The following is a 57,671-nucleotide window of genomic DNA, read 5'->3' as shown; positions in this document are numbered from 1 at the left end:
CAGGCCGGGGAAACCGTCGAGCAGATGCCCCCGGGTGGCCACGCGGTTGCGGACAATGCCCATGTCGTAGTCCGCGGGCAGGGTGATCTCGTATTGCATCGCGTACACGATCAACCTCCCATTGTTCGGGTCAGCAATTCCTGAATTCCGTCGATGGCGCGGTCGAACGGCTCGGTGTCGCCGGCCGCGCGGGCCAGCACATAGCCGCCCTGCAGGGTCGCCAGGATGGTCGCCGCGATCGCCTCGGCGGGCACTCCGTCGGGCAGCGCCGGGGCCAGGACCGCAGCCAGCCGACCACGCAACCACTCGAAAGTGTCAGCCAGCGGTTGGCGCAGTCGACGGTCGGTGGCGACATCCGGGTCCTGGGTCATCCGACCCACCGGACAGCCCCGCAAAACCTCGCGTGACCTGCGTAGATACGCCATCACCCGATCGGCAGGCGAGCCCGGTCCGTCCAGGTCCGCGGCGGCTGCGGCCCGCAGGTCGGCGGCGGTGCGCTGGATCGCCGCGAGCGCCAGATCGGTCTTCCCGGCGAAGTGGTGGTACATGCTGCCCTGCCCCACCCCGGACCGCTCCTGGATGGCCTTCGGGCTGGTCCCGACATAGCCCCGCTCCCACAGCAACTCGCGTGTGCTCTCGACGAGCCGCTCCCTCGTGTCCATGTGTACATACTAGTAGGTACAGAGCGTATGTGCGCCATCCCCAACCGACAAGCGGCCCCGCACCGGGTACGTGGACAGCAAGACCACGGTCTTCGACCAGACCGAGGACAGCCATCTGACCTGCTTCCAGGGCTTCGAGCCGGTGCTGTGGTCCGGCAACGAAGCCGGCCTCACCTCCGCGGCGATCACCCGGTGAACAACTGGAATGTGCGGTTGGTCGGGCTCGACGAGAAGAACGCCATCGCGCCGCAAATGGAGTTCAACGGTAAGCCGTCGGTGACGGTCACCCGGCGACAACTGGCCCTGTTCTCGACATTCCCGAAGGTGGTCGCCATCGTCACCTACGACGAGCCGACCGGGCAGATCAGCCAGCACGCGCCGTACAAGCTGACCGCGAACGGGGTCATCCAGCCGGGCGGCTGATCGCCGGAACCGCTGAAAAGGGCCTCGCCGATCCGCGGCGGGACCCTTTTCTCCAGCCATTTCGCTGAATCGACGGTTGAGCGGCAACCCGGGCGGAATCACGCCATGTCAGCGACGTCCGCCGGGAAAAGACCGGTGCTTGAATGTGGCCGTTCGTTTTTTCCACACACCCCGGAGGACATTGATGGCGCGCTCCCGTGCGATCCGGGCCGCAGGCGTCGCTCTCGCCATTCCCCTGCTGCCGCTCGTCGGGGTGCATGCCGACGTGGCCGCCCAACAGCCGTCCGCACCCCCGATGACGCCGGTGACGGGCCTGCCCAAGGGAACCCACCTCAAGGTGGACGGCCAGGCGCGCAAGAGCGACGAGCCCGCCAGAGCCAACGGCGCGGCCAAGGCGCAGGCCGCCGCGGCCACCCCACCGGTCGGCACCGTCCGCCAATGGGTCGGGCTGGACGTGGTCCAGGGCAACGTCTACCGCAAGGACTACACCCTGCGGGCGGTCGGCAACAAGATCGAGGTCTGGGTGGCCAACGACCGAGCCTTCCCGGCCGGCGACTGCCGCAACGCCGTGCCCGGCAGCACCGACGTCACCGACGAGCAGGTCGGCGAGCTCATCTCCGAGTTCGACAACACCATGTACCCCAAGGAGACCAGCGGGTTCTCCACCCCGCCGAACCGGGACGGCACGCACGCGACGATGGCCGCGGACGCCGACGGCAAGGGCGGCGACTACACCGGCGACGGCGACAAGACCGTCACCCTGGTCGACAACGTCCGGGACGAGAACTACTTCGACTTCCCGGACTCGCTGTCCTACGTCGCCGGGTTCTTCGCCCCGGCCATCAACCAGGCGCTCGACCGCAACGTGATGACCATCGACGTGTTCGACTGGAAGCACAAGACGACGGCCAGCCCGCCGAACGACCCGACCAACGACGTGTGCACGACCCGCACGGCCGCGCCGTTCGCGTACGAGTCGACGTTCGCCCACGAATATCAGCACCTGTTGCAGTTCTACATCGACCCGACCGAGTCCACCTGGCTGAACGAGGGCCTGTCGATGTACGCCGAGTCGCTGACCGGATACTCGACCACGACGGCGATCTGGCCCGACCCGAGCGCGAGCATCCACATCGGCTGTTTCCAGGGCTTCGCCACGCTCAACGCGGGCGGTGGGACGACCCGGCCCTGCGGCGGCGCGGAGAACTCGCTGACACTGTGGAACGAAGGCGCCCCGGACGACGTGCTGGCCGACTACGGCAACGCCTACCAGTTCATGTTGTACCTGTACGACCACTACGGCCAGGACTTCATGTCCCGCCTGCACCGCGACGGTGAGCGCCACGGCCTGGACAGCGTTGCGGCGCAACTGAAGGTGGTCGGCGAGAAGGACCTGTCCAGGGTGCTGCACGACTATCAGACCTCCGTGCTGGTCGACAAGTTCGTCGGCGAGGACAGGGGCCGGATGCTGGGTGTCGACCGCAAGCGGGTGACCTCGGCGAGCGTCCGGTCCACTGTGGACCTGCCGAAGCCGGCCGCCTACGCGACACCGGGCGCGGCGCCCAACGGCGCCGACTACGTCCAGTTGCGTGGGGCCGACGGGGTCGTGCTCAAGGGATGTGACCTCAAGTCGCTGACCTTCGAAGGCGCGTCGAGCCTGCCGCCGACGTCGTTGCAGTGGACGGCTGTTACCAACGACCCTGACCGTCCGGGCGACTCCGTGTTGTGGTCCGGCAACGCCAGCAATCTCAACGCCGTCGCGGTCATCCCGGTGACCGTGCCGTCGGACACTCCGACGCTGCGGTTCCTCGCCAAGTACGGGGCTGAGGAGGGCTTCGACTATGCCTACGTGACCGTGTCCACCGACGGCGGCGCGACCTACAAGGTCATCAAGGGCGACAAAACCGTCGACGGCCCACTCGGCCCGGCACTGAACGGCAAGACCAATGGGTTCGAACCGCGCAGCTACGACCTGTCGGCGTATGCGGGCGAGAAGGTGCTGCTGGGCCTGCAGTACGTGTCCGACGGTGGCGTCAACGAGGGCGGCCTCTTCGTCGACGACGTCACCATCGGCGGGACGACGATCAGCGACGGCACTAACGTGACGGCGTTCAAGTCACCCACCCAGATCAAGCCGCTGTCGGTTAATAACTGGAACCTGCGGCTGGCCGGCCTGGACGAGAAGAACTCGATCGCGCTGCAAATTCAGTTCAACGGCAAGCCGTCGGTGAAGCTCGGCGGAGTGCAGCTCGCGTTGCTGTCGGCGTTCCCGAAGGTGGTGGCGATGGTCGCGTACGACGAACCGACCGAGAAGATCACGCAGTACGCCCCTTACAAGCTGACGGTGAACGGCGTTCCACAACCGGGTGGCTGATCTTCGATTGCGCTGAGTGAGGGGTTCCGCCGATCTCAGGCGGACCCCTCACTTTGGGTAGATCGACTGTACATACCAGTAGGTACAGGACGGAAGTACGCCATATCTCCTATTTCCATGCGTTTAGGCAAATGATTGAATGTGCCGTTCGTTTATGTTCCACAGCTCCTCTGGAGGGGGTTTCATGGCACGCACCCGTGCGATCCGGGCGGCAGCCGCGACTCTCGTCGTTCCACTTCTGCCTTTCGTGGCGGCACCGGCCGACGCGGCGACGCCGCCGGCATCGGTGTCGAACGTGGCCAGCGACATGAGAGAGATGACCCGCACGGACTTCACGCTGGACGGCAAGAAGTTCGAGGCACCGAAGTCGTACAACCCGAGCAAGAGCAAGGCGAAGGCCAAGGTGGCCGCGGCGTCCACGCCGCCGGTCGGCACCGTTCGCCAGTGGCTGGGCTCGGACGACTTCAACGGGCGCAACTACCGCAAGGACTACACCCTGCGCGGGATCGGCAACAAGATCGAGGTCTGGGTGGCCAACGACCGGGCCTTCCCGGCCGGTGACTGCCGCGCCCAGGTCCCCGGTTCGACCGACATCACCGATGCCCAGGTGAACGAGCTCATCTCCGAGTTCGACAACAACATGTACCCGAAGGAGACGGCGACGTTCTCGACGCCGCCCGACCGGGACGGCACGCATTCCACGATTCCGCCGGACGCCAACGGTAACGGCGGTGTGTACACCGGTGACGGCGACAAGACCGTTGCCCTGCTGGACAACATCCGGGACGACAACTTCTACAACTTCCCGGCCCGGCCCACCTACATCGCGGGTTTCTTCTCCTCGGCCTACAACGAGGCGTTCGACCGCAATGTGATGACCATCGACGTGTTCGACTGGGCGCACCGCACCACGGCCAACCCGCCGAACGAGCCGACGGCCGACCTGTGCACCAGCCGCCCGGCGCGCCCGTTCTCCTACGAGGGGACCTTCGCGCACGAGTGGCAGCACCTGCTGCACTACTACACCGACCCGCTCGAGGGGATCTGGCTCAACGAGGGCCTGTCGGACTTCGCGATGGCGCTGACCGGCTACTCCAACAGCAAGGCCACGGTGTTCGACAAGGGTGTGGACGGCCACCTGTCCTGCTTCCAGGGCTTCGCGACCGTCAAGACCGACAGCAACCCGAACCCGCGTGACTGCGGCGGTCCGGAGAACTCGCTGAACCTCTGGGGTGAGACGAGCAACCCGAACGCCGTGCTGGCCGACTACGGCAACGCCTACCAGTTCGTGCTGTACCTGTACGACCACTACGGCCAGGACTTCATCTCCCGCCTGCACCGCGACGGCCAGCTCCAGGGCCTGGCGAGCGTGGCGGCCGAGCTGAAGACGGTCGGCGAGAACGACCTGTACAAGGTGCTGCACAACTACCAGACCTCCGTTCTGGTGGACAAGATCGTGGACAACAAGCACGGCATTGTCCTGGGCGCCAACAAGAAGAAGGTCACCTCGGCGAGCGTCAACTCCACGGTGAACCTGGCCAACCCGACGGCGAACGCCCAGCCGGGCGCCGGGCCCAACGGCGCGGACTTCGTCCCGCTGCAGGGCGCGAACGCCGCCGCGCTCAAGGGATGCGACCTGCGGTCGCTGACCTTCGAGGGTGCCAAGACGTTGCCGGCTCTGCCGCTGCTGTGGACGGTCGTCAACAACGACCCCGACCGCCCGGGCAACCCCGTGCTGTGGTCGGGCAACGCCAGCAACCTCAACTCCGCGGCGGTCATCCCGGTGACCGTGCCGTCGACCGACCCGACGCTGCGCTTCGTCGCGAAGTACGGCGCCGAGTCCGGCTTCGACTACGCCTACGTGGTCGTGTCCACCGACGGTGGCGCGACCTACAAGGCGATCGCGGGTGACAAGACCATCGACGGCCCGCTCGGCCCGGCACTGAACGGCACCACCACCGGGTTCGAGCCGCGCAGCTACGACCTGTCCGCGTACAAGGGGCAGAACGTGCTGCTGGGCCTGCAGTACGTGTCCGACGGCGGCGTCAACGAGGGCGGGTTCCTCGTCGACGACGTGACCGTGGGCGCGACGTCCATTTCGGACGGTTCCAGCCTGGCGGCGTTCAAGTCGCCCACCCAGATCAAGCCGACCTCGGTGAACAACTGGAACGTGCGCCTGGTCGGGTACGACGAGAAGCACTCCATCGCGCTGCAGCTGGAGTTCAACGGCAAGTCGTCGGTGAAGCTCAACCGCCTGCAGCTGGCCCTGCTTTCGGCGTTCCCGAAGGTGGTGGCCATCGTCGCCTACGACGAGCCGACCGAGCTGGTTCAGCAGTACGCCCCGTACAAGCTGACCGTGAACGGCGTGCTCCAGCCCGGCGGCGCGTGATCCGTTAGGGAACAGGAAAGGGCCCCAGCCACCCGGCTGGGGCCCTTTCTTCTGGTTCGCTCAGTGCAGCGGCACGCGGATGACCTGGCCGCCGCCCTTGCAGACACCACAGTTGGAGATGTAGGCGTCGTCGCCGCGGATGGTCAGCCCACCCGGCATGGTCAGGCCGGTGTCCAGCACGGTGGTCTTCTTGCCGTGCCGGTCGACCTTGATCAGCGCGCCCTGACCGTCGCCCGCGAGCAGCCCGTTCTTCGCGATCTCCAGGACATAAAGGGAACCGTCCCAGGTCTGCGCGATATCGATGATGTTGGTGAACCCATCCGCCACGACCTCCGGCTCACCTCGCCCCGACGGCCACACCTTGAACACCTTCGCGGCCCCAGGCACAAACGGGAACCCAGTCAACTGCCCAACGTAGAAAGCGCCGTCCCGCCCACGGATCACCGACGTGGGAACCGCCTGCGCGTTGTTCACCGCCGGGAACACCGCCACCGTACGGATCTTGCCGCCGTGGCCCACCTCAACGAGGTCGTTGCCACCCGCATCGGTCACAACTTCCGTGCCCCACGGCGTAAGCGCAACAGAAGTGGGGTTGGAGTCCGGCGGAGTCACCCCATCCGGATTGGCCGAAGCCTCATACCCAGCCAGATCACCCAGAGTCGAGAGGTGACCGTGCTTGTCGGCCTTGCGCAACACCCCGAGGTCCGGCGCCGACAACGTCTCGCGAATCGCCGGATCAGCACCAAGCCCGACGGTGAAGACCAACGACTTCCCGTCCACCACCACATCAGCGGGCCCGGTCCCATTGGCCCCATCCGGATGCGCCGTCGACGGCAACCCATCGAGCACTCGGCTCTGCTTCCCATGGCTGACCTTCGTGATCGACCCACTGCGGCCAAAACACGTCGGCCCCTCCGCCCCCGCGAAGCACGGAGCGGCACCGCCAAAGCCCCCTTCCGCCACATACAGGTCACCGTCCGGCCCGAACGCCAACCCCCGCGGACTGTTCAGCCCACTCGCGATGGTCTCGATCCCATGATGCGATCCACCACCAGCCAACGCGGTCCCCGGCACCACCACCGACGCGACCACCACCGCCCCCATCACCACGGCGGCGGCCCGGCTGCCCCGAGCAGCACTCATCGTCACATCCCCTCTCTCGTGCGCGCAAAAGTCTATTTCGGACATACAAACCCCAGCAATTCCACGATATGGTGAACAACCCTGCCACCACCCGGACGAGCAGAGAATGTCCTCAGGGGACGAACCCGATGTGCGAAAAGGCACCACCCCGGCAAGAACTCGCCGATGGGAACAACGTGAGCACAGCCACCAGCGCCGCACCAGCACAACCCGCACAGCCATCCAGGCGCTTCAGCGCTCCAGCCATCCAGCGCTCCAGCGCTCCAGCCATTCGCCGCTTCTACGCTTCTGCGCTTTGCCGCTTCTGCGCTTCTGCACGCACGCGCATACGTAGTCTTCGTGTCCTCGCCCTCCGGTATGGCCTGGCGCTTGCGCAACCGCATCTGTCAAGTGGGGGCCCAAATCGATCGCCGGTCCGCCTTCGCAAAGCAACCACGCTGATAGCCATACGGACCGGCCCCCGCTGGAAGCCCCGGCCCCCACTTGACAGATGTGGTTCCCTTGGGCAGGTCATACCGGAGGGCGAGGGCACGGTCCTCCGCCCCTCTGGGTGGCGCTGCCGCGCGGCGAGCGCTTCTTTCACCCACCCAGTTCTCGCGCAATCAGACCCCAGATCCAGCGTGTCAAAGCAACCTAGAAGTCCTCGTCAAAGGACACCGTCCCACCAACCGCAACCTGATAAGCACTAACCCGCCGCTCAAAGAAGTTCGACAGCTCCTGAACATCCTGCAACTCCATGAAAGCGAACGGGTTCTTGGCCCCATACTCCGCCTGCAACCCCAAAGCGATCAGCCGCCGATCAGCAACATGCTCCAAGTACGAACGCATGTCCACAAGAGACAACCCCGCAACCCCCTGCCCCAAAAGATCCTCCGCGAACCGAGTCTCAGCATCGACAGCCTCCCTCAGCATCTGCCGAACCTGCCCATGCAGCTCGTCATCGAACAGCTCAGGCTCCTCCCGCCGAACCGTATCCACGACATCAAAAGCAAAAGCCATGTGCATCGACTCATCCCGGAACACCCAGTTGGTCCCAGAAGCCAACCCGTTCAACAACCCCCGCGACCGCAAGAAGTACACGTACGCGAAAGCCCCATAAAAGAACAACCCCTCGATACAAGCCGCAAAGCAGATCAAGTTCAACAGGAACGCCCGACGATCCTCCTTGGACTCCAACCGGCTCAGGTGCTCGATGGAGTCAATCCACTTGAAGCAGAACTCAGCCTTCTGCCGAATCGAAGGAATGTTGTCCACCGCAGCGAAAGCCGCCGCCCGCTCCCCCTCATCCGGCAGATACGTGTCCAGCAACGTCAGGTAGAACTGAACGTGCACCGCCTCCTCAAACAACTGCCGCGACAGGTAAAGCCGCGCCTCGGGAGCGTTCACGTGCTCATACAGGTTCAGCACCAGGTTGTTCGCCACGATCGTGTCCCCGGTCGCGAAGAACGCCACCAGCCGGTTCACCAGATGCCGCTCAGCCGAAGTCAGCTTCGCGAGATCGGCCAGATCGGAGTGAAGGTCAACCTCCTCAACCGTCCAAGTGTTCTTGATCGCATCCCGAAACCGGTCGTAGAACAACGGGTACCGCATCGGCCGCAGGGTCAAGTCCATCCCCGGGTCGAGCAGGGTCTGGTTACGACTGTCCAAAGTAGTCACTGGCACGCCTCACAAGATTCAGGGTTCTCAAGGGAACAAGCAACGGCCTCAACGGTCGGCACAGTCGCCTGCTGAATGCGGGTCGCAGGCCGGGAACGCAGGTAGTACGTGGTCTTCAACCCCGCCTGCCACGCATACCGATACATCGACGACAACTTGCCGATAGTCGGACTCGCCACGAACAGGTTCAACGACTGACTCTGGTCAATGTAAGGCCCACGAGCCGCACCAAGATCAATCAGAGCCCGCTGCGGAAGCTCCCAAGCAGTACGGAAAAGCAGCTTCACCGCCTCCGGCAACGGCAGCCCCTGAGCAGAACCGTCATCCCGCTTCAACCGCGCGCGAGTGTCCCCGTTCCACAGGCCCGCCTTCTTCAGGTACGCCACCAGATACGAGTTCACCTGCAAGAACTCCCCAGACAGCGTCTCCCGCTTGAACACATTGGACACCTGAGGTTCGATGCACTCGAAACACCCGGCGATAGAGGCGATCGTGGCCGTCGGCGCAACCGCGACCAGCAACGAGTTCCGCAACCCATGCTCAGCGACCCGCGCCCGCAACGCATCCCAGCGCTCGGTCTGCGTCGGCGTCACACCCCACAAGTCCGGCTGCAACTGCCCGCGCGCGGCCCGAGTCTCGGCGTAAGCCGGGTGCGCCCCAGCCGAAGCAGCAAGATCCGCGGACGTCTCCAGCGCCGTGAGATAGATCTCCTCGGCGATCCGCGTCGACAACTCCAGCGCCGCCGGAGCGTCAAAAGGCAGCTCCAGCTTGAAGAACACGTCCTGCAGACCCATCACCCCCAGCCCCACCGGACGCCACCGCGGATTGCTCCGCCCGGCCTGCTCCGTCGGATAGAAGTTGATGTCGATCACACGGTCCAAAAAGGTCACCGCGGTACGCACGGTCTCCCGCAAGCGATCCCAGTCCATGGCGCCGTCTTTCACATGCGCGCCAAGGTTCACCGAGCCGAGGTTGCACACCGCCGTCTCAGCGTCGCTCGTGACCTCAAGGATCTCCGTGCACAGGTTCGACAAATGCACGACGTTGCCCGGCTCGGCGGTCTGGTTGCACGTACGGTTGGCGGTGTCCTTGAACGTCATCCAGCCATTGCCGGTCTGCGCCAGCGTCCGCATCATCCGCGCATACAGATCACGCGCCTTCACCCTCCGAACCGCGCGCCCCGCCTCCTCCGCGGCACGGTAGGCGCGGTCGAACTCGTCGCCCCACAAGTCCGGCAGCTCGGGTACCTCGTCCGGGTCGAACAACGACCACATGCCGTCCGCCTCGACGCGGCGCATGAACTCGTCCGGGATCCAGTTGGCAATGTTCAGGTTGTGCGTGCGGCGCGCGTCCTCGCCGGTGTTGTCCCGCAGCTCCAGGAACTCCTCGATGTCCGGGTGCCAGGTCTCCAGGTACACGCACGCCGCGCCCTTGCGCCGGCCGCCCTGGTTCACCGCCGCGACCGAGGCGTCGAGGGTGCGCAGCCACGGCACGATCCCGTTCGAGTGCCCGTTCGTGCCCCGGATCAGCGCACCCCTCGAGCGCACCCGGGACCACTGCACGCCGATCCCGCCCGCGAACTTCGACAGCCGCGCGATCTGCGCGTACCGCTCGTAGATCGACTCCAGCTCGTCGCGCGGCGAGTCCAGCAGGTAGCACGAGGACATCTGGGTGTGCCGCGTGCCGGAGTTGAACAACGTCGGCGAGCTGGGCAGGTACGCCAGCGAGGACATCAACTTGTAGAACCGGATCGCCTCGGCCGGCGTGTGCGACAGACCGCAGGCCACGCGCAGCAACCAGTACTGCGGGCGTTCGACCACCGCGCGGGTGTGCGGGTGGCGCAGCAGGTAGCGGTCGAACACCGTGCGCAGGCCGAAGTACTCGAACCGGTTGTCGCCCTCGATGTCGATCGCGTCGTCGAGCTTGCGGGCGTGCGTTGCCACGAACGTCGCGGTCGCATCACCGATCAGCCCCTCGCGGTGGCCGAGCGCCACACTCTGGCTGAACGAGTGCACACCCTGACCGCGGACCTCCTTGTCGATGAACGCGGCGAGCAGACGCGCGGCCAGCTTCGAGTACTCCGGCTCCTCGGCGACCAGCTCCGCCGCGGTCTGGATCGACAGCTTGTCCAGCTCTTCGGTGGTCGCGCCGTCGTACAGACCGTTGATGGTCTTCGTCGCGATCCTCATCGGGTCCACAGTGGACAGCCCGTCGGCGCACCGCTGCACCGCGCGCACGATCTTGCCGGCATCCACCGGTTCGAACGCGCCACTGCGCTTGCGCACCTGCATTGTCGTGACCGTCACGAACTCCCCTCGCTCGGCCCCTTCGAGCGCGCGCGAGGACAAGGCGAGGCCTGCCCCACGCCCTCCCTCGGGGCATGCGGACACCCACCCGCGACACGGGCAGGCGAGCGGGCAGGTCTTCGGACTCGTGGGCACTTCTGGCCTACTGGCCGTCGCTTCCCAAGCTCGCGCTCAGTGCCGTTGACGGCGGTCGTTCCCACTCACCGCTGCGGGGCAGTCCCGGACTCCCACCGGGTTCCCTCTTACCCCGGCCACTGTGGTTCAGTGACCGGACCAGCTCTGCGGACCACAATACATGGACCAACGATCACCACCCACACCCACATGTTGTGTCGGCGTGTCCATCCACATGTGACGCCCGTCACCGTCCGGATTTGGGCGTGTCGCGACTCGGTGAGCAAGGAACGCGGCCCGAACCCACCCCCACACCCCTCAACCACACCGCCCACCCACGAGCCACGGCACCCAACTAGACCCACCCCGCAGCCATGCACCCAACGAGACGCACCCAGACCGCCCGGCACCACGAGACGCACCCAGACCGCCCGGCACTCGACGAGACCCCACCCCGATACCCAACGAGACCCACCCCGAGCCACGAGACCTAACAGGAGCCACGAGACCCACGCCGCCTGACGTGCCACGGAACCCATGCCGCCTGACGTGCCCGCCACGAGGCCCTCGGCGCCCGGCCCAGAGCCACGACGAGAGCCACCCCGGAGAGCCACGAGATCCACGCCGCCTGGACATGCCCGACGGGACCCACGCCGCCTGCACATGGCCGCCACGGGACCCTCGGCGTCCCGCACGGAACCCTCGACGCCCGCCCCGGGACCCCAGCCCGGCCCCGGTCGGCCCCGGGACCCCAGCTCGGCCCGGGGACCCCAGCTCGGCCCGGGACCCCAACACCCCGGGTCCAGTGCGTCCATATCCCGGGACAACTCTCCCGAATTCTGGGAGACGCGACTACGGTGACCCGCATGCCGCCCTTATACACGCACGGGCATCACGAGGCCGTGCTGCGCTCCCATCGGTCCCGCACCGCCGCGAACTCGGCGGCCTACCTCGTGCCACACCTGCGCACGGGAATGTCCCTTTTGGACGTCGGCTGCGGGCCGGGCACGATCACGGCCGACCTCGCGGCACTCGTGGCGCCGGGCCAGGTCACCGCCATCGAGCCGGTCTCGGATGTCTTCGCCGCCGCCCAAGCGTTCGCCAACGACCGCGGCGCCACCAACATCCACTTCGAGATCGCCGACGTCCACACACTCCCATACGCGGACAACACCTTCGACGTCGTGCACGCCCACCAGGTCCTGCAACACGTCCACGACCCCGTTGGCGCCCTTCGGGAAATGCGCCGGGTGAGCCGCGGGATCGTCGCCGCGCGGGACTCCGACTACGAGGCGTTCACGTGGTTCCCCCAGTTCCCCGCGCTCGACGAGTGGCTGGATCTGTACCGGAAAGCGGCTCGCCGCAACGGCGGTGAACCCGACGCGGGGCGGCGGTTGCTTTCGTGGGCGCGCGAGGCCGGGTTCACCGATGTGGAGGCCACCGCTTCGACCTGGTGCTACGCCACGCCCGAGACCCGCGAGTGGTGGGGCGGGCTGTGGGCCGACCGGATCCTGCACTCCGCGATCGCCGGGCAGGCGGTCGAGTACGGGCTGGCCACGCAGGCGGATCTGGAGCGGATCTCCGCTGCTTGGCGAGACTGGTCGGCGGCTGAGGACGGGTGGTTCGTGGTTCTGCATGGGGAAATCCTCTGCCGCAAGTGACTCCGGCTGGGTGGTCGTGAGGTGGGGGCGGCGAGCGGAACGGTCAGGATCCTTGCGTCGCCGCAGTATCCAGGTCGAGACGCCAGGGTGACTGCGTCGCAGGCGAACGCTGCTGCGACTGTGGCGGGGTGGGGGTCGCTGTGAGAAAGCCAGCCGCACAAGCGACCTCGGCTGGGCACGCGTGACTCGAGGCGAGCCGTGCGGTGATTCTCGCCCGGCAGTCGATCCTGCAGTTACGGGCGTACAGGCTTTGCGGAGAAGCTGTGCCACGGCAGATCCAGCGGCGCCGAGGGCGAGCCGGACAGGGACTCCAGCAAAGTTCCGCGGCGCCAGGAACGGTGCTGCGTCTGGGAGCCGGGGGGCTCCGTACGAAAGCCCGACGACGCCGGGAACGTGGCTGCACCAGGGAAGCCCGAGGACGCCCAACAGAAAATCCGGCGGAGCCCGGGGCTGCGACTGGGAAGTACAGGATTCCGCAGAACGTTCGGCGGCGCCAGGAACGGGGCTGGAAGCCGGGCGGGGGTTCGCGCGAAAGCCCGGCGGCGCCGCGAGCGCGACTAGGAAGTCCCACACTCCGCAGGTAATCCGGGGATGCCGGGAGCGCGCCACTGTGACTGCGGGGGTTGTGAGGTCATCAGGGGTGATGGGAAAGGCTGCGGTGCAAGCGGACTCGGCTCGGCGAGCGTGAGTTCAGGTGGCGTAGCGGATATCCAGCCAAAACGGGATCCGGGGGCGACAGCGGTGTGCTTTGGGTGAACGTGTACTGAGGTGGGTGTGGAGATCTTGGGGGATGGGGTTCGGTACGGTCGGTGGGTGAACTGGCGGGTGGTTCGGCGGGTCGGGGTTTTTGTGGTGGTTGTGGGGTTGGTTGTTGGGTTTGTTTTGTATCAACGGGTGGGTGGTGGGGCGGAGTCGCGGGAGCCGCAGGCGGTGAAGGTGCTGTGGGCGGATGGGAGTGAGTTGGGGACGGTGACGCCGCCGCGCGAAGGCGAGCGGGAGTCGGGTGTGGCGAAGTCGGGTGAGAGCGCGGGTGAGCGGGTGACGGCGCCCGGGGAGGGGCTGTCTGCGGATCGGTGGGTGGTGTGGGCGGAGGTTTTGCGGGAGTTGGATGGGGTTGATATTCCTGCGTCGCGGTTGTTCGAGGGTGGGTATACCGTGCGGGTTACGGTGGATCGGAAGGCGCAGGAGCTGGCGGAGGGCACTCTTGCGGCGGCCACCGCGAGGCAGCCGGACAGCCTGCGCGAGGCGATGGTGGCGATCGACCCGGCGAGCGGCGCGGTCCTGGTGTACGCGGGATATGACAAGCAGAAGCCGGGCAACGACTACGCGAACTCTTGGTACGCCCCGGGATCGCTGTACATGCCGTTCGTGCTGGCTGCGCTCCTGCAGCGGGGCGAAGGGCTCGATGAGGTCTACGATGGGCGCGGGCCGCGGAAGTTCGGCGACCTGATGGTCACCAACGCGGCGAACTGCGCGCAGGAGTGCACGGTCGCCGACGCGATGAAGCAGTCGGTCAACACTGTGTTCGCCGACATCACGTTCAACACGGTCGGCACCCGCGCGGTTGGCAATGCCCTCGTGGCGGCTGGGATCCCGGCGTCGGTCGGGCCGGACAGGACGCCGGTCGCCGGTGAGTCGGGGCGGCCGCCGTCGCTTGCCGTGGGTCTCGGTGGCGCGCCCTACCAAGCGCGGGTTGTGGACATCGCGACCGCGTACGCCACGCTGGCCGCCGAAGGCACGAAACACCGCCCGCACCTGGTCGCTCAGGTAACCGACCCGAAAACCGGCGAGGTGATCTTCGACGACAACGCCCGCAGCGAAGACGCGTTCGAGCCCAAAGACAGCGCCACCAACAAACGGATCGCCCGCAACATCACCGAGTCACTGCTGCCCATCCCGCCGCTGAACCAAATCCCCTGCCAGGCACAACACCAATGCGCGGGCAAGCCCGCGACGATCGTCTGTCAGGGCGGAAACGCCACGTGCGGCGCGTGGATGGCCGGGTATACCCCCGGTGTCTCGGTGGCCGTGCACCTCGGGGCGGACGAGTTCGCGCCCATCCCGCCGGAGAGCACGGGACTGGCCGGCGCGATCTGGCAGCGCTTCCTCAACGCCTACCTCACCGACCGGCCAGCCCAGCGCTTCCCTCCGTACGAACCGATCAGACGCTGACTACACGCAGAGCCTGGCCTCGATTAACGAAGCCAGCACCGCGTGCCCGGCCTTGTTCAGGTGCAGAACGGCAACGGGCCCCTCCTGGCCAGGCGCGAGGGCATCGAAGCCGCGGTAGAACGAAGGCCCGGCCTCACACAGCGAATGACCGGCGAACGAAGGCCGCAACTGGCCCGGATAAGCGAACTCGCTGACATACGTGCCCAGACCAGCAGTAACAGAACGAAGACGAGCGTCCAGCGCGGTCGCGATCCGGCTGCCGTCAGTACGTTCCGGCGCGGTGATGATGCCGTCACCGCAGATCGGGTCAAGCGGCACGCCCTGAGCGTTGGCGCCGTCAGTGATCTGACGGCCATACCCGGTCACGACGACCTGAGCACGCGGGCTGCGAGACTTGATCTCCTTCAACAAAGCACGAAGGTCCTGACCCATGGCGTCCAGGCGCTGGATCGTGGCGTCCGCCGGGGCGCCCGAGCAGTCGCCCTGGATGCACAGGCCCGCGAACGAGGCCAGGTCGATGTCGTTGCCGCCGACGGTCAACGTGACGATGCTGGTGTCGCGCTTGAGGCTGTCCAGCTGCGGCGGCTGGTCCTGGAACGTCCGGCGCAGGTCCGGGATGGCCGCGCCGCTGCAGGTCACGTTGGTGAACGAGACCGTGCGGCCCTTGGCACGCAGGCTCGCCACCAGGTCGGCGGTGTAGGAGTTGGCGCTGTGGAAGCACTTCCCCTCGGTGCCCGGCTCGTAGTCGCCGGCCCCCACGCCGGACGCGGAGGAGTCCCCCAGTGCCACGATGTTCAGCGTCGAGGCCGATGCCGAGGCGGCAGGTGCCATGGCGGCCGCCGCCACACCGGCGACGACCGCTGCGATGAGTCTTCTCATGGCGCCCACCCTGCCAGCCCCGCCTTGCCAAAACCCTTGCCTGACAGGAACTGGTCAACCTCTCACAAAACCGTCACAACGCCGAGGGCACCGTCGACGCGCACCCGGTCTCCCGTGGACAGTCGTGAAGTCGCGTTGCCACACCCGACCACCGCGGGTATACCAAGCTCCCGGGCGACGATCGCGGCATGCGACAACGGCGCCCCGACATCCGTGACAACGGCCGCGGCGCGTGGAAACAGTGGCGTCCAGCCGATGTTGGTAGCGGTCGTGACCAGGACCTCCCCGGTTCGCAACGCCTCTGCCTCCTCCACTGTGGACACCACGCGCACCACACCCTCCACTACCCCAGCGGCACCGGGGAAACCCTTGATACCGCCGACGGAGGCGGGTTGTTGCCAAGTCTCGGGGTCGAACGCACCCCGGATCAGCGTCGGATACGGCGGCAACGACTTGTAGTGCTCGTAAGCCGCCCGCCGGACCGGAACCTGGACAACCGACCCGGATCCGTCCAGCACCGAGAGGATCTCGGACAACGTGAGAAAGAACAGGTCCGAGCCGTGCCCGGTCAGCGAACCGGCCTTGACCACGAACGCCCGGAACACCCCGAAGGTCCGGACCATCTCCGAGCGCGACCGTTCCCGCGCCTGCGCGACCGAAAGCGCCTTGTCGAGCTGCTTGCGGATCTTCGGCGCCTTGTCCGGGTGCGCGGCCACCAGCCGTTCCCATGCCAAAGCACGCGCGGATGCCTGCGCTGCCAGCAACTCCTCCGGTGCACCGGCGAACGCGTCCCGCTGGCGGGAGATCCACTCCGGGTCCTCGGCCGGCCGCGGCGCGGACAGCTCGTACTCGTCCGGCCCCCGATGCCCCCACGCCTGGGCATACTCCGCGACGGACAGGGAACCGTCCCGCAGCTGAGCCAGGCCCAGCACCGGGCCAAGACTGGCGAGCGACGCACCCGACCCGGTCAACAACAAAGCCGCATCGCCCTCACCCACGAGAGAGGTGAGGTACGGGCCGAGCTTGGCCGCGCCGAGCTGACGAGCCCCGACGTCCAGGGTCTGGCACACCACGTGCAGCAGATCGTCCACATCGGACTTCCACAACGCCAGCAGTGCGGCCGGAGTCGTACAGGCAGAGATCCGGCGGGTCAGCTCCGCGCACCGAGAAGGCGTCGACGAAAGCAGTGATCGCAGGTTCTTGCGATACGCACGCCCCTGCCGGATGAACAGCCTGACCACCGGCAGAGCGGCCCTGATCAGCGCGAACCTGGACAACGGCAGCGGCGGGACGGCCACGTCGATCCGGCCGAAGGTCTGCTCGTTGGCCTGTCGGACCGCCTTCTCCATGCCGAACGCGCGACCGACCGCCATGCTGGTGGACAGGTTCAGGTAGAACCGGCCGCCGATGTTGCCCGAGGTCGGGTGCCCGGCGATCGGCGGCATGGCCAGCTCCTGGATGACCGACCAGGTCACCGGGGTCATCACGCTGGGCACCGCCTCGCTGACGTTCCCGCTGGTCCACAGGTAGTCGCCGAGCAGGCTGTCGTTCCACACCTCGCGCGGCACCGGCAGGGTGGTGATCGGCCGGGCCTGCAGGATGACGAACCGGCCATCGTGGGCGGCCCACTCGACGTCCACCGGTGTGCCATACAGCTTTTCGATCCGGATGCCCAGCTGCGCCAGTTCGAGCGCCTCGGCCTCGGTCAGCACCGGTTCGTCGCGCAACTCCTCCGGGACTGGTTTCTCCGCCGTCCCCTCGGCGGCGGGAACGGTCATCACGGTCTTCGTGTGCACATCCGCGCTGATCAGAGCCCCGGACTTGGCCACCGTAAAGCCATCCGGGGTGACTTGTCCGCTGACGAGCGACTCGCCCAGCCCCCAGGCGGCATTGATCACGACTCGATCACGATCTCCGGTCATCGGATCAGCGGTGAACATCACACCGGCCGCTGCCGCGGGTACCAGATCCTGGACCACTACGGCTATCGCGATATCTTCATATGAAATTTTGTTTCGTGCGCGATAAACAATCGCGCGGGCGGTCCAGAGCGAGGCCCAGCACCGTTTGACCGCATCGAGTACGGCATCCGGCCCAGTGATGCCGAGAAAAGTGTCATGCTGACCGGCGAAGGACATCTCCGGGAGGTCCTCCGCGGTCGCCGACGACCGGACGGCCACCGCTCCCCGGCCGGAATATGCCTCCCAAATGCTGGACACCACTTCCGGGGGGACCTGGGCGTCCGCGAAGGCAGCAGCGATCGAGGCAGCTGCCTGTTCAGTACCAACGGTGTCATCCGGCGAGAGCTTTCCCAGCAGGGACGTGATCTGCGCGGACAGACCACCGGTGGCCAGGAACGCCCGGTAGGCGGCCGTGGTGATGTGAAAACCGGACGGGACGGGCACGCCCGCGGCGGCGAGCCGGGCCAGCGACGCTCCCTTGCCCCCAGCCGTCGGGAGCTCAGCCTTACTGTCGTCCAAACGGAGTATGAATGCGTCGCTCATCTACGCATGGTGGCACGAATGGACCAGTCGAGTCGCGGAATTACTCACGAGGGGTGACCATTTTCGGTATGACCAGCCAGCCTTCCGACGCGCGTCACGAGCCGGCCGCCGCCGTCCCGGGCGGCGAATCACCGGAAACACCAGCCCCACCAGCACCCCGGACCGACCCTCATTCGGTGACGAAAGCCACCAGAATCAGCGGCACCTGGATCGCCGTGATAGTCGCCACGATTGTGCTCGTCTTCCTGCTGATTTTCATTCTGCAGAACCTCGGCACGGTCACCGTGACGTTTCTCGGTCTTTCCATGGAACTGCCACTCGGCGTCGCCCTGCTGTTCGCCGCCGTGATCGGCGCCGTACTCGTGATACTGATAGGTGCGGCACGCATCCTTCAGCTCCGCCGAAGGGTCCGCCGCGCTAGCACTGAGTAACCAAACTAAACACCATTGGTGCCATCGGAGTAGCTGATCAGGTACTTGCGGTGGTCGCTAGGCTGTGCGCCGGGAGGCGAAGGGATTTCGGCTCAGGCGCGGGGTGCGGTTTTGCCACGCGTTAACGCGCGGGCGACCGCGCGTTGTCATGAGCCCTTTACGTTCGCCACAGACAGGGCAACAGGCGCGGAGGGCCGGGTTCATGACGACTGAGCACAGTGACGCTCTGTCGCGAGGTGACTACCGAACTCCAGGCGCGTGTGCAGTCGCACGTGGACGGACCAGCGGGAACTCCACATCGGACCCGGCCCCATCCCGGCCTGTGCCACCGCATTCACCCCACCGGCGACCGTCCCGGAATGCACAGTCCGTTCCGGACCGCCCGGCCGCCGGTACCGCTCGAAGTTGTCAGGTATTCACTGGTGCGTGGTCATGGTCAGACATGTTCATGCATCCAGCGCATTCGAAGATCCCCTCCAGATCGCGGCCGGCGCCTGAATCGGCCGCGATCGCCCGCTCGCGAAGACCGTAATTTCACCGCCGGAAAAAAGATCGGAACTCCCGACCCCGTCCCCCTGGAGTTCGTTGTGCAAACCCGTTCCGTCAGCCGCGTGCTGACCGCGTTTCTGTGCGCGCTCAGCCTGCTCGGCGTCACCGCTCTCTCGGCCTGCAGCGAGGCCCCGGCCGCGCAAGGGGGCAAGGTCACCATCGGCTACTCCGCCTGGCCGGGGTGGTTCCCCTGGAAGGTCGCCGAAGAGCAGAAGCTGTTCGCGAAGAACAACGTCGAGGTAGAGCTGAAGTACTTCGACAGCTACACCGACAGCCTCAACGCGCTGTCCACCGGCGCGATCGACGGCAACAGCCAGACCCTCAACGACACGCTCGTGTCCGTCAGCGGCGGCGCCAAGCAGACCATCGTGCTGGTCAACGACAACTCGACCGGCAACGACCGGATCATCGCCAGGGCGGGCATCAACAGCGTCGCCGACCTGAAGGGCAAGAAGGTCGCCGTCGAGCAGGGCACGGTCGACCACTACCTGCTGCTGCTGGCGCTGGCCGAGGCCAAGCTGACCGAGAAGGACATCAACCTGGTGCCGATGGCCACCGCCGACGCCGCCGCCGCGTTCAAGGGCGGTCAGGTCGACGCGGTCGGCGTGTTCGCCCCGAACACGACCATCGCGCTGGAACTGCCCGGCAGCAAGGCGATCGCCACCTCCGCGGAGTTCCCCGGTGCCATCCCCGACCACCTGGTGCTGAAGTCCGACCTGGTCAAGGATCGCCCCCAGGTGGCGCAGGCACTGGTGAACACCTGGTTCGACACGATCAAGTGGATCAAGGACAACCGCGACGGCGCGATCGACATCATGGCCAAGCAGGGCCAGGTGTCCAAAGAGGAGTACAAGTCCTACGACGCGGGCACCACGATCTTCACCCGCCAGCAGAACCTGGACGCGTTCACCCCAGGCACCACGCCGCAGCACCTGAACCACCAGGCGGCGTCCATTGTGGACTTCATGATGAGCACCGGGCTGGCCAAGACGAAGCCCTCGTTGGACGGCCTGTTCAACGACACGTTCGTCAAAGCGGTCCCTCAGTGAAACCCGTCGCCGTCGACCGGGCGGAGCTGAGCGGAGGTGCCATGGCCGAAAGTCAGGGCGACCGCAAGGACTGGCCGCCGCTGCCCTCGCGGCGGCGGCCCCGCCGGACCTCCCCGCTGCTGACCATCCGCACCCCGATCCCCGGCCGGGCGCGGTGGGTGCTGATGGTGCTGTCGTTCGCGATCCCGTTCACGGCCTGGCTGATCCTCAGCGAGGCCCGGATCGTCGAGCCGCGGTTCCTGCCCACCCCGGGCGCCGCGTTCTCCGCGCTGTGGGACATGGCGCGCTCGGGTCAGCTGTGGACCGACACCTGGGACACGGTAAGGCGGATTTTGCTGGGATTCGGCCTGGGTGTGCTGGTCTCGGTGCCGATCGGGTTCACGATGGGCTCGTTCCAGGCCGGCCGCGCGCTGCTGGAGCCGGTGCTGGGCCTGGTGCGCTACCTGCCCGCGCCCGCGTTCATCCCGCTGCTGCTGATCTGGCTGGGCATCGACGAGGCGCCGAAGATCGCCCTGCTGTTCTTCGGCACGGTGTTCTTCAACATGCTGATGGTCGCCGACGTCGTGCGCCAGGTGCCGATGCCGATGATCAACGTCTCGTACACGCTCGGCGCCCGCCGCGGTGAGGTGCTGCGCAAGGTCGTGCTGCCGCACTCGCTGCCGGGCATGATCGACACGATCCGGGTGAACATCGCGGCCGCGTGGAACTTCGTCGTGGTGGCCGAGCTGGTCAGCTCGACCACCGGCCTCGGCCGCCGGATCATGCAGGCACAACGGTTCCAGCACACCGACGAGATCTTCGCGATCCTGATCGTGATCGGTGTCCTCGGCGTGCTCATCGACGTTGCGCTGCGGCTGATCCGCACCCAGGTGGGGCGGTGGGTGGTATGACCTCTGCGCTCGAACTTCGTGGTGTGACAAGGCGGTTCCAGGTCCGCCGCAGGACCGTCCAGGCGCTCGACGGCATCGACCTGACCGTGCCGGAGGGCCAGTTCCTTTGTGTCGTGGGGGCGAGCGGCTCGGGCAAGTCGACGCTGCTGTCCCTGGTGGCCGGGCTGGACACGCCGACCGAGGGCACCGTCCTGGTCGACGGCCGGCCGGTCACCGGGCCGGGCCCGGATCGCGGCCTGGTGCCACAGGCCGGGACCCTGTACCCGTGGCGGACGGTCGAGCGCAACGTCGCCTTCGGACTGGAGCTGCTCGCGGTGAACTCGGCCGAACGCGCCCGCCGGGTGGACTGGTACCTCGCCGAGACCGGGCTCTCGGAGTTCCGCCGGTCGCTGCCCCGCCAGCTGTCCGGCGGCCAGCAGCAACGCGTCGCCATCGCGCGGGCACTTGCCTGTGAACCCGAGGTGCTGCTGCTGGACGAGCCGTTCGGCGCGCTGGACGTGCAGACCAAAGAGGACATGCAGGTGCTGATCCGGCAGATCTGGCTGGACACCGGCACCACGGTGCTGATGGTGACCCACGACGTGGAGGAAGCGGTGTTCCTGGGCCAACGGGTGGTCGTGCTGGCCTCCGACCCCGGCCGCATCGCCGAGGACATCACCGTGGACCTGCCCCGTCACCGGGACCTTTCGGTGAAACGCACGCCCGGGTTCCTGTCGCTGCGGGCCACCATCGAAGATCTGGTCCGGGCACAGCACCGCAACGGCGCGGTCGTCTCTTGACTCGGAGGAGGTGAACAGGCGTGAAGCACGGCAAGAACCCCGGCAGGCGGGTCGCCCCGGGCACTCCGCTGCTGGGCAGGCTCGGCATCCGCGCGAAGCTGAACCTGTTGCTGGGCCTGCCATTGGCCGCGGTGCTGCTGGTGGCGACGCCGTTCGTCATCACCCAGGCCAGCGCTGCCGCGTCCGCCGGGCAGACCGCGGACGCCGCGGGCAACGCCCGCGAGCTGGGCGGCCTGATCTGGGAGCTGCAGCGGGAGCGGCTGCTCACCGCCGGGTACCTGGCCTCGCCGCACGCGAGCAGCGACGCCATGCAGAAGCAGCAGCGCAAGGTCGACGACACCGCCGGCCAGGTGCGGGCGTCGCTCGGGCCGGGCATGTCCGACGAGCTGGCGTCCGCCCTGACCCGGCTGGGGTCGCTGCGGGAACTGCGGGAGAGCGCTGTCCGGCGCGGTATCTCGCCGGACTCCGTGGCCCGCACGTACCACGCGCTGGTCGACGCGATCATCGACGCGTTGCGGCTGGTCGCCGACCAGACCTCGGACGCTGAGGGCACCCGGCAGCTGACCGCGCTGGACGCGTTGCTGCACGCCAACGAGTACGGCGAGCTGCGCGGGATGGCGCTGATCGCGACCGCGGTCAACCCGGCCACCGGCCAGCTGCTGCTGGACGACTCGACCGGCCAGTCCCGGATGTTCACCGAGCGCTTCGTGCAGCAGGCCGACGTCGAGCACGCCGGCCTTGTCGTGCAGGTGAGTGAGGGCGACACCGGCCGTGGGGTCGACGCGCTCACCGGGCGCCTGCCCGACCCGCGCAACTCCGCTGCGGTGGAAGGGTTCGCGACCGACGCGCTGACCGCGGTCGGCGCGCAGTCCGGCCTGCGGCGCTCGGTCCAGGACCGGGTCACCAGCCAGATCACCGACGCCGCCGCCAGCCGTGCCGACAGCGCGAGCGCGCTGGCCTGGTTCATCGGTCTGGGCGCGGCCGGGCTGTTCATCCTGGTGGCGTTGCTGGCCGTGGTGGTCAGCCGGTCGATCGCCGGTCCGCTGCGCAAGCTGACCGACGCCGCCACGAACGTCGCCAACCTCGCCGAGACCGAGCTGGTCCGCGTGTCCGACACCGAGGAAGGCGTGCAGCAGGAACCCGTGCGGCTCGCGGCGATCGAGGTCAACTCCGCCGACGAGCTGGGCCAGCTCGCGGTGGCGTTCAACCGCGTGCAGTCCACCGCGGCCGGTCTGGTCGAACGGCAGGCGGTCACCCGGCGCAACGTGTCGCTGATGTTCGCGAACGTCGCCCAGCGCACGCAGAACCTCGTGGGCCGCCAGCTGGCCCTGGTGGACGAGCTGGAGCGCAACGAGCAGGACTCGCGCCTGCTGGCCAGCCTCTACCGGCTGGACCACCTGTCGACCCGCCTGCGCCGCAACGCGGACAACCTGCTCGTCGTCGCCGGTGCCCGGGAGGACAGCATCGGCAGCCCGACCCAGTTGTCCACCGCGCTGCGCTCCGCCCTCGCGGAGATCGAGGACTACCAACGGGTCCGCATCGACGACCTGCCGGAGATGCTGCTGGCGTCGTCGCTCGCGGGCGACCTGGTGCTGCTTTTCGCCGAGCTGCTGGAGAACGCGACCTCGTTCTCGCCGCCGGACACCTTCGTCGAGGTCGGCTCGGTGTTCGGGCCGGACGGGTCGTGCGTGATCAGCATCGTCGACCACGGCATCGGGATGAAGCCGCCGCGGCTGGCCGAGGAGAACCAGCGTCTGGTCGAGCGTGAACGTCTCGACGTGGCACCGACTTCGGTGCTGGGCCTGTTCGTGGTCGGCCGCCTCGCCAGGCGGCACATGCTGAACGTCATGCTGGTGCCGACCAACGGCGGCGGGATCACCGCGCGGGTAACGGTTCCCGCTCGGCTGTTCAACCGGCCGGCTCCGCCAGTGCCCGCCCCGTCGGAGTCCGCGGCCCCGGCTGTGCAGGCACCCGTGCCCGAGCAGCAGTCCGGCCGCCTGCCGGTGCCGGAGCTGCCGTCGGTGGCCATCCCGCCGGCCCGGCACACCGCCGGGTTCTCCTGGTTCCCGTCGGGCCAGACCGGCCCGCAGCCGGTGGTCACCGGCGCGGAACCGGTGATAGCGCGGCCGTTGGTGGCCAAGCAGGCCGCCGAACCGGTGAACAACGTGTCCACGCCACAGCCGCAGTCGGTCGGTCACCTGACCGGCCGGCTCACGCCGGGCGACGGCGAGAGCCGCGCCGGGCTCAAGCGGCGCGTGGCCGGCGCTCAGATGCCCGGCGCCGCCGTGGTGCCCAACGGCAGCAAGCCCGCGACCCCGGTGGCACCGGCTCCCCGCAAACCCCAGCACGACCCGGTCGCGGCTCGTGACGCGTTGGACGGGTTCCAGACCGCCTTCGCCCAAGCGGCCGCCACACCCGAGGTCACCCCGCCACCGCCACTGCCGCCCCCGCCCGCACCGAGCGTCGCGCAACCGGTCGGCGCGGCGGCACCGGCCCCGGTCGTGGCGGAGCGGGCAGGCCTGACCCGGCGGGTCCCGGGAGCCAACCTCGCGCCCGGTCTGCGCACGCGAGCCGTTCAAGAAGTGTCCCCTCGGGCTGCCAAGCCGTCGCCGCCCAAGCGGCTGCGCGATCCCGAGGCGGAGCGGGCGTCGTTCGACGCGTTCGCCAGCGGTCTGGCCCGCGCCGTTGACAGTGATCCAGATCTGAAAGAGAGCACCCGATGACCATGTCCGGAGTCAGCACCGAGGCCCAGAACTTCAACTGGCTCGTGAGCCGCTTCGCGCAGGGCACCGCTGGGGCGATCGCCGCCATCGCCGTGTCCGCCGACGGACTGCTGATCGCCATGTCACAGGACCTGGCCCGGCACAACGCCGACCGGCTCGCCGCGATCGCGTCGGCCATGCTGGGCCTGGCCAACGGGGTGTCCGACGCGCACCCGCTGGGCGAGCCCGACAAGATCATCATCGAGCTGGAGCGCGGTTACCTGCTGGTCTGCACCATCTCGATCGGGTGCTCGCTGGGCGTGCTGGCGTCCAAGCAGGCCAGCCTCGGCACGATCGCCTACGAGATGGCCATGTTCGCCAACCGGGCCAGCTCGGTGCTCACCCCCGCGCTGATCGAAGAGCTGAAGAACTCTGTTGGCCAGTAAGGGAGACGTGCGATGACCGGCCCCGCTGACGACCGAGATGTGACGCTGTTGCGGCCGTACCTGATGACCTCCGGCCGTTCGGCGCCGGTGGACCACACCATCGAGATCGAGGCGCAGGTGATCACCAGCGCCCGCGGCCTGGCCGAGCACCCGATGCTGAGCTTCGAGCGGCGCGACATCGTGTCGCTGTGCCGCACGACGATGTCGGTGGCCGAGATCGCGGCCATGCTCAAGATCCACATCGGTGTCGCCCGGGTGCTGGTCGCCGACCTCGCCCAGCTCGGGTACGTGGTGATCCGCCGGCCCGACACCCAAACCCCCCAGGACCTCGCCATGATCGAAAGGGTCATCCGTGGACTCGAAGCCATCCGCTGAGCCGCTTTCCGGCGGGCGCAAGCCCCCGACACCGGTCAAGATCGTGATAGCGGGCGGCTACGGGGTCGGCAAGACCACCGCCGTGGCGTCGATCTCCGAGATCCCGCCGCTGCGCACCGAGGCGGCGATCACCGCGGTCGGCGCCGAGGTCGACCGCCCCGGCCACACCCCCGGCAAGACCACGACGACCGTGGCCCTGGACTTCGGCTGCATCACCATCGACGAGGACGTCAAGCTGTACCTGTTCGGCACCCCCGGGCAGGACCGGTTCGGCTTCATGTGGCACGACCTCGTGGTGGGCGCACTGGGCGCACTGGTCATCGTGGACACCCGCAGGCTCGACGACTGCTACCCGGCGGTGGACTACTTCGAGAAGGCCGGCGTGCCGTTCGTGGTGGCGGTGAACAAGTTCGACGGCATGCTGAACCACGACCTGAACGACGTCCGGTGGGCGCTGGCGGTGTCCGACGAGGTCCCGTTGGTCACCTTCGACGCGCGGGTCAAGCTTTCCGTCCGCGATGCGCTGCTGGCCGTGCTGCGCAACACCTTCGACCGCGCCCGTTCCCGCGCCGGCGCATGAATTCCCCGCCCTGAACACTCCCCGGTAGTCCGGCGAGCAGGCCCGGATTGTGTTCGTGGGGCGGGAACAACCGTGACAGGTGTCAACTTCGAATAGCCTGATCGGGCGGACCTTGGGTCATGATTCACCCGAGGTCCGCCGTAACGGGTTTTTCTACGTCACCGTAGGGACATGACGAGTGCGTTCGCGGTGAGTTCGCCCAGCCCGGCGTCGATCGGCCTGAGCCTGGCGGCGCTGGGACGGGAGCACCGGACGGTGTTCGACGACCATATGGGCGCGTTGCTTGTGTTGCGGCACAAGGATGTGTCCGCGGGGTTGCGGGATCACGCGAGGTTCGGGACGCAGTTCTACGCCGCGAGCCCGTTGGTGGCGTCGATGATGATCGCGCACGACGGCACGGAGCACTCGCGGCAACGGCGGGTGCACAACAGGTTCTTCAGCCCGGGGGCCAGCAGGCGGTACGAGGAGCTGATCACGCCGATCGCCGAACGCACTTTCGAGGCGCTGCAAGGCAAGGACCACGCCGAGCTGATCGAGGAGGCGCTCGCCCGGTACCCCATGGAGGTGTTCCTCGCCCTCCTCGGCATCCCGAACGACCTGGGCGACCAGGGCCTGGCGTGGGTGCGGGCGATCGTCACGTGGCTCGGGTCGCCGATGGACCCGGAGCTGGCCGGGCCGGGTGAGCAGGCATTCCGGGAGCTCAGCGCCTACGCTGGCACGTTGATCGAGGCCGAGCGGAAGGCCCCGGGCGAGAATCTGCTGGGCGAGATCATCCGTGCCCACCTCGCCGAGAACGAGTTCTCCGTGGAGGCCTGCACGGTCGCGGTCGTGAGTCTCCTGCTCGGCGGCCTGGAGACCACCATCCAGATGCTCTCGGCGACCCTGTCGAGCCTCCTGCTCAACCCGGAAGCGCTGGCCAGAGTGGCGAAGGACCCCGGCCTGCGGGACGCGGCGCTCGACGAGGCGTTCCGCTGGGCCAACCCGTCCGCGGGTCTCTACCGCCTTGTCAAGGCGGACACCGAGATCGCGGGTGCGGAGGTCACCGCGGGCAGCATGGTCTACCTGTGCATCGCCGCCGCGCACTTCGACGAGGACGCCTACCCCGATCCGGGCACGTTCGACCTGGACCGGCGCGGCAGCGGCCACCTCGGCTTCGGCCTCGGCCCGCACTACTGCGTCGGCGCTCCCCTGGCCCGCATCGAGACCCGCGCCGCGCTCAAGGCGCTGTTCGACCGGTTCCCGGGCGTCCACCTCACCGAACCGCTCAGCTTCCGTTACGGCGCAAGGGGGTTCGTCCAGCACGGCACCGAGGCGCTGCCCGTCCGGCTCACATAGGCGGCTGGTCGGCGTCCTCCATCGACGTGCCCCGCACCAGGCCCAGCTGCACGAACTGGCGCGTGGACACCAGGTCGATCGCCCAGTCGGCGAGCACCCGCGCCCGGTTGCCGGGCAACGCGAGCAGGTGGTAGCCGCGGGTGATCGCCTTGGCCGGCAGGCCGCTGATCGGGATGTGCAGGGGATCCGCGACCGCGGACGGCCCGGCCAGGTCGACCAGGAAGCCCAGGTCGTGGTGCTTGTACTGGTGCATCATCCCGTGCCCGAGCGAGGCGGCCACGTTCACGCCGGCGACTTTCCCCTGCCGCTGCGCGTGTTGCGCCGTCATCGGGGTGATCTCGCCGGGCCGGGTCGCGTCCGGCACCGCGGCCACGTCCCCGGCGGCGAACACGTTCTGGTTGGCCGCGGTCCGCAGCTTCCGGTCGACCGCGATCCGCCCTTGCACGGCCTCCAGCTGCGTCGACTCGACCAACGGATCCGGCCGCACACCAACACACCAGGCCACCGTCCGGGTCGGGATCTCGGTGTCGTCGGTCAGTTTCACGCAGGTCGCGGTGACCTCCTTGACGCTCGTCTGCAGCCGCACGTCCACCCCGCGCCGCCGCAACACCCGCAAAGCCGGGCCGGACAGGCGTTTCGACAACCCCGGCAGCACACGCGGCGCCATGTCCACCAGCAGCCACCGGACATCCTTCTCCGACAACCCCTTGTACCGCCGCAACGCCTCCCGGGTGAGCAACTGTCCCTGCGCGGCGAGCTCGGTCCCGGTGTACCCGGCGCCGACCACCACGAAGGTCGTGCGGGCGGCGCGTTCGGCGGGATCGTCCGACTGCTCGGCCAGCTCCAGCTGCCGCAGGATGTGGTCACGCAGGAACACCGCCTCGGCGATGGACCGGAACCCCTTCGCGTACTCGGCCACGCCCGGGATGGACAGCAGCCGGGTCACGCTGCCGGAGGTGATCACCAGCCGGTCCCACTCCAGCACCGACTCGCGGCCCTCGATGTCCACCACCGTGCACTTCTGGTCGGCAACGTCCACATCGGACACCGAGCCGAGCACGAGCCGGGTGCGGGGCAGCTTGGTGCGCAGCGGCACGGCGATCCGGCGCGGGTCCAGGATCCCGGCCGTGACCTCGGGCAGCAGCGGTAGGTACAGCATGTAGTCGGTGGGGTTCACCGCGACCAGGTCGGCGTCGTCGGGCCCCAGCAAGCTCTCCAACGTCCGCAGGCAGTGGTAGCCCGCGAACCCAGTTCCCACCACGACAACCCTCGGTCGGTTCGCCATGACCTCACCCTAGGAGCCCGGCCGCCCCCGCGCAGCAGATGTGTACAGCGTAGACCTTGACGTGTACGTTGTACACATGAGTGAGACCGCGGACCGGCTGGCGGCCGCCGCCCTGGCGATCCTGGTGAACGAGGGCGCCCAGGCGGTGACCATGCGCCGGGTGGCGGCGGACGTGGGCCTGACCGCGATGGCCACATACCGCCATTTCCCGAACCGGGAGGCCCTGCTGCGCGCGGCCGTGGACATGGGCGTCGCCAAGGCCACCGAGAACTGGGCCAGCGCCGACGCGGACCTCGGCTTCGAGGACCGGTTCGCGCTGGCGCTGACCGAATTCCTGGACTTCGCCCTGCACCAGCCGAACCTGTACGCGTTCCTGGTCAGCGAGCGCTGGCCGGGCGCGCGGCGGTTCCCGGACGACTTCATCACCGGCGGCTCGCCCGCGTTCGCGCCGGTCTTCGCGGCCGTCCAGGACGCCATGAAGGACGGCAAGCTGCGCCAGGACGACCCGCTGGAGGTCACCCTGGCGCTGGCGATGCCGGTGACCGGCCTGGTCCAGCAGTACCTCGGCGGCCGGATCACCCTGCCAGAACCGGAGTTCCGGGCACTGTGCACCAGGACCGTTGGGAGGGTCCTCAATGGACTTCAAACGTAGCGCCGCGGCGGTCGCCGCCTCGGCGATCCTGTTCTACTTCGGCACCGGATACGCGCCGGTCGCCGCACTGACGTGGCTCGCGCCGCTGCCGATCTTGTTACTGGCCCGGACTTCGACCGCCTGGACGGCCACGGTCAGCGCGTTCCTGGCGTTCCTGCTCGGCACGGCGAACGCTTGGCCGCTGCAGCTGCGTTCGCACGACACTCCGCTGATCCCGGTCGGCCTGATGATCGACGTCGGCATGGCGTTGACGTTCACCGCGGCGGTCTGGGTCTTTCACCGGCTGCGCGACCGGCCGTTGCTCGCCGCGCTGGTGACACCGGCGACGTGGACGGCCTTGATCTACCTCGTATCCGTGGCCAACCCGATGGGCATGCAAGGCAACTTCGCCAACGAACAAGGCGATTTCGCACTGTTGCTGCGGACCGCGTCCGTGACCGGCATGTGGGGCATCGAGTTCTTGGTGTTGTTCGTGCCCGCGGCCATCGCCGTGCTGCGGCTCAGGATCGCGGCCGCCGCGCTGGGAGTTCTCGTGCTGGCGCTGGCCTTGGGCGCGATCCGGCCCAAAGACGGCCCGGTGCAACGGGTCGCGGCGATAGCGACGAACCAGCACGCCTGGGCGCCGAACATCGGCACCCAGGCCGGCCGGGACCTCCTGGACACCTACGTCAGCGCGATCGCTGGCCTGCCGGACGGCGTGACAACCGTTGTCCTGCCGGAACAATCCTTCAGCGGCAGCGAACCCAGGCCGGCCTTCGACCCGCTCGAACGGCTCGCCAAAGCGCGCGGTCTCACCATCGTGATGGGCTACGCGTACCTCGACGACCGCGAGAAGTACAACTACGCCCTGACATTCCCCGACCGCGGCAGCTACCTCAAGCACCACGACATGGTCTCCCCGCCCGGGCACGACCTTGTCTTCGCCGCGCAAGGCATCGGTGTCGAGATCTGCCTGGATGTCAACCACACCAGCCCGGCCCGCGACTACGCCAAAGCCGGCTCGCGCATCCTGGCCATCCCCGCCTCGGACGAGGGCGACAACGGCTGGCAGCACAGCCGGGTCGCCCTGTTGCGTGCAGCGGAACACGGTCAGGCGGTGGTCTGGTCCGACCGCACCGGTGAGGTGATGATCGCCGACGGCTGGGGCCGTGTGCGGGCGTCAGCGCACTCGGGCGGCGAAGGACCGGTCACGACGCTCGTGGCCGACGTGGCGAGCCCGGGATCGACCGCCTACACGGATATCGGCGACTGGTTCGCCTGGATCTGTGTGGCGGGCGCGATCGGGGCCAACGTGCGGACGAAAGTCCGTCAGGCGTAACGACAGCCGGGCTGCCCGTAGTTGTGTACGGCACGACCGCCGGAGAACTGGCGACAGGTACACGCGCCGGTGTAGTCCGCGTCGATACTGGGAACTGGTCGTCGGAGGCGAGTCTTGGTCGGTGCGCTACGGTTCCCATCACGACGTGACATCGCTGGCTCCCTCCATGCCGACGTCAACCGGCTGTAATTCGTTGGTTGCCCAACATATTGCCGGTCAAACCAGTATTTTCCCTGGTTAGGCCAATCGGGCGGCCCGCGCGGAGAGGTAGCGGCGCTCCGGAATGCTCAGCGTGGCCCGCGCGGCGGCCTCGTACTCGGCTCGCGCGGCGGCCTTTTTTCCTTGCAGGTCAAGCAGATGCGCCCGGACGGCGGGCACGCGGTGATGATCGTCCAGCGAGGCCGCGTCGAGCTGCGCGAGGGCGGCTGCCGCTCCGTGCACCTCGGCGACGGCGACGATCCGGTTGAGCTCGACCATCGGCCCGGGCGAGAGCCGGAGCAGAACGTCATACAGGGCAAGGATCTGCGGCCAGTCGGTGTCCGCCGCGGCAGGCGCCTCGGCGTGAACCGCGGCGATGGCGGCCTGAAGCTGGTACGGCCCAACGGAACCGCCCTCCAGCGTCGCCGTGATCAACGCCACACCTTCGGCGATCAGGTCCGCGTCCCAGCGTGACCGGTCCTGTTCGGCCAGCGGCACCAGCGATCCGTCGGCGAGCGTCCGGGCCGGCCGGCGGGCATCGGTCAGCAACATCAACGCCAGCAGCCCGGCCGCCTCCGGCGAGGAGCCCTTGACCTGACGCGCCAGCCGGATCGCCTCGCCGCTCAGCTCCACCCGGTGCAACGAGGAACCGGAGCTGGCGGTGTAGCCCTCGTTGAAGATCAGGTACAGCACGTGCAGCACCGGCGCGAGATCGCCGGGCATCTCGAACCTCAGGCCCTTGATGCGCGCCTTCGCCCGGCTGATTCGTTGCGCCACGGTGGTTTCCGGCACCATGAAGGCCCGCGCGATCTCCGCGGTGGTCAGGCCGCCGACCGCACGCAGGGTCAGCGCGATCTGCGAGGCCGCGGTCAGCGACGGATGACAGCAGAGCGCGAACAACGTCACAGTATCGTCCACAGTGGATACTTCGTCCACGACCGGCTCCAGCGCGAACGCCGTCTCCTCGCGCCGCTGCCGGGCGGTGTCGCTGCGCCACATCTCGATCCGCCGCCGCGAGGCCACCGTGATCAGCCAGGCCCGCGGGTCGTGCGGAACGCCCTCGGCCGGCCACTGCCGGGCCGCGGCGAGCAGGGCCTCCTGAACGGCGTCCTCGCAGGTGCCGAACCCGCCGTACCGGCGCACGAGCGCCCCCAGGACCTGCGGCGCCAGCTCCCGCAGCAGCGATGAAACGCTCACATCCCGTCCAGTACCGGACGCACCTCGACCAGCCCGAACGTGGACTCCGGGAGCTTGCCGGCGTGCTCGATGGCCCGGTCGATGTTCTCGCAGTCGACCACGTAGAACCCCGCCAGATGCTCCTTGACCTCGGCGAACGGCCCGTCGGTGACCACCGTGCCGGTGACCCTCTTGGTGAGTGACGTGTCGGCGAGCGCCTCGGACAGCACCAGCTCCCCCGAGGCGGCCAGGCCCTCGCGCACCGCGATGTGCCCCTTCCACCCCTCCAGCCGCTGCTCCTCGGTCATGTTCTCCCACATCTGCCTGGTCGTGGCGTTGCCGTAGACCAGGATCACGTACTTCACACCGGCCTCCCAAGATTTTTCCCGCCCACGTGCCGAGAACCGTAGCTCAGCGGCTACGTCCCGGACGAGCGGCGCGGCAGCGCCGGAAGTTCTAGGGTTCGAGTGACGAAGGGACGACCGATGTTCGAGAACACCAAGGCGTTCAGCGGCTTCTCCGTGGACGACATCGAGGCGGCGCGCAGGTTCTACGGCGAGACGCTGGGGCTGCGGGTGTCGGAGGCCAACGGGATGCTCACCCTGCACATCGCCGGGGACCGGGACACGCTGGTCTACCCCAAGAAGGACCACGTGCCCGCGACGTACACGATCCTCAACTTCCCGGTCGAGGACATCGACGCGACCGTGGACGGGCTCACCGAGCGTGGGGTGCGGTTCGAGAAGTACCCGAACGTGGACGCCAAGGGCATCTTCCGCGAGATGGGGCCCGCGATCGCGTGGTTCACCGACCCCGCTGGCAACATCCTGTCGGTGCTGCAGGTATGACAGCGCTACAGGTGTGAGCTGTGGTCGTGGGCGGCCTCGGCGGCCTCACGCTCGTCGTGGTCGTGCGGGTCGCTCACCACCAGCCCTGGTGACCACTGCTTGCCCTCGACCGGGCCGGAGGCCTGCTGCACGGTGTGGTGCAGCTCGTGCGCGAGGGTGGCCTGGCCCTCGGCCGAGCCGGGATCGTAGGCGCCGGCGCCGAAGAACACGTCCTGGCCGGTGGTGAAGGCCCGCGCGCCCAGCTGCGAGGCGAGGCTCGCGGCCTCGGCGTCCCGGTGCACGACGACGTCGCCGAACCCCTGGCCCATGCTGGACTCCATGCCGGCCCGCACGTCCGACGGCAGGGCGCTGCCCTTGCCGAGGCGGCTGCGGATCCGCGTGGCGAGGTCGTCCCCGCCCGGCGCGGTGTCCGTCTCGGACAGCATCCGCACCATCATCTGGTTGCCGCCCTGGAAGGCGGCGTTCTCCACGGTGTCCTCGTGCTGGGGCACCGGCGTCGGAGCGTTCTCGTGCTCATGCTCCGACTCGGGGGCGGGCTCGCGGTACCTCACGGGTCAAGTAAACGGGACCGCACCCGCTGATCACCATGTCGCGGCGGGATCGCCGCCCGAAAAGGCAGCAGGGGAGGCCGGGCGAGGCCTCCCCTGCTCATCCCACTGTCAGAACTAGTTGGTGATGGTCAGCGCCGTGTCGTCGACGACGAACGACGTCTGCAGCGAGGAGTCCTCGGTGCCGTTGAACTTGATCGAGACCGTCTGCCCGGCCAGCGAGGAGACGTCGAACGTCTTCTGCGAGTAGCCGGCGGCCTTGTTCAGGTTCGAGTACGTGGCCAGCGTCGTGCTGCCGGCGGTGACCGTCAGCTTGTCGTACTGGACCGTGGTCGTGGTCTCGGCGCTGTCGATGTGCAGCCAGAAGGTCAGCGTCGCGTGGCAGCCGGCCGGGATGGCCACCGACTGCGCGGCGGAGTCGGTGTGCGTGGTGCCGTAGCCGTTCAGCCACGCCTTCCAGCTACCGCTGTGCGCCGCCTGGCCGCTGGAGTTGTCCACCACACCCGCGGTGGTGGTCCACTGGCCGTTGTTGCCCGACTCGAAGCCCGGGTTGAGCAGCTTCTGGCCGGAGCAGTTGCCGCCGGTCGGCGAGACCGTCCAGCTGAACGACGCCGTGCCGGTCTTGGCCGGGTTGGAGCTGTCCGTCGCGGTCACGGTGACGTTCGACGTGCCCTGGGTGGTCGGGGTGCCGGAGATGACACCACCGGAGCTGATCGACAGGCCCGCGGGCAGGCCGGAAGCGGTCCAGGTGTACGGCGCGGTGCCACCGGTGGCCTGCAGCGTCAGGCTGACGGGGGTGCCGACGGTGCTGCTCTGGTTACCGGGGTTGGTGACGGTGACCTGGCCGCCGCTCGGGGTGCAGGTCGGGTCGCCGGACTGGGCCGGAACGCTCACGGCGTCCCACGCGGCCTTGACCGTGTTGAACTCGGCGCAGGAACCCGGGAACAGGTTCTTGGCCGCGGTCAGCGTCCAGGTCCGGTAGCGCAGGTAGGAGGCGCCGGTCGTCTTGATCAGCATGGCGTTGTAGAAGATCTTCAGCGCCTTCTCCACACCGATGCCGGTGATGGTGGTGTTGTTGCAGGTGGTGCTGGTCGGCTGGCCGTCGGTGGGGTTCGTGCCCTCGGCCAGCAGGTAGTACCAGTGGTTACCGGGACCGGCGGCCGCGTGGACCTCGGTGCTCGGGATGCTGGAGTCGTAGCAGTTCTTGTGGCCCAGCGCCGAGGGGTTGTACATGTTGCGGATCGGGCCGCTGCCGACCAGGTTGATCCGCTCGCCGATGAGGAAGTCCGGGCCGTCGAACTGGGCCGGCTCGTTGGCGAACCACTCGGTGGAGGTACCGAACACGTCGGCCACGAACTCCTGGGTGCCGGAGCCGGAGATGCCACCCGGGGTGTGGTCGTCGATGCCGTGACCGTGCTCGTGCGCGACGACGTCGAGCGAGCTGATCCACTGGTTCTGCTGGTTGTGACCGATCTGGACCTGCGAGCCGTCGTAGAAGGCGTTCAGGTCGTTGAGGCCGACACGGATCGGCCAGCCGCCGCCGTTGCCGTCGAAGCTGTTGCGGCCGAGCCACTGCGACAGCATCTTGTTCTCGGTCTGGATGGCGAACATGGCGTCCGCACAGCCGGTCTCACGGCTGGTGGCGTTGCCGTTGCCCCACGAGTCGTCGGGGCCGGTGAAGGTCGTGTTGTTGGCGGCGTCCTGGCACTTCTCGGTCGGGTGAGCCGGGTCGGTCAGCGAGAAGGTGCTGCCAGACTGGGTGGTGTCGATGTGGACCGGGTTCGGGCCGTTCCACGCCGAGTTCGCGTCACCGTTGAGGATCCGCTCCTGCGTGTGCAGCACCTGGCCGGTGGCCGCGTCGACGATCACGCTGAGCTTGCTCGGGCCGTCCGCGTCGCGGCCGGTGACCGTGCTCTCCCACGCCAGGCGAGGGGTGCCCAGCGCGTAGGTGATCAGCGTGGCCGAGCCGACACTGTCCACCTTGGACAGCTGACCCCTGGCGACGTCCTGCGCCTTCTGCGCGGTGATCGACGGGGTGGTGCTGGCCAGGTTGATCGTCGAGTCCTGGGCGACCGAGGTGGTGACCACCTGGCCCGCCGCGTTGGTGGCGACCACGAAGTCGCCGCCGTACACGGGCAGGCCCTTGTAGGTGCGGTCGTACGGGACGTAGGTGAGGTTGCCCGACTTGATCGCCGGACGCGCCTTGAACGAGTCGTCGGCGCTGGCGTGCAGGGCAGCGGGCTGGGTGGCGACCAGGGCGGCGGCCGCGTTCGCGGCCAGCGCCTCGGCGCTCTGGGCGGCGGCGCTGTTCGCCGGCGCGGCCTGGGCGGCACTCGTCATGGTTCCCACCACGAGCGCGCTCGCTGCCGCGATGACGACAGCAGGTCTCAACTTCATGGATCATCTCCCTTAGCAGGGCGCACACGGCTCCATGCCCTCGAATGGAGGACCGTGTACGTGGAGGTGAAGGCACGAACGCCCATCACTGTGGTCGCTGGGTCCACACCAGACAAGCGGCTTGGGCCATAAACGTATAAACATATGCCAATCAGAGTAGAATTGGACATTTCCGGCGTAAAAAACAACGGTGGGTGACCCGCATTTCCGGACAGTCAGCGATTACTGCAAATGGCCTAATACTGTCGTAGGTGCGCAGGTGAACGCGCGCAGCCAAATGATAGGACGTCTGTCGCTCGTTGTAACAAGAACGAAAAGAACTGCTCCGTTACGGTATCGAGAAAGCCGATCGGTCATTCGGTCTTGACAGTCAAGACATTTTCGTTATGACCGGACAACGAGTACCGGACAAGTGACGTGATCCACCACAAACCGGCTGTCCGGGCCGAAGCTGCGCGGGCCGGGACGGGCACTGTCCCTGGCCATGATCAGCAGGTCAGCGTTTTCCGTGACGGCCACGATCTCATGTTTGTCGTGCACTTCCCGGGTGGTCGCCGAGCGTTCCAGCCGGACCGCCGCGGCCCGGAACAACGCCTGGGTGCCGGTGTCGGCCAGGTCGTCGACCCGCAGCCCGGGATCGCTGGCGGCACGGCGGCCGAGCAGCCCCCGGAACGCGCCGTGCGTGACCGCGGACAGGTCGTCCCCGGCGAGGTGCACCAGGACGATCTCGGCGCTCTTGGGCACGTAAGCGCGGGCCGCTTCGACGCAGGCGGGCCAGGTCCCCTCGGCCACCCAGATGATCACGCGCATAGGTCAGCCACCTCCGGTCACGTGCAGTCCGGCCCACAGGGCCAGCACGGCGAGTACCAGGCAGACCGGCACGGTGAGCAGACCCAGCCGGGTGAACTCGCCGAGCGATGGCCGGTGCTGGTGGTCGTGGGCGATCCGCCGCCAGAGCAGCGTGGCCAGCGAGCCCACGTAGGTCAGGTTGGGGCCGATGTTCACGCCGATCAGCACGGCCAGCACCGGTCCGGGGCCGCCCGTCGCGGCCAGCGGCAGCAACACCAGCACCGCGGGCAGGTTGTTGACCAGGTTCGCCAGCACCGCCGCGACCGCCGCCACCCCCAGCAGCGCCAACAGGTTCCCGCCGTCCGGCACGACATTGCGCACCGCTTCGGACAACCCGTTGTCCACCACGGCCTGCACGACAATGCCGAGCGCGAGCACGAACGCCAGGAACGGGATGTTCAGCGCCTTGACGATGTCGGTCACCGTTGTTCTGCGTCCTGCCAGCGCCCTGATCGCGAGAACCAACGCTCCCCCGGCGGCCGCCCATGCCGGGTCGGCACCGGCCAGTGAGGTCACCGCGAAACCCGCCAAAGTGAGCGCGAGAACAACCAGAACCGTGGCCGGGACCGGGGTTTTCTCCTGGTCCGGCGGATTGGTCACGCGCGCGGACAGATCACCGGCGAAGAACCACCGGAAGATCACGTACTCGGCGGCGATGGCGAGCAGCCAAGGGGCCGCCATCACGGCGGCGAAGTGGGTGAAAGTGAGGCCCGCGGCGGCGAATGCGAGCAGGTTCGTCAGATTGGAGACCGGCAGCAGCAGCGACGCCGAGTTCGCCAGGTGCGTGCACGCGTACACATGTGGCTTGGGGCGCGCACCGAGTTTCGCCGTTGTCGCGTAGACAACTGGCGTCAGCAATACGACGGTGGCGTCCAGGCTCAGCACCGCCGTCGTTCCCGCCGCGATCATGAAGACCCGCCCGAGCAGCTTCACCGGTTTTCTCGTCCGGGCCATCACACCACCGGCGGCCGCGAACAACCCCTCCTCGTCACACAACTGGGCGAGCACCAGAACGGCCGCCAGGAACCCCACCACCGGCCCGAGCCGCGCGGCCTCGTCCCACGCCTGGTGCGCCGGGATGACCCCGGCGACGATCAGGATCCCGGCCGCGGGCACGGCGGCCACCGCCTCCGGCAACCCCCACGGCCGGGCCACCGCGAACACCAGCACCACAACCAGCAACAACACCGAAACCGCGATGGCCACCCGCCCACTGTCGCCGATCTTGCCGCGGCTGTCACGTTCCTGCCCGGTCCGGCGATAACCGGGCAATCGATCCACTGGGGAATTCAATGCGCGGATCACCGGCGCTCGCCGTCATCGCTGTCGTGGTGGCCGTACTGGCCCTCGTCAACTTCTTCACCCGGGGGGCCAGCGGGATCCCGGTGATCGTCAGCCACCCGCTGGGCATGCTCGCCATGGCCTACCTGCTGTTCGCGCGCGTCTTCCCGGCCTTCACCGGGGACGGCCGGCAGGACGCCGTGCCCGCCCCCGCGGGCCCGCTGCTGGCCGAGGGCAGCTTCTCCGGCCGGATCGGCGTGCTCGCGTTCCGGGGTCCGCTGCTGAAGATCTCCGTGTTCGACGACCGGATCGTGCTGCGGCCGTTGCTGATGGGCGAACGGACCATCCTGGCCGGGCACATCGCCGCGATCCGGCCGGACACCTGGTCCCTGGCTCACGGACTCGCCATCGAGCACACCGTCTCGGGCACCCGGTCCCCGGTCTTCGTGCGGTTCACCTACGGCCCGAGATCCTCGCCGAGGTCCTGCATGATGTTCGACGGATGACGAACGGTGGCATGCTGAAGGCATGGAGACCATCCCGTGGATCCTGAACGAGTGCGAGACCTGGGCGATCGTCGGCCTGGCCGACAACCCGCGGCGGCCGGCGTACGGCGTGGCGAGGTTCCTGCAGATGCATGGGAAACGGATCGTGCCCGTGCACCCGAGGGCCGAGACCGTCTGGGGTGAGCAGGGATACGCCACGCTCAAGGACATCCCGTTCCCGGTGGACTGCGTGGACGTGTTCCGGCGGTCGTCCGAGGCGGGCCGGTTCGCCGACGAGGCCATCGCGATCGGGGCCAAGGCCGTCTGGTTCCAGCTGCGGGTGATCGACCAGGAAGCGTACGAACGGGCCACGACCGCCGGGCTGCGGATGGTGATGGACCGCTGCCCGGCGATCGAGTGGGATCGCTACGGGCCGACGTAGTCCCGCAGGTGCCGGGCGGTCAGCGTCTGTCCCGTCGCCACAAGGTCTTGTGGCGTACCGGTGAACACGATCTCACCGCCGTCGTGCCCGGCGCCCGGCCCGAGGTCGATGATCCAGTCCGCGTGCGCCATCACGGCCTGGTGGTGCTCGATCACGATCACCGAGTTGCCCTGGTCGACGAGCTTGTCCAGCAAGCCCAGCAACTGGTCGACATCGGCCAGGTGCAGGCCGGTGGTCGGCTCGTCCAGAACGTACGTCGTGGCCTTCTCGGCCATGTAGATGGCCAGCTTCACGCGTTGCCGTTCGCCGCCGGACAACGTGGTCAGCGGCTGACCCAACGCCAGGTAGCCGAGGCCGACGTCGGTCAGCCGGTCCAGGATCGCCCGCGCCGGACCGGACGGGAAGAACTCGCGCGCCTCGGTCACCCGCATCGCCAGGACCTCGCTGATGTCCTTGCCGCGCAACTTGTACGTGAGCACCTTGGGCGTGAACCGCTTGCCCTCGCACTCCTCGCACACACTGGCCACCCCGGCCATCATCGCCAGATCGGTGTAGACCAGCCCGATGCCCTTGCAGTTCGGGCAGGCGCCTTCCGAGTTCGCGCTGAACAGGGCGGCTTTGACGCCGTTGGCCTTGGCGAACGCGGCCCGGATCGGGTCCAGCAGGCCGGTGTAGGTGGCCGGGTTGCTCCGCCGTGAACCCCGGATGGGCGACTGGTCGGCCACGCTGACATTGTCCCGTGTGGACAGATAACCGTGGATGAGCGAGCTTTTCCCTGAACCCGCAACGCCGGTGACGACCGTGAGCACACCCAGCGGGATGTCGGCGCTGACGTTCTTCAGGTTGTGCAGGGTGGCGCCAGTGATCTTGAGGCTGCCCGTGGGCTTGCGCACCTCGTTCTTCAACCGCGCCTTGTGGTCCAGGTACCGCCCGGTCAGCGTGCCCGAAGCCCTCAGCCCGGCGACGTCTCCCTCGAAACAGATCCGCCCGCCGTCGATCCCGGCGCCTGGCCCCAGATCCACCACATGGTCGGCGATCTGGATGGTCTCCGGCTTGTGCTCGACGACCAGGACCGTGTTCCCCTTGTCCCGCAACTGGCTCAGCAGCTCGTTCATCCGCTGGATGTCGTGCGGGTGCAGGCCCACGGTCGGCTCGTCGAACACGTACGTGATGTCGGTGAGCGGCGAACCCAGGTGCCGCACCATCTTCACCCGCTGCGCCTCGCCACCCGACAGCGTCGCCGACTCCCGGTCCAGGCTCAGGTAACCCAAACCGATCTCCACCAACGACTCCAGCGTCTCGCGCAGGGTCTTCAGCAGTGGCGCCACCGAAGGGTCGTCCATCTTGCGGATGATCTCGGCCAGGTCACTGATCTGCATGGCGGAGCACTCGGCGATGTTGCGTCCGTCTATCTTGGACGCCAACGCGGCCTGGTTCAGCCGCGCCCCTTCGCATTCCGGGCAGACCTGGAACGTCACCGCCCGGTCCACGAAGGCCCGGATGTGCGCCTGCATCGACTCGCGGTCCTTGGACAGCCACAACCGCCGCAGCTTCGGTACGAGGCCTTCGTAGGTGGTGTTGGTCTTGCCGATCTTGACCTTGGTCTGTTCCTTGTACAGCAGGTCGTTCCACTGCTGCTCGTTGTAGTCGCCCAGCTTCATGTCCGGGTCGACGAACCCGGAGTGGATGTAGCCCTGGACATACCAGGCGTCCACCGTGAACCCGGGCACGGTGATCGCGCCCTCGTTCAACGACTTCTCCCGATCGACCAGCTCGTCCACATTGAACGTGGCGATCCGGCCGAGACCCTCGCAGGTCAGGCACATCCCCTCGGGCAGGTTGAAGCTGAACGCGCCCGACGTGCCCGCGTGCGGCTGCCCGAGGCGGCTGAACACGATGCGCAGCATGGTGTACGCGTCGGTCGCGGTGCCCACGGTGGACCGTGAGTTGGCGCCCATCCGTTCCTGGTCGACGATGATCGCCGCGCCCAGGTTGTACAGCGCGTCCACGTCCGGCCGGGACAGGTTGGGCATCAACGACTGCAGGAACGCGCTGTAGGTCTCGTTGATCAGCCGCTGCGACTCGGCCGCGATGGTGCCGAAGACCAGCGAGGACTTGCCGGAGCCGGACACCCCGGTGAACACGGTCAGCCGGCGCTTGGGCAGGTCGACCGACACGTCGGCCAGGTTGTTCTCCCGCGCCCCCCGGACCTGAATGACGCCGTGCGTGTCCGCTGTATGAACCCCCATACCGCCTCTCCTGATACCTTTACGCAATAAAGAGTTGGCCGAACCACAGTACTTTATGCTGTAAGGAGTTGCAAGGTGGTCGTCTTCGCCGGTCAGGGCGACGCTCGGCGGTCGATGGCCCTGCTGTGGCAGCAGGAGCCCGAGAATAGCCTCCGACCAGGCCCGAAGCAGGGGCTGGACGTTGAGACGATCGTCCGCGCGGCCGTCGAGATCGCCGATACGGACGGCATCGGCGCGCTTTCCATGCGGGCCGTCGGCGAAAAACTCGGCCGGACCGCGATGGCTCTCTATACCTATGTTCCGTCGAAAAGCGAGCTGGTCGACCTGATGTACGACCGCACCCTCGCCGAGCAGCCCACCGAGTACGACCTCGGCCCGGGCTGGCGGGCCGCCTTGACGCTCCGAGCCAACGACACCTGGGACTTCTACCTGCGCCACCCGTGGGTCCTGCAGGTTTCCCAGGCACGCCCGGCACTCGGACCGAACGAGTGGGCCACACTGGAGACCACCCTGCGGATCATGGTGGCCACCGGCCTCCCGCCTCGGTCCGTGCGGCAGCTGACCGGAGCGCTGTACCAGTTCATCCGCGGCGTCGCGCAAACGCTTGCGGAGGCCACGTACGCCGTACGTGCGACCGGGATGTCCGACGAGGAGTGGCTGTCCGCGCGTTCCGGGATGCTCGCCGAGGTCGCACCCGACTTCGCCGAGCGATACCCGACGATGGCCGCGCTGTCCGCCGCCGACTCGTCCGGCCCAGCCGATGCAACCGTGCCCTACCTGCAGAAATCCACTACTGAAACGTTCCGGGCCGGGCTGGCGGTGTTCCTCGACGGCATCGAGCAGGCGATCGCACAACCCTCCTAACGACCCTAGTGGTGCTCGATTTTGTCCGTAGGATGCATGAACTGTGCAGCTTTGCGCAGCACACTGCAACCACCCTCAGCGCTGAGGAGACGGCATGCGTCGAGCAAGGGCGTTGGCAGTACTCACCGGTCTGGTGGCCGCGCTGGTCCCGGTCGCCCCGGCGGCCGCCGCCACCATCGGGAACATCACCGGGTTCACCGGGTCGGGGGCGAGCTACACGATCACCGCCGGAGCCGCGAAGGTCCGGGTGAGCTTCGCCAGGGCGGACATCTTCCGGCTCTGGCTCGCGCCGGACGGCACGTTCACCGACCCGGCCGCGGGCAAACTGACCGTGAAGACCGACTTCGGGCCGGTCACGACGTCCTCTTCGGACGCCGGCGGCTACTACAAGATCGCCACGAGCGCGTTGACCCTGCGCGCGTACAAGTCGCCGCTGCGGTTCGAGTTGTACAAGGCGGACAACGCGACTCTGGTCTGGCGCGAGTCCACCGGCCTGAGCTGGACGGGTTCGCAGGCCTCGCAGAAGCTCGCACGCGGCGCGGACGAGCAGTTCTACGGCACCGGCCTGCGACTGGGTGACTGGGCGTTGCGGGACAAGAGCGTGCCGATCGCGATCGACAACAAGTGGCGGGAGAACAACAACGCCAGCCCGGCGCCGTTCTACCTGTCCACGGCCGGTTACGGCGTCATGCGCAACACCTGGGCGAAGGGCCAGTACGACTTCCTGTCCACTGTGTCCACCCGGCACGACGAGAACCGGTTCGACGCCTACTACTTCGTCGGCAACTCGCTGAAGGACGTCATCGGCGACTACACCGACGTGACCGGAAAGCCTTTCCTGGCCCCGATCTGGGGTCTGGAACTGGGCAACGCGGACTGCTGGAACGCCTCGAACCCCGACTACACCGGCGATCACAACCGCTTGCGGCACCAGACCACGCCCGATGTCGTCGGCTACGGCTCCGATGCCCGTTCCGCGGACATGCCATCTGGTTGGTTCCTGCCGAACGACGGGTATGGCTGTGGCTACACGGATCTGCCGTCGACCGTGTCCAATCTGCGAGCCAAGGGCCTGCATACCGGGCTGTGGACGCAGAAGTCGTTGAGCAACATCGCTTGGGAGGTCGGTACCGCGGGCACCCGGGCGGTCAAGACGGACGTGGCCTGGGTCGGCGGCGGCTATCAGGGCGCGTTCGACGGCGTCCAGTCGGCGGTCAACGGCATCGAGAACAACTCCGACGCCCGGCGGTTCGTCTGGACGGTCGACGGATGGGCCGGCACCCAACGCAATGCCGTGGTCTGGACCGGCGACACCTACGGCACGTGGGACGACATGCGCTGGCACGTACCCGCGATCGCCGGTGCCGGGTTCTCCGGGCTCAACTACGCCGCCGGGGACGTGGACGGGATCTTCAGCGGCTCGCCCAAGACGTATGTGCGGGACCTGCAGTGGAAGGCGTTCACCCCGGCGTTCATGACCATGTCCGGCTGGGGCGCGACCAACCCGCAGGCCGGGTACAACGACAAACAGCCCTGGCGGTTCGCCGAGCCTTACCTGTCCATTAACCGGAAGTACCTCAAACTGAAGATGCAGCTGACACCGTACTTCTACACCCTGACAAGGAACGCGACCGACACCGGCGTGCCGACCGTTCGTGCCATGGCACTGGAGTTCGAGAATGACCCGACCGCGCGTGGCACAGCCACTTCCGGGCAGTTCATGGCGGGCGACTCGTTCCTGGTCGCCCCGGTGGTGTCGGACACCTCGACCCGTGACCGGATCTACCTGCCGGCCGGCGCCTGGACCGACTACTGGACCGGCAAGGTCTGGCAGGGCCCAGGCTGGTTGGACGGGTACAACGCGCCCCTGGACACGTTGCCGCTGTTCGTGCGAGGCGGAGCGATCATCCCGATGTGGCCGCAGATGAACTACGCGGGCGAGAAACCAGCGACACCCATCACTTACGACATCCACCCGCGTGGTTCCTCCTCGTATTCGTTGTATGAGGACGATGGCCTGACTCGTTCGTACCAAACGGGTGCTTCGGCTCGTCAGCAGGTCGACGTCACCGCTCCGGCAAGTGGCTCCGGTGATGTCCGAGTGTCGGTGGGTTCCTTGAACGGTTCCTACAACGGGAAGCTGTCCTCACGGGGCTATCAGGTAGATCTGCACACCGGCGCTCCGGCTTCGGTCACTGTGGACGGTTCCGCGCTGACGAAGTACACGACCCAGACCGCGTTTGATGCCGCCACTTCGGGCTGGTTCTTCGACGGTGTCCTGCACACCAAGGTCGCTTCCCGTGCTACTGGATTCTCTTTGGTGGCTTCGGGTGTTTCGCTGGCTCCAGGTACTCCGGTCACTGGGTCGCCGTCGATTCCTCAGACGGCATGGAAAGTGTCCGCCGTGGACAGTCAGGAGACGTCCGCGGAGAACGGCGCTGCCGTCAACGCGATCGACGGGAACCCTGCGACCTTGTGGCACAGCCAATGGTCCGGTACGGCCGCTCCGCTGCCACATGAGATCACCATCGACATGGGTGCTTCCTATGCGGTCAACGGGTTGAGCTATCTGCCTCGGCAGGATGGCGGGGCGAACGGGCGGATCGGGCGGTACGAGGTCTATGTGTCGGCCGATGGCGCTTCTTGGGGCGCAGCGGTCGCTTCTGGTGAATGGGCAGACACCGTTGCCGAGAAACGCTTGTCATTCCCCGCCAAGACCGGGCGATACCTGCGGCTGCGTGCTTTGTCCGAGGCGGGCGACTCCGGTCCCTGGACCTCGGCCGCCGAGATCGGTGCGACCCAGCTCTCCGGAGGTAGCTGACGATGAGGCGACGCGACCTGCTGGCGGCAGCAGGCTTGGCTTTGCTCCCGGTGAACCTGCGCGCGGCGTTCGCCATGGCCGCGCCCGCGGGTGGCCTGGAGGCCGTCGAGCACGTGGTGATCCTGATGCAGGAGAACCGTTCCTTCGACCACTACTACGGATCCCTGCGCGGCGTCCGGGGGTTCAACGACCCGGCCGCGATCAAGCTGGTCAACGGCCGATCGGTGTTCTACCAGCCGAACGGGACCGGGTACCTGTTGCCGTACCCGGTCAGTGACCAGTTCATGGAAGGCACCCCGCACGACTGGGGTTCTTCACACGCGGCGTGGGCGTCCGGCGCACAGAACGCCTGGGTGCCAAGCAAAGGCGTGCGCACGATGACCTACCTGCGCCGCGACGACCTGCCGTTCTACTACGCGCTGGCGGACGCGTTCACCCTGTGCGACGCGTACTTCTGCTCGGAGATGGGGCCGACGAACCCCAACCGGTTCTACATGTTCACCGGCAAGATCGGCTACGAACCCGGGAGCACCACGCGGCGCGCGATCGGCAACGACGGCTGGGACAACCCGAACCACACCGGCTACACGTGGACCACCTACGCACAACGCCTTGAGACCGCTGGAAAATCCTGGCGCGTCTACCAGGAATGGGACAACTACGGCGACAACTCGCTGGAGTACTTCGTCGCGTTCATGGACGTCGCCCGCAAGGCTTTGTCGCGCACCGGACACGTCAAGGTCCGCACGTTCTACGAGGCTCTCCTCGCGGGAACGTCCGCTCAGCAGAACGACTTGCTGGCCAAGCTGGCTTCCGGCGTGGCGACGTTGAACACCGCCGAACGCAGCCTCTACGACCGTGCCCTTCGCCGGGAACGGCCTGGCGGGCTGGCTTCCGCTTTCGCAGCCGATGTGCAGGCGAACCGTCTGCCTGCCGTGTCCTGGCTTGTGGCGCCGTACGACCAGTCCGAGCACCCCTCCGCCGGTCCGGGCAGCGGAGCCCAGCTGGTGAGCCGGGTTCTGGACGGCCTCGCCTCGAATCCCGCTGTCTGGAACAAAACCGTCGTCTTCCTGAACTATGACGAGAACGACGGCTTCTTCGACCACGTGGCCCCGCCCGCGCCGCCGGTGAACGCCGATCAGGGACAGTCCACTGTGGCCATCACCGATGAGATCTACCAAGGCGTCCCGATCGGCCTGGGCCACCGGGTGCCGATGATGGTCGTCTCTCCTTGGGCCCGCGGCGGCAACGTGTGCTCCCAGGTGTTCGACCACACCTCCGTGCTCCGCTTTCTCGAGACCTGGACCGGTGTCGCCGAGCCCAACATCTCGCCGTGGCGCCGGGCGGTGTGCGGCGACTTGACGTCTACATTGGACTTCACTGCCGCTGGTACCTACCCGGTTCTGCCAGCCCCGGTGCCCACCTCCGGCCCGCGGCCCACCTATCCGGCCCCGCCTGGCACCCAGACCTTCCCGGCACAGGAGAGGGGAACCAGGCCGTCCCGCCCGCTTCCGTACATCCTCGCGGCGTCGGGACGGGTTGCCGCGGACCGGTTCTGGATCGACTTCGCCAACACCGGCACCGCGGGCGCGCATTTCTACGTTCACGCAGGCCCTGCGGTCCGCACCGACGGGCCGTGGCGCTACACCGTGGAGGCGGGCAAGACCGTGGCCGACTACTGGGCCGCGGGTACTCCGACCGGCGCCTACGATCTGACCATCATCGGCCCCAACGGGTTCGTCCGGAAGTTCGCCGGAAACCGTGTCACGGCAACGACCCACGGCAACCCCAATCCCGAGGTCTCCCCTTCGCTACGCGCCCGCCGAGGACCGCGTGTACCTCAAGATGTCCAACAGCGGCAGTGTGGCCTGCACAATCACCGTGACCGTGAACAACCGGCAAAGCGGCCCGTGGCCCTACACCTTGAACCCCGGCCAGTCCACTGAGGACTGGTTCGGTACCGGCAGCACCCAGGGCTGGTACGACCTCACGGCTTCCGCCTCCGGGTTCAGCCGCGGTTTCGCCGGGCACATGGAGAACGGCACTCAGCAGACCAGCGACCCCGCGATGGGCAGGTAGCCACCCTCACAAGGGGGCACTGACCCGGCGAAGCCACCCCTGCCCATGGGCTTCGCCGGGTCAGTCCTTTTCCGCCGCGGCAACGTGTTCCCGGAGTTTGCCGAGGACGTCCAGCAGGCTTTTTCGTTCAGCCTTGCTGAGGATGGCGAAGGTGCGTTCGGCGTGGGCGTCGTGCAGCGCCTTGATCTCGCCGAGGTGCTCGTGCCCCTTCTCGGTGATCTCCAGGCGGATGGACCGGCGGTCGTCCTCGTCCGTGCGCCTGCGCAGCAGGCCTTCGTCCTCCAGACCGTCCACAAGGGACGTTATCGACCTTCCAGTGACCCCAAGCCGGTCCTTGAGCTCGCCCATCCGCACCGAGCCGGCCTCGTCGACCGCGAGCATCAGCAGTACGCGCGACGTCGACCACCCGCGTTGCAGGTAGGGCTGGCCCGCGTACCGCCGCAGCGCGTGCGTGGTGCGCATCAACGCCTCGGCCAGATCGGCCCCCGTCGGTATCTCGCTTGACACCACCCCAGGATACGGTCAAACCTGATAGTCACAATTGACACTATCCGGAATGTAACTATCCTGGGGGCACTGTTGTACCCACCCACCTCGTTGTGGCAGAACCGCACCTACAAACTGCAGCTATCGATCGCGGTCATCTCGGCGCTGGGCTCGTCGGCGGCGCCGGTCGCCATGGCGTTCGCGATCCTCGACACAGGCGGATCGGGCACCGCCGTCGGCCTGGTGACCGCCGCGGGCACAGTGCCCGCGGTGCTGTTCTTCGCCATCGGTGGCGTCGTCGCCGACCGCCTGCCACGCCAGCACGTCATCGTCGGCGCCAACCTCGTCAGCGCCCTCGCACAAGCATTGTTCGCGCTGGTCGTGTTCACGGATTCGGTGCGGCTGTGGGAACTCGTGGTCTTCGCCGCCGCCAACGGCCTCGCCATCGCATTCCGCATGCCCGCCACCGAAGGCCTGCTGATGCGCAGCGTGGACCACGCACACGCAAGCAAAGCGTTCGCGATCTTCCGCACGGGACTCAATGGCGCCCAGGTCGCCGGCGCTGCCCTCGGCGGAGTCCTGGTGTCCGCATTCGGTCCGGGCTGGGTACTCGCCCTCGACGCCGCGACTTTCCTGGCGGCCAGCGGTTTCGGCGTGCTGATGCCCGTCGAGGGGCACCTCCGCAACCGGGCGGGCATGCTCGCCGAACTGCGGGAGGGCTGGACCGAGTTCGTGGGGCGGCGGTGGCTGTGGACCGTTGTCGCACAGTTCGCCATCGTCAACGCCCTCGGCGTCGGCGCTTTCGGCGTCCTCGGCGCCGTCGCCGCCGACCGCAACCTCCACGGCGCCCGCGACTGGGGCCTCATCCTGTCGTTCGACGCCATCGGCATGATCCTCGGCGGCCTGCTCATGATCCGCTTGCGGCCCCGCCGGCTCCTGGTCTCCGGTGTCTCCGCCGCGGCGCTCCTCGCTCTCCCCCTCGCCGCCTTCGCCGCCAACACACCCCTCCCCGCGATCTGCGCCGCGGCCACCCTCGCCGGGGTCGGGGTAGAGATCTTCAGCGTCAACTGGATGACCACCCTCCGCCAGGAGATCCCCCACGACAAGTTCTCGCGGATCGCCGCCTACGAAGCCCTCGGCTCGTTCGGCCTCACCCCTCTGGGCGCCGCCAGCGCCGGCCCCGCCGCCGACCACCTCGGCCTCACCCCCACCCTCTGGCTCGCCGCCGCCACCATCCTCGCCACCACAACCCTCACCCTCACCACCCCCACCATCCACAAACTCCACCGCACCCCCACCCCCACAAAAGATCACGCCCCCAGATAACCCCCACGCCCAACAGGAGACCGCTACTAGATAGCCCCACGCCCGCCAGAAGACCGCGCCTAGATAACCCACACCCGGGCAGTCGGCGTGGACGGCAGGCATTCAAGTCGGCGCGGGGGCGGCAGGCGTTCGAGTCGGGCCGGGCCGGGATGTGCGTCGGCCTTCGGGCGAGAGCGGGGCAGCGCGTTCGGGCGAGGGTGGACGTCGCCGGACGGCTTGCGCTCGAGTCGGGGCGGGCGTTGGTGGACGGCGCGTTGGGGTCGGGGGCCGGGTGGCGCACGTTCGGGTCGCGGAGGGCGAAGTGTGCGTACGGGTCGGATGGATGGAGGGCGTTCGGGTCGGGTGGACGGGGGCGTTCGGGTCGGGTGGACGGGGGCGTTCGGGTCGGGTGGACGGGGGCGTTCGGGTCGGGTGGACGGGGGGCGTTCGGGTCGGGTGGACGGGTCGCGTGGCCGGACGCGTTCGGGTCAAGGGCCGGGTAGTGCCCTTCGCGATCCGGCGGGGTGTGGGCCGTTCGGGTCGGGTGGATGGGGGCACGTTCGGGTTCGGGGCGCGGGTCGAGGGTCGCTGGCGCGCTCGGGCCGGGACTGGCGGCGGGGCGCGGAGCGTGTTCGGGCCGGGTGGACGGGCCCGTTCGGGTCGGGGTGGGCGGCGGGGTGTGGGGTGGGGATGTGTGGCGGCGGCCCGGGTGGGAGCCGGGCCGCCGTGGGGTGTGGGTTGTTGGGGGTGTGGGTTCGGGTTCGGGGCCGCCGTTCCTTGCTCACCGAGTCGCGAACTCACCAGTATCGGATGGTGATGGGCGTCACATGTGGATAACTTCCGTCGGTGCGGTGGTCAGCCGACGATTCGCTTGGCGCCGAAGAAGTCCTTGCCGCCCTTCTCGATCGGCGCCGAGAGCACCGGGATCCCGTAGTCGGAGGCGTGCACGATCATGCCGTTGCCGATGTACATCGCCACGTGGTGGATCCGGGACGCGCTGCTGCCGAAGAACAACAGGTCGCCTGGCTCGAGGTCGGCCTTGGCCACGGGTTTGCCCACAGTGAACTGTTCGCGGCTGGTCCGCGGGATCTTCACGCCCGCCTGCCCGTACGCCCACATGGTCAGACCCGAGCAGTCGAAGATCGGGGGCTTGCTGCCACCCAGCCGGTAGGTGTCGCCCCGGCGGCTGAGGGCCATCTGGACCGCCTTGCCCGCCGCGCCGGTGCCCACGTTGAGGTAGACGCCGTTGTCCTTCTCACCTTCCAGCGCCTTCTTGTCCGCGGCGCTGAGGTTCTTGAACGACGACTCGAGCTGCTTGATCTGGTTGTCCAGCTCCTTGCGCTTCGCGGTGATGTCATCGGCGAGCTTCTGGGCCGCGTCGCGGGCTTCGGTCGCGCGCTTGGCCGCGTCGGACGCGCCGTGCTCGGCGTCGGACGCTTTCTTGACCGCGCCGCTCAACTGCTTGAGCGCGTTGTTGTTGTCGGTCGCCAAAACGTCCAATGCGGACGATCGCGCCAGGAAGTCCTCCGGGGACGTTCCGGTCAGCAAAGCGGAGAACTTGTCGAACCGGGCGCCGTGGAAGGCGGCCGTGGAAAGCAGGTCGACCTGGCCGCGGAACTGGTCCTCGACGCCCTGTGCGGCCACTTTCTCCTGGTTGGCCGCGGCCATGTCGGCGTTGGCCTTGTCGATGTCCGCCTGGCGCGCCGCCTTGTCCTCGTTGGCCTTGAGGAAGTCGTCGTTCAACTGCGCGGCCTGCGCGTTGAGCTCCTTGTACTTGGTCACCGCCTCGGACTCGGTGGTGGGCTGAGCCACCGCCGGAACCGGCACCGAAACACTCACCACAGCGAGCATGGCGGCAGCGATGACCGTACCGCGCTTGACTTTTTGCGACTTCACGCCGCTTACGTCTCCTTCGTCTGTCACACCGTCGATGACGGCTGCCGCCCCCGAGATCTCGGCAAGATTACGAGAGCACCCAACGAACGTCCAGCATGGAATACACGTGCACATTCACAGGGCGGTTCATTAAACCAAAGCACTTCTTCGGGCGTTGTCGGTGCCGAGGGTCACGTCGTTTTGACGATTCAATGACCGAGCGCCACTCCGAGGTAGCGGTGCGTATCTAGAGCTCGATCCAGAAACGGCGGGCCGGGCCGTACGGGGTTTCGCGGATCTCCTCGAACACTCCGCCGGCGTTCTCGATGGTGCGTGCGGAGGCGATGTTGTCCAGGGCGCAGACTGCGAGAACGCGGTTCATGCCGTGGGCGCGGGCTTCGTCGAGGATGTGGCGCAGGGCCCAGGAGGCGAGGCCGCGGCGGCGGGCTGAGGGGCGGATGCCGAAGCCGATGTGACCCGCCCAGGACGTGTAGTCCGTGTCGGTGTGGCGGAGGGCGATGGCGCCGAGCACGTTGCCGTCTTCGACGATCCATCTGCAGACGGTGTCGTCGGAACTGGTGAGGCGGGCGATCCAGGTGGCGAAGCCGGTGGGGGTGTCGACTTCGTCGGTGGCTGTCAGGCCGAAGCCGTCTTCGTGGAGACCTGGGCCCCACTCTTTGTGGGCTTCCAGCCAGGGGGTGTGGAGGTCGGTTGAGGGGCCTACGAGGTCTGGCACCAGGTGAGTTTATCGGCTTTGAGCTGGGCGGATGAGGTGTTTGCGGGGTGGAAGGGGGGATCCTTCGGATCCGTTGGGTTGGGTGCGTGTCCTCCCTGTTGCGCGAGCACGCGCAGGGATTTGGCGGTGGGCGGTGGGCGCGCGTGGGTGAGGTGGGGTGGGCGGAAGTTCCCAAAAAGTTTGGCGTGAGCTGCGTCATGGGGGTTCTTCACTGGCGTCTCGTTGGTGTCGTTCGCCGCGAGAAGCACACTTTGGAGTCCCCAGTGACTATTCGTGACCGTGTCCCGGCTCTTCCTCTTGTGCGGGTGCGTGTTCTCTCCTCGGCGGTCAAGGAGACGGGTAAGCCCCGTGTGCATGGGTATGTGTGGGCGCCGGACGTTGTGGCGTTGCGGGCGCGGCAGGATCTGTTGACGTGCTGGACGTATGAACAGGGGTGGTTGCTCAGCAAGGTGTTCACCGATGCTCAGCCGGGGTTCGGGCCGGGGGTGTCCGCGCTGCTGGAGACGATCCAGGGGGCGGATGTGCACGCGGTGGTGATGTTCTCGCAGGACAGCTACTCGCGGGCGATCGCGCGCCGGATCGAGCGGTCCGGGACGCCGTGCCTGGTGTTGCCCGGGGAGGTCAGCCGAACCGTTCTGTCTTGATCCGGTGGGTGTCGTGGCCGAGGGCGATCAGGATGTTCGCGGCGGTCTCGACGAAGCCGTTGGGGCCGCAGATGAAGCACTGCGGCGCGAAGTCGGGCGGCCAGCCGCCGGTGGTGATGTCGACGATGCCGATCCGCCGGCGCGGGCCGTCGGATGGGCGGGTGTAGACGTACGAGACGTCCAGGCCGCCGTCGGGGCGGGCCAGTTCGGTCGCGTAACAGCGGTCCTCGGGGGTGCGGACCGAGTAGATCAGCCGGAACGGGACCTTCGAGTGCTCCTGTCTGCGGGCGCGGATCATCGACATCAGCGGCACGATCCCGGAGCCGCCCGCGATCAGCAGCACCGGGGCGGTGTCCCGGGGGCGCCAGACGAACCAGCGGCCGACCGGCCCGCGGATCTCGATGGGGCTGCCGACGGTGAACTCGTCCACCAGGAACGGCGAGACCTCGCCATCGGTGACCCGCTGAACGGTGACCTCGACCCGGTCGCCGTCGGCGGGCGCGGACATCGAGTAGCTCCGCTGGGCGGTGTACCCGTCCTCAGCGGTCAGCCGCAGGTCGATGTGCTGACCGGCGAGATGCCCCGGCCAGCCCGGCACGTCGAGGACGAGTGTGCTGGCCGTCGCCGTTTCCCTGACGATGTCGACGAGCGTGGCGACGCGCCACCCTAGTCGCCTTGATACCGCTGTTCCCGCCACGGATCCCCATAGTCGTGATAGCCGTTGGACTCCCAGAACCCGGGCTCGTCGTCGAGCATCAGCCGGATCCCGTTGACCCACTTGGCGGACTTCCAGAAGTAGAGGTGCGGCACGAGCAGCCGCGCCGGGCCGCCGTGGTCCGGGGTGAGCGGCTCGCCGTCGTACTGGTGCACCAGCCAGGCCTGCCCGTCGAGCAGGTCCTCCAGCGGCAGGTTCGTCGTGTAGCCGCCGTAACTGGTCACCATGGCGAAGTCGGCCGCGGTGTCCACTTCGGACAGGAAGGCGTCCATCGGGACACCCTTCCAGTGCGTGTCCAGTTTGGACCACTGCGTGACACAGTGGATGTCCACCGTCGGCTTCTCCATCGGCAGCCGCATCAGGTCCGCCCACGACCAGCTGTGCTTCTCGCCGGTCTCGGTGGTGACCGTGAACTCCCAGCGCTCGGTGGACACGCGGGGTGTCGGACCGGCGGACAGGACGGGAAAATCGTGCGTCAGGTACTGGCCCGGCGGAACCCGGCTGGGATCCGGCCTCGCCCGGCCGCGAAAACCTGGAGTCACAATGCCCACCGCCGAACTATGCAACAAGGCGGGACCGCCCGCAACAGCCGTGTGCCCCGGCCACGCGGGCCGGGGCACTGGTCACAACTGTCAGCCGAAGAAGACCGACGCGAGGGTGTTGTCAAAACCGATCGACTTCAGGTCCGGCACGTCGCCGTTGATCACCATGGACTTGCCCTTGCAGTCCTTCTCGGTCCACAGCTTGAGCGAGCCCGTGGCCTTGACTGACGAGGTCACGTCCGGCCGCGACAGGTTCTGGCAGCCCTTGCCGGCCACGCCCTGTGACGCACCGTTGTCGCTGAAGTTCGCGTCGTCGAACAAGATCGCGCTGTTGGCCTTGGCACCACCGTCGCCGTTGCCGGCACCGCCACCGTTGTTGACGCCGGACTTCTGACCGTTGGGCTGCACGCCGAACCAGGTGCCGCCGACGCCCTGGCCGTTGGTGTCACCGGGCTTGGTGTCCTTGGCGAACTTGTAGACCGGCCAGCCGCCGATGGTCACCTGCAGCGAACCGTCGTCCCGCGTGACGAAGCCGATGTCGGAGCGCTTGACGCCGTCGAAGAACACCTTCCCGCCGTGGGCCACGGTCAGCGGCGGCCAGGTCTTGGCGCAGTCGCCGTTGCAGTTCGACTTGGACGGCTTGGCCGTGTCCTTGTCGAACCGGTACAGGGTGAAGCCCGCGCCGTTCAGCACGACCGGGTCCAGGTTGCCTGCCTTGCCCGCGATCACCGCGACCCACTTCTGCGCGGACTCCTTGGGTGCGTCCACCGACGCCCAGTCGCCGGTGTTCGGCGGCGCGTTGTTCGCCTTCGGCGTGCCGGACAACAGGTTCACCGGCTGGTCCGAAGTGGACGCGGACGAGGTCTCGGCGGTGGCCGCCTTGTTGTCAACGGCCTGCGCCGAACCCGGCAACTCGTTGCCACAAGCGCTCAGAACGCCGATTCCAGCCGTGATGAGGACGGCAAGGGACACAACATGCTTACGGAACATGGGGATTCTCTCCTGTGCTGACCGGGGCCGGTGCGGGGTGCTCCGCATGGCCGCTCGGTCAACACACGGAATCGGCGCGAACCCGGTTTAACCGGAAATCGTGATCTGACTCACAGAAGAAAGACCAGGCCAGAGCGCATTTGGCTCCGTAACGACGGCGTGGCGAGGTTATGCCGCGAAGGCATAACCGGGCCACATCCGGTGAGAATCCCAGCCGGAAAAGTGCTATGCGACGGGCAGCGCGACGGGTCCGCGGACCAACCGGTCCACCCGCCATTCGACCTTGGACGGGTCGGCGAGCCGCAAAGAAGGCATCCGCCGCCGCAGCGTGCTCAGCACGACCTGCAATTCGACGCGCGCGAGATGAGCGCCCAGACAATGGTGGGTGCCGTGCCCGAAAGCGACGTGCGGGTTGTCGGCGCGGTCGAGATCGAGTTCGGTCGCCGCCGCGAAAACGCCCGGATCCCGGTTCGCCGCGTGCAGTTGCACCAGAACGGCGTCCCCGGCTTTGATCGTCTGTCCACCCAGCACCACGTCCGTCGTGGCGATCCGCGCGAAGTCCGCGACGACACCCATCGGCGTGAACCGCAACAGCTCCTCGACCGCCCGTGGCACATCGGAAAGCGCGTCCCAGCGGCGCGGATCCTCCAGCAGCAGATAGAGGAAGTTGCCGATCTGGTTGGCGGTGGTCTCGTGCCCGGAGATGAGCAGCGTGACACCGAGCCGCACCAGCTCCTCCTCCGACAGCCGGTCCCCCTCGTCACGCGCCGCCACGAGGGCGCTGAGCAGATCGTCGGTGGGCTCGTCCCGGCGCTGCGCGATCAGCCCCGCCAAGTACGTGTTCAAAGTGGACCGTGCCTCGGCCATCTCCTCCAGGCCGCGCAACGCAAGCGTCGCCTCGGTCCACTCACGGAACCTGGTGTGGTCCGCGGCGGGAACGCCGAGCAGTTCGCAGATCACGGTTGTCGGCAACGGCCAGGCCAGGTCCGCCACCAGATCGGTGATCCCGCGGTCGATGAGATCCTCGACGATCTCGGCCATGCGTGGCCGCAGCCGTTCCACCCGGCGGACGGTGAACGCCTTGGCCACCAAGCGGCGCAACCGGGTGTGCCCGGGCGGGTCCATGCTCAGGATCTGGTCGGGCGAGTCGATCGGCGGGCGCGCCCGTGGGCTGTCCTTGCCCGCCGCGGCGGCGCGGGAGAACCGCGGGTCGGCGAGCACGGTCTTGGTGTCGTGGTAGCCGGTCACCAACCAGGCCTCGCCGCCGTAGGGCGCCAAGATCCTTGTGGGCTCACGGAGTTCGGCGTAACGCGGATGCGGGGTCAGGCCCTCTGCCGGGCCGAACGGGTACGGTTGCGCGGACATCCGTCCATCGTCCCGCACTGGTTACGATGACGGGTATGGCCGAACCGATCCTCATCTCGATCGCCGCGGCACTGGCCGCCAAGAGCGTGCAGTCCGTCTACGACTTCGTGAAGACCAAGTTCGCCAACCGCAAGGAAGCGAAGGCCGCACTGGAGGCCGCCGAGGGCAGGCCCGAGGACTCCATCGAGGTGAAGCGCCTGGCCACGCACCTGGAGCTGGCCGAGCTGGACGACCCCAAGTTCGCCGAGAACCTGCGTCAGCTCTGGACCTCGGCGAACCAGACCGGCGTCGGCGGCACGGTGATCAACAACAGCATGTCCGGCACCAGCCAGGGCCCGGTCATCCAGATCGGCCAGATGGGCGGCGGAATCACCCAGCCGGGGGCTTAGGAATCCTGACAGCGGCGAACTGGGTGGCCTGGGCGACCAGGCGGCCCTTGCCGTCCCAGGCGAGTGCGGTCTCGTCCATCCGGCCGCCGGTGATGTCGTTGGCGTGCATGAGGACCTTGACCGAGCCGGGCGCGGGCAGCCGCCGGATGTAGGCGGACATCTGCAGGGTCGGAACCCAGCCGGGGATGCCGAGGTCCATGGTGATCGGCGGCACCGGGTCCAGCGGGATGAGCAGGCTCAACGGGTCCCAGTCGCTGCCGTCGCCGAGCCGGTGCCAGGTGCCGATCCGGCCGGTCCGGGCGGGCTGACCGGTCGCGAACCCGACGGCGCTGGGCTGGATCCGCTGTTCGACCACGTCCAGCAGCGGGATCGCGAAGCCGCCCGGCGGGGTGGCCGGCATCAGGAAGCAGTCCTGCTCCGCGGGGATGTCGGCCGGTTCGAGGTTGGACCAGAACGGGTCGGCGTCCGCCAGGGTCCCCTGGACGACCAGGGCCTCCAGGCAGATCCGGCCGTCCTGCACCAGGCTGGCCCGCAGCTGAGTCTGCGAGCCGCCCGACCGCAGCACGGTGACCTGCACGGATGCTTCGCCCGGCTCGGGCGCGGCCGGGAAGGTGCCGCTGATCGCGGTCAGGTGCGGCTCCTTGGCCGCCTCGCCCGCCGCGCGGGCCACGACCGCGAGCAGGTACCCGCCGTGCAGCTTGGTGCCGATGGACCACTGCGGGTCCAGCACGACCTTGTACTCGCCCGGGCCGGTCTGTTCGACCGCCGTGGCCTCCTGGAAGGTCCCCATGCAGGAACAGTGACACCCGGAACTAGTCAGTGTCAAGTTGACTGTGAGGGACACTGTGGTGATGGACGGGCGCATCCGGCGCGACGTGCGGATCGATGGGGTTGTGCAGGGCGTGGGGTTGACGGTGACCGAGGGCGGGCTCAACGGGTTCACCGGGTTCGCGATCGTGCCGAGCGACGCCTCCGGGCAACGCCAGACCCTGGTCTCCGCGGACAGCGCGACCTGCGACGACTGCCTGCGGGAGCTCGGCGACCCCGAGGACCGGCGGTTCCAGTACCCGTTCATCAACTGCACCAACTTCGCGCCGCCGCCGAGGATCTCCGGGCGGGAGTCAGCCCGTCGGTCATCGCCGGGCGGTTCCACAATGGCGTCGCCGACGTCATCGTCCGCAACTGCATGGACTTCCGCGACGCCTACGCGATGTCCACAGTGGCATTGTCCGGTGGGGTGTTCCAGAACCTGTTGCTGACCGGCAGAACCGTGGAACTGCTGACGTCAGCGGGCTTCCGGGTGCTGACGCATCACCGGGTGCCCGCCAACGACGGTGGGATCAGTCTTGGCCAAGCGGCCATCGCAGCTGCACGCGACCGAGGTTCTTGCTGACCTCACGGACCATCGAGCCGACTACCTCGGCGCCGGTGCGCAGCAGCGCGGTCCACCCCCTGAACACGCATGTCCCACACTCACCGCCCCCGTGTCCCACATTCGTCGCCCCCGTGTCCCACGTTCGTCGGGGGTATGTCACACATCCAGCCCGACCCTGGGAATCCCAGGGTGGCCGAATGTGGAACTCGGAGGCGGTGAGTGTGGGACACGGGGTGCGTGAATGTGGGACACGCGGGTTAGACATCCCAGGGCCGTGGCTTGTCAAGCGGCGGTTTGGTGATCTTGGGTGCGGTGGGCCCAGGCGGTGTGTTCGTCAT

At 67.8% G+C, this 57,671-nt stretch carries 51 protein-coding genes and 1 riboswitch (1 of these 52 running past the window's edge); of the genes, 28 read left to right on the top strand and 23 right to left on the bottom strand.

All coding sequences use genetic code 11. From position 1 onward, the window contains the following. Together AB0J95_RS41820 and AB0J95_RS41815 are read right to left on the bottom strand one after the other, a co-directional pair. A protein-coding gene (locus AB0J95_RS41820; protein WP_364771117.1) for a DUF4865 family protein crosses the window boundary here: on the bottom strand, positions 1-99 show its 5' portion. It extends 423 nt beyond the left edge of the window; the window shows 99 of its 522 coding nt (coding positions 1-99); its start codon is at positions 97-99; its stop codon lies off the left edge, out of view. A gap of 11 nt (positions 100-110) precedes the next feature. Further along, positions 111-662, bottom strand: a complete 552-nt coding sequence (locus AB0J95_RS41815; RefSeq protein ID WP_364770816.1) for a TetR/AcrR family transcriptional regulator — start codon at positions 660-662, stop codon at positions 111-113. 70 nt (positions 663-732) lie between these two features. On the opposite strand from AB0J95_RS41815, the gene AB0J95_RS41810 reads away from it, so the two are divergent. From AB0J95_RS41810 to AB0J95_RS41795, 4 genes are all read left to right on the top strand, one after another. Then, positions 733-858, top strand: coding sequence for a hypothetical protein (locus AB0J95_RS41810; RefSeq protein ID WP_364770814.1), 126 nt, complete (start codon positions 733-735; stop codon positions 856-858). Further along, positions 855-1,085 (top strand): hypothetical protein, encoded by a 231-nt coding sequence (locus tag AB0J95_RS41805; protein ID WP_364770812.1) that lies wholly within the window; start codon positions 855-857, stop codon positions 1,083-1,085. The genes AB0J95_RS41810 and AB0J95_RS41805 overlap by 4 nt, the downstream gene beginning before the upstream one ends. A 184-nt stretch (positions 1,086-1,269) precedes the next feature. Next, a complete protein-coding gene (locus AB0J95_RS41800) occupies positions 1,270-3,459 on the top strand; it encodes a hypothetical protein (protein ID WP_364770811.1) in 2,190 nt (729 codons plus the stop codon). A gap of 184 nt (positions 3,460-3,643) precedes the next feature. Next, positions 3,644-5,848, top strand: a complete 2,205-nt coding sequence (locus AB0J95_RS41795) for a hypothetical protein (protein WP_364770809.1) — start codon at positions 3,644-3,646, stop codon at positions 5,846-5,848. Positions 5,849-5,908: 60 nt separating this feature from the next. On the opposite strand, the gene AB0J95_RS41790 is transcribed toward AB0J95_RS41795, so the two are convergent. The 3 genes from AB0J95_RS41790 to AB0J95_RS41780 all read right to left on the bottom strand — a co-directional run bounded on the left by AB0J95_RS41790 (position 5,909) and on the right by AB0J95_RS41780 (position 10,953). Further along, on the bottom strand, positions 5,909-6,991 hold the full coding sequence (locus tag AB0J95_RS41790; RefSeq protein WP_364770807.1) for a ScyD/ScyE family protein: 1,083 nt from the start codon (positions 6,989-6,991) through the stop codon (positions 5,909-5,911). A 633-nt stretch (positions 6,992-7,624) separates the two neighbouring features. Next, entirely contained in the window at positions 7,625-8,647 is a 1,023-nt protein-coding gene (locus tag AB0J95_RS41785) for a ribonucleotide-diphosphate reductase subunit beta (protein ID WP_364770805.1), read from the bottom strand. After that, positions 8,644-10,953 carry a ribonucleoside-diphosphate reductase subunit alpha gene (locus AB0J95_RS41780; RefSeq protein WP_364770803.1) on the bottom strand — a complete coding sequence of 770 codons (2,310 nt, stop codon included), beginning with the start codon at positions 10,951-10,953 and terminating at the stop codon, positions 8,644-8,646. Before AB0J95_RS41780 ends, AB0J95_RS41785 begins: the two co-directional genes overlap by 4 nt. A gap of 92 nt (positions 10,954-11,045) precedes the next feature. Further along, positions 11,046-11,246, bottom strand: a riboswitch (cobalamin riboswitch). A 687-nt stretch (positions 11,247-11,933) separates the two neighbouring features. Between AB0J95_RS41780 and AB0J95_RS41775 the strand changes: the two genes are divergently transcribed. Together AB0J95_RS41775 and AB0J95_RS41770 are read left to right on the top strand one after the other, a co-directional pair. Beyond that, complete coding sequence (locus AB0J95_RS41775; RefSeq protein ID WP_364770801.1) at positions 11,934-12,728, top strand: methyltransferase domain-containing protein; 795 nt, start codon at positions 11,934-11,936, stop codon at positions 12,726-12,728. Between the two features lie 1,167 nt (positions 12,729-13,895). After that, positions 13,896-14,900, top strand: a complete 1,005-nt coding sequence (locus AB0J95_RS41770) for a penicillin-binding transpeptidase domain-containing protein (RefSeq protein ID WP_364770799.1) — start codon at positions 13,896-13,898, stop codon at positions 14,898-14,900. On the opposite strand, the gene AB0J95_RS41765 is transcribed toward AB0J95_RS41770, so the two are convergent. Continuing rightward, positions 14,901-15,779, bottom strand: coding sequence for an SGNH/GDSL hydrolase family protein (locus tag AB0J95_RS41765; RefSeq protein WP_364770797.1), 879 nt, complete (start codon positions 15,777-15,779; stop codon positions 14,901-14,903). Between the two features lie 62 nt (positions 15,780-15,841). Then, complete coding sequence (locus AB0J95_RS41760) at positions 15,842-18,283, bottom strand: PEP/pyruvate-binding domain-containing protein (RefSeq protein WP_364770795.1); 2,442 nt, start codon at positions 18,281-18,283, stop codon at positions 15,842-15,844. Positions 18,284-18,351: 68 nt separating this feature from the next. On the opposite strand from AB0J95_RS41760, the gene AB0J95_RS41755 reads away from it, so the two are divergent. From AB0J95_RS41755 to AB0J95_RS41715, 9 genes are all read left to right on the top strand, one after another. After that, positions 18,352-18,714 (top strand): lipopolysaccharide assembly protein LapA domain-containing protein, encoded by a 363-nt coding sequence (locus tag AB0J95_RS41755; RefSeq protein ID WP_364770793.1) that lies wholly within the window; start codon positions 18,352-18,354, stop codon positions 18,712-18,714. A 587-nt stretch (positions 18,715-19,301) separates the two neighbouring features. Continuing rightward, entirely contained in the window at positions 19,302-20,312 is a 1,011-nt protein-coding gene (locus AB0J95_RS41750) for an ABC transporter substrate-binding protein (protein WP_364770791.1), read from the top strand. Positions 20,313-20,353: 41 nt separating this feature from the next. Beyond that, entirely contained in the window at positions 20,354-21,202 is an 849-nt protein-coding gene (locus AB0J95_RS41745) for an ABC transporter permease (RefSeq protein ID WP_364770789.1), read from the top strand. Beyond that, the gene (locus AB0J95_RS41740; protein WP_364770787.1) at positions 21,199-21,981 is read left to right on the top strand and encodes an ABC transporter ATP-binding protein; all 783 of its coding nucleotides are present in this window, start codon (positions 21,199-21,201) and stop codon (positions 21,979-21,981) included. The genes AB0J95_RS41745 and AB0J95_RS41740 overlap by 4 nt, the downstream gene beginning before the upstream one ends. A gap of 20 nt (positions 21,982-22,001) precedes the next feature. Continuing rightward, positions 22,002-24,704, top strand: coding sequence for a nitrate- and nitrite sensing domain-containing protein (locus AB0J95_RS41735; RefSeq protein WP_364770785.1), 2,703 nt, complete (start codon positions 22,002-22,004; stop codon positions 24,702-24,704). Beyond that, the gene (locus tag AB0J95_RS41730) at positions 24,701-25,129 is read left to right on the top strand and encodes a roadblock/LC7 domain-containing protein (protein WP_364770783.1); all 429 of its coding nucleotides are present in this window, start codon (positions 24,701-24,703) and stop codon (positions 25,127-25,129) included. Before AB0J95_RS41735 ends, AB0J95_RS41730 begins: the two co-directional genes overlap by 4 nt. Before the next feature lie 12 nt (positions 25,130-25,141). Then, positions 25,142-25,504 carry a DUF742 domain-containing protein gene (locus AB0J95_RS41725; protein ID WP_364770781.1) on the top strand — a complete coding sequence of 121 codons (363 nt, stop codon included), beginning with the start codon at positions 25,142-25,144 and terminating at the stop codon, positions 25,502-25,504. Beyond that, positions 25,482-26,084, top strand: a complete 603-nt coding sequence (locus AB0J95_RS41720; protein WP_364770779.1) for an ATP/GTP-binding protein — start codon at positions 25,482-25,484, stop codon at positions 26,082-26,084. The genes AB0J95_RS41725 and AB0J95_RS41720 overlap by 23 nt, the downstream gene beginning before the upstream one ends. A gap of 171 nt (positions 26,085-26,255) precedes the next feature. Next, a complete protein-coding gene (locus tag AB0J95_RS41715) occupies positions 26,256-27,419 on the top strand; it encodes a cytochrome P450 (protein ID WP_364770777.1) in 1,164 nt (387 codons plus the stop codon). On the opposite strand, the gene AB0J95_RS41710 is transcribed toward AB0J95_RS41715, so the two are convergent. Further along, the gene (locus AB0J95_RS41710; RefSeq protein WP_364770775.1) at positions 27,412-28,704 is read right to left on the bottom strand and encodes an NAD(P)/FAD-dependent oxidoreductase; all 1,293 of its coding nucleotides are present in this window, start codon (positions 28,702-28,704) and stop codon (positions 27,412-27,414) included. The genes AB0J95_RS41715 and AB0J95_RS41710 overlap by 8 nt on opposite strands. Before the next feature lie 76 nt (positions 28,705-28,780). Here AB0J95_RS41710 and AB0J95_RS41705 point away from each other — a divergent pair, with 76 nt between their 5' ends. Next, positions 28,781-29,356 carry a TetR/AcrR family transcriptional regulator gene (locus tag AB0J95_RS41705; RefSeq protein ID WP_364770773.1) on the top strand — a complete coding sequence of 192 codons (576 nt, stop codon included), beginning with the start codon at positions 28,781-28,783 and terminating at the stop codon, positions 29,354-29,356. Further along, positions 29,340-30,674 carry a carbon-nitrogen hydrolase family protein gene (locus AB0J95_RS41700; RefSeq protein ID WP_364770771.1) on the top strand — a complete coding sequence of 445 codons (1,335 nt, stop codon included), beginning with the start codon at positions 29,340-29,342 and terminating at the stop codon, positions 30,672-30,674. Before AB0J95_RS41705 ends, AB0J95_RS41700 begins: the two co-directional genes overlap by 17 nt. Positions 30,675-30,911: 237 nt before the next feature. On the opposite strand, the gene AB0J95_RS41695 is transcribed toward AB0J95_RS41700, so the two are convergent. After that, positions 30,912-32,069, bottom strand: a complete 1,158-nt coding sequence (locus tag AB0J95_RS41695) for a DUF6596 domain-containing protein (RefSeq protein ID WP_364770769.1) — start codon at positions 32,067-32,069, stop codon at positions 30,912-30,914. Further along, positions 32,066-32,413, bottom strand: coding sequence for a YciI family protein (locus AB0J95_RS41690; RefSeq protein ID WP_364770767.1), 348 nt, complete (start codon positions 32,411-32,413; stop codon positions 32,066-32,068). Before AB0J95_RS41690 ends, AB0J95_RS41695 begins: the two co-directional genes overlap by 4 nt. A gap of 120 nt (positions 32,414-32,533) precedes the next feature. Between AB0J95_RS41690 and AB0J95_RS41685 the strand changes: the two genes are divergently transcribed. Continuing rightward, positions 32,534-32,896 (top strand): VOC family protein, encoded by a 363-nt coding sequence (locus AB0J95_RS41685; RefSeq protein ID WP_364770765.1) that lies wholly within the window; start codon positions 32,534-32,536, stop codon positions 32,894-32,896. A gap of 5 nt (positions 32,897-32,901) precedes the next feature. Here the strand turns inward: AB0J95_RS41685 and AB0J95_RS41680 are convergent, their stop codons facing one another. From AB0J95_RS41680 to AB0J95_RS41665, 4 genes are all read right to left on the bottom strand, one after another. Continuing rightward, the gene (locus AB0J95_RS41680) at positions 32,902-33,447 is read right to left on the bottom strand and encodes a DUF4157 domain-containing protein (RefSeq protein ID WP_364770763.1); all 546 of its coding nucleotides are present in this window, start codon (positions 33,445-33,447) and stop codon (positions 32,902-32,904) included. 114 nt (positions 33,448-33,561) lie between these two features. Further along, positions 33,562-35,841: a M4 family metallopeptidase gene (locus tag AB0J95_RS41675; protein WP_364770761.1), complete on the bottom strand. Its 2,280-nt coding sequence runs from the start codon at positions 35,839-35,841 to the stop codon at positions 33,562-33,564. A gap of 384 nt (positions 35,842-36,225) precedes the next feature. Further along, positions 36,226-36,651 carry a universal stress protein gene (locus tag AB0J95_RS41670; protein ID WP_364770759.1) on the bottom strand — a complete coding sequence of 142 codons (426 nt, stop codon included), beginning with the start codon at positions 36,649-36,651 and terminating at the stop codon, positions 36,226-36,228. A gap of 3 nt (positions 36,652-36,654) precedes the next feature. Further along, complete coding sequence (locus AB0J95_RS41665; RefSeq protein WP_364771115.1) at positions 36,655-37,896, bottom strand: SLC13 family permease; 1,242 nt, start codon at positions 37,894-37,896, stop codon at positions 36,655-36,657. Positions 37,897-37,982: 86 nt separating this feature from the next. On the opposite strand from AB0J95_RS41665, the gene AB0J95_RS41660 reads away from it, so the two are divergent. Together AB0J95_RS41660 and AB0J95_RS41655 are read left to right on the top strand one after the other, a co-directional pair. Beyond that, complete coding sequence (locus AB0J95_RS41660; protein ID WP_364770757.1) at positions 37,983-38,477, top strand: hypothetical protein; 495 nt, start codon at positions 37,983-37,985, stop codon at positions 38,475-38,477. 22 nt (positions 38,478-38,499) lie between these two features. Then, positions 38,500-38,898 (top strand): CoA-binding protein, encoded by a 399-nt coding sequence (locus AB0J95_RS41655; RefSeq protein WP_364770756.1) that lies wholly within the window; start codon positions 38,500-38,502, stop codon positions 38,896-38,898. Here the strand turns inward: AB0J95_RS41655 and AB0J95_RS41650 are convergent. Beyond that, positions 38,883-41,147 carry an excinuclease ABC subunit UvrA gene (locus AB0J95_RS41650; protein ID WP_364770755.1) on the bottom strand — a complete coding sequence of 755 codons (2,265 nt, stop codon included), beginning with the start codon at positions 41,145-41,147 and terminating at the stop codon, positions 38,883-38,885. The genes AB0J95_RS41655 and AB0J95_RS41650 overlap by 16 nt on opposite strands. A 75-nt stretch (positions 41,148-41,222) precedes the next feature. Between AB0J95_RS41650 and AB0J95_RS41645 the strand changes: the two genes are divergently transcribed. The 4 genes from AB0J95_RS41645 to AB0J95_RS41630 all read left to right on the top strand — a co-directional run bounded on the left by AB0J95_RS41645 (position 41,223) and on the right by AB0J95_RS41630 (position 46,911). Beyond that, positions 41,223-42,011 (top strand): TetR/AcrR family transcriptional regulator, encoded by a 789-nt coding sequence (locus AB0J95_RS41645; protein ID WP_364770754.1) that lies wholly within the window; start codon positions 41,223-41,225, stop codon positions 42,009-42,011. Between the two features lie 94 nt (positions 42,012-42,105). Continuing rightward, a complete protein-coding gene (locus tag AB0J95_RS41640) occupies positions 42,106-44,832 on the top strand; it encodes a TIM-barrel domain-containing protein (protein WP_364770752.1) in 2,727 nt (908 codons plus the stop codon). Positions 44,833-44,834: 2 nt separating this feature from the next. Continuing rightward, positions 44,835-46,778, top strand: coding sequence for a phosphocholine-specific phospholipase C (locus AB0J95_RS41635; RefSeq protein ID WP_364770750.1), 1,944 nt, complete (start codon positions 44,835-44,837; stop codon positions 46,776-46,778). Further along, positions 46,678-46,911 carry a phospholipase domain-containing protein gene (locus AB0J95_RS41630; RefSeq protein ID WP_364770748.1) on the top strand — a complete coding sequence of 78 codons (234 nt, stop codon included), beginning with the start codon at positions 46,678-46,680 and terminating at the stop codon, positions 46,909-46,911. The genes AB0J95_RS41635 and AB0J95_RS41630 overlap by 101 nt, the downstream gene beginning before the upstream one ends. Positions 46,912-46,971: 60 nt before the next feature. Here AB0J95_RS41630 and AB0J95_RS41625 read toward each other — a convergent pair whose 3' ends face one another. Continuing rightward, positions 46,972-47,418 carry a MarR family transcriptional regulator gene (locus AB0J95_RS41625; RefSeq protein WP_364770746.1) on the bottom strand — a complete coding sequence of 149 codons (447 nt, stop codon included), beginning with the start codon at positions 47,416-47,418 and terminating at the stop codon, positions 46,972-46,974. 72 nt (positions 47,419-47,490) lie between these two features. On the opposite strand from AB0J95_RS41625, the gene AB0J95_RS41620 reads away from it, so the two are divergent. Continuing rightward, complete coding sequence (locus AB0J95_RS41620; protein ID WP_364770744.1) at positions 47,491-48,723, top strand: MFS transporter; 1,233 nt, start codon at positions 47,491-47,493, stop codon at positions 48,721-48,723. 834 nt (positions 48,724-49,557) lie between these two features. On the opposite strand, the gene AB0J95_RS41615 is transcribed toward AB0J95_RS41620, so the two are convergent. Then, positions 49,558-50,598, bottom strand: a complete 1,041-nt coding sequence (locus AB0J95_RS41615; RefSeq protein WP_364770742.1) for an NlpC/P60 family protein — start codon at positions 50,596-50,598, stop codon at positions 49,558-49,560. 226 nt (positions 50,599-50,824) lie between these two features. Next, entirely contained in the window at positions 50,825-51,313 is a 489-nt protein-coding gene (locus AB0J95_RS41610) for a GNAT family N-acetyltransferase (RefSeq protein ID WP_364770740.1), read from the bottom strand. Between the two features lie 305 nt (positions 51,314-51,618). Between AB0J95_RS41610 and AB0J95_RS41605 the strand changes: the two genes are divergently transcribed. Then, a complete protein-coding gene (locus tag AB0J95_RS41605; protein WP_364770739.1) occupies positions 51,619-51,957 on the top strand; it encodes a hypothetical protein in 339 nt (112 codons plus the stop codon). Here AB0J95_RS41605 and AB0J95_RS41600 read toward each other — a convergent pair. The 4 genes from AB0J95_RS41600 to AB0J95_RS41585 all read right to left on the bottom strand — a co-directional run bounded on the left by AB0J95_RS41600 (position 51,935) and on the right by AB0J95_RS41585 (position 55,569). After that, positions 51,935-52,654 (bottom strand): ferredoxin reductase, encoded by a 720-nt coding sequence (locus AB0J95_RS41600; RefSeq protein ID WP_364770737.1) that lies wholly within the window; start codon positions 52,652-52,654, stop codon positions 51,935-51,937. The genes AB0J95_RS41605 and AB0J95_RS41600 overlap by 23 nt on opposite strands. Continuing rightward, positions 52,624-53,223 carry a sulfite oxidase-like oxidoreductase gene (locus AB0J95_RS41595; protein WP_364770735.1) on the bottom strand — a complete coding sequence of 200 codons (600 nt, stop codon included), beginning with the start codon at positions 53,221-53,223 and terminating at the stop codon, positions 52,624-52,626. The genes AB0J95_RS41600 and AB0J95_RS41595 overlap by 31 nt, the downstream gene beginning before the upstream one ends. 81 nt (positions 53,224-53,304) lie before the next feature. Then, positions 53,305-54,204 (bottom strand): hypothetical protein, encoded by a 900-nt coding sequence (locus AB0J95_RS41590; RefSeq protein ID WP_364770733.1) that lies wholly within the window; start codon positions 54,202-54,204, stop codon positions 53,305-53,307. Positions 54,205-54,429: 225 nt separating this feature from the next. After that, complete coding sequence (locus tag AB0J95_RS41585) at positions 54,430-55,569, bottom strand: cytochrome P450 (protein WP_364770731.1); 1,140 nt, start codon at positions 55,567-55,569, stop codon at positions 54,430-54,432. A gap of 35 nt (positions 55,570-55,604) precedes the next feature. On the opposite strand from AB0J95_RS41585, the gene AB0J95_RS41580 reads away from it, so the two are divergent. Continuing rightward, positions 55,605-55,958, top strand: coding sequence for a hypothetical protein (locus AB0J95_RS41580; RefSeq protein WP_364770729.1), 354 nt, complete (start codon positions 55,605-55,607; stop codon positions 55,956-55,958). On the opposite strand, the gene AB0J95_RS41575 is transcribed toward AB0J95_RS41580, so the two are convergent. Next, on the bottom strand, positions 55,939-56,748 hold the full coding sequence (locus AB0J95_RS41575; RefSeq protein WP_364770727.1) for a thioesterase family protein: 810 nt from the start codon (positions 56,746-56,748) through the stop codon (positions 55,939-55,941). The genes AB0J95_RS41580 and AB0J95_RS41575 overlap by 20 nt on opposite strands. Before the next feature lie 61 nt (positions 56,749-56,809). Here AB0J95_RS41575 and AB0J95_RS41570 point away from each other — a divergent pair, with 61 nt between their 5' ends. Further along, positions 56,810-57,217 (top strand): hypothetical protein, encoded by a 408-nt coding sequence (locus AB0J95_RS41570; protein ID WP_364770725.1) that lies wholly within the window; start codon positions 56,810-56,812, stop codon positions 57,215-57,217. Positions 57,218-57,671: the final 454 nt, after the last annotated feature.

The organism is Actinocrispum sp. NPDC049592 (genome assembly GCF_040675465.1).
Taxonomy (GTDB): domain Bacteria; phylum Actinomycetota; class Actinomycetes; order Mycobacteriales; family Pseudonocardiaceae; genus Kibdelosporangium.
The sequence above is the reverse complement of the archived record's forward strand: the minus strand, read 5'-3'. Positions and strand labels throughout refer to the sequence as shown.

What these genes read in the sequence shown, in the direction of transcription:
- AB0J95_RS41815 (WP_364770816.1), bottom strand. Translation starts at nt 662, where the DNA reads ATGGACACGAGGGAGCGGCTCGTCGAGAGCACACGCGAGTTGCTGTGG.
- AB0J95_RS41800 (WP_364770811.1), top strand. Translation starts at nt 1,270, where the DNA reads ATGGCGCGCTCCCGTGCGATCCGGGCCGCAGGCGTCGCTCTCGCCATT.
- AB0J95_RS41795 (WP_364770809.1), top strand. Translation starts at nt 3,644, where the DNA reads ATGGCACGCACCCGTGCGATCCGGGCGGCAGCCGCGACTCTCGTCGTT.
- AB0J95_RS41790 (WP_364770807.1), bottom strand. Translation starts at nt 6,991, where the DNA reads ATGAGTGCTGCTCGGGGCAGCCGGGCCGCCGCCGTGGTGATGGGGGCG.
- AB0J95_RS41775 (WP_364770801.1), top strand. Translation starts at nt 11,934, where the DNA reads ATGCCGCCCTTATACACGCACGGGCATCACGAGGCCGTGCTGCGCTCC.
- AB0J95_RS41765 (WP_364770797.1), bottom strand. Translation starts at nt 15,779, where the DNA reads ATGAGAAGACTCATCGCAGCGGTCGTCGCCGGTGTGGCGGCGGCCGCC.
- AB0J95_RS41760 (WP_364770795.1), bottom strand. Translation starts at nt 18,283, where the DNA reads ATGAGCGACGCATTCATACTCCGTTTGGACGACAGTAAGGCTGAGCTC.
- AB0J95_RS41755 (WP_364770793.1), top strand. Translation starts at nt 18,352, where the DNA reads ATGACCAGCCAGCCTTCCGACGCGCGTCACGAGCCGGCCGCCGCCGTC.
- AB0J95_RS41745 (WP_364770789.1), top strand. Translation starts at nt 20,354, where the DNA reads ATGGCCGAAAGTCAGGGCGACCGCAAGGACTGGCCGCCGCTGCCCTCG.
- AB0J95_RS41740 (WP_364770787.1), top strand. Translation starts at nt 21,199, where the DNA reads ATGACCTCTGCGCTCGAACTTCGTGGTGTGACAAGGCGGTTCCAGGTC.
- AB0J95_RS41730 (WP_364770783.1), top strand. Translation starts at nt 24,701, where the DNA reads ATGACCATGTCCGGAGTCAGCACCGAGGCCCAGAACTTCAACTGGCTC.
- AB0J95_RS41725 (WP_364770781.1), top strand. Translation starts at nt 25,142, where the DNA reads ATGACCGGCCCCGCTGACGACCGAGATGTGACGCTGTTGCGGCCGTAC.
- AB0J95_RS41715 (WP_364770777.1), top strand. Translation starts at nt 26,256, where the DNA reads ATGACGAGTGCGTTCGCGGTGAGTTCGCCCAGCCCGGCGTCGATCGGC.
- AB0J95_RS41710 (WP_364770775.1), bottom strand. Translation starts at nt 28,704, where the DNA reads ATGGCGAACCGACCGAGGGTTGTCGTGGTGGGAACTGGGTTCGCGGGC.
- AB0J95_RS41705 (WP_364770773.1), top strand. Translation starts at nt 28,781, where the DNA reads ATGAGTGAGACCGCGGACCGGCTGGCGGCCGCCGCCCTGGCGATCCTG.
- AB0J95_RS41700 (WP_364770771.1), top strand. Translation starts at nt 29,340, where the DNA reads ATGGACTTCAAACGTAGCGCCGCGGCGGTCGCCGCCTCGGCGATCCTG.
- AB0J95_RS41685 (WP_364770765.1), top strand. Translation starts at nt 32,534, where the DNA reads ATGTTCGAGAACACCAAGGCGTTCAGCGGCTTCTCCGTGGACGACATC.
- AB0J95_RS41675 (WP_364770761.1), bottom strand. Translation starts at nt 35,841, where the DNA reads ATGAAGTTGAGACCTGCTGTCGTCATCGCGGCAGCGAGCGCGCTCGTG.
- AB0J95_RS41670 (WP_364770759.1), bottom strand. Translation starts at nt 36,651, where the DNA reads ATGCGCGTGATCATCTGGGTGGCCGAGGGGACCTGGCCCGCCTGCGTC.
- AB0J95_RS41660 (WP_364770757.1), top strand. Translation starts at nt 37,983, where the DNA reads ATGCGCGGATCACCGGCGCTCGCCGTCATCGCTGTCGTGGTGGCCGTA.
- AB0J95_RS41655 (WP_364770756.1), top strand. Translation starts at nt 38,500, where the DNA reads ATGGAGACCATCCCGTGGATCCTGAACGAGTGCGAGACCTGGGCGATC.
- AB0J95_RS41650 (WP_364770755.1), bottom strand. Translation starts at nt 41,147, where the DNA reads ATGGGGGTTCATACAGCGGACACGCACGGCGTCATTCAGGTCCGGGGG.
- AB0J95_RS41640 (WP_364770752.1), top strand. Translation starts at nt 42,106, where the DNA reads ATGCGTCGAGCAAGGGCGTTGGCAGTACTCACCGGTCTGGTGGCCGCG.
- AB0J95_RS41635 (WP_364770750.1), top strand. Translation starts at nt 44,835, where the DNA reads ATGAGGCGACGCGACCTGCTGGCGGCAGCAGGCTTGGCTTTGCTCCCG.
- AB0J95_RS41630 (WP_364770748.1), top strand. Translation starts at nt 46,678, where the DNA reads ATGTCCAACAGCGGCAGTGTGGCCTGCACAATCACCGTGACCGTGAAC.
- AB0J95_RS41590 (WP_364770733.1), bottom strand. Translation starts at nt 54,204, where the DNA reads ATGTTCCGTAAGCATGTTGTGTCCCTTGCCGTCCTCATCACGGCTGGA.
- AB0J95_RS41585 (WP_364770731.1), bottom strand. Translation starts at nt 55,569, where the DNA reads ATGTCCGCGCAACCGTACCCGTTCGGCCCGGCAGAGGGCCTGACCCCG.
- AB0J95_RS41580 (WP_364770729.1), top strand. Translation starts at nt 55,605, where the DNA reads ATGGCCGAACCGATCCTCATCTCGATCGCCGCGGCACTGGCCGCCAAG.
- AB0J95_RS41575 (WP_364770727.1), bottom strand. Translation starts at nt 56,748, where the DNA reads ATGGGGACCTTCCAGGAGGCCACGGCGGTCGAACAGACCGGCCCGGGC.
- AB0J95_RS41570 (WP_364770725.1), top strand. Translation starts at nt 56,810, where the DNA reads ATGGACGGGCGCATCCGGCGCGACGTGCGGATCGATGGGGTTGTGCAG.